This window comes from Aliiglaciecola sp. NS0011-25 (assembly GCF_040370605.1).
Classification (GTDB): domain Bacteria; phylum Pseudomonadota; class Gammaproteobacteria; order Enterobacterales; family Alteromonadaceae; genus Aliiglaciecola; species Aliiglaciecola lipolytica_A.
Genome location: NZ_BAABWR010000011.1, coordinates 57,672 through 115,342, shown reverse-complemented (window position 1 = coordinate 115,342; position 57,671 = coordinate 57,672). Strand labels below are relative to the sequence as shown.

Sequence of the window (57,671 nt, the reverse complement as noted above, 5' to 3'; positions counted from 1 at the left end):
TGCTAAATTCCGTGTGTAATTAAATCCTTACACCTCAACATGTCCTATAATTAGTGCCAAAGCAGTGGCACAACGTATTACCTAGCGAAAATTTCTTTTAATATAGCGCCATCTAATTCATTGGGGGCAATATGAGTCAATCATTCTACCAACATCTCAATCAGCAAATTGAACAAGTCAAACAAGATGGCTTGTATAAATCCGAGCGTGTAATTACTTCAGCCCAGAGCGCTGATATAGTTGTTCAAAGCGGTGAACATGTACTTAATTTTTGTGCTAATAATTATTTAGGATTAGCCAATCATGAGGCGTTAATTGCCGCCGCTAAAGACGGTTTAGATGAGCATGGATTTGGTATGGCCTCGGTGCGCTTTATCTGTGGAACCCAAGATATCCATAAGCAGTTAGAGCAAAAAATCAGTGCTTTTTTGGGAATGCAGGACACCATTTTATATCCATCATGTTTTGATGCTAATGGCGGTTTGTTTGAGACTATTATGGGCCCTGAAGATGCCATTATCTCTGATGCTTTGAATCATGCCAGTATTATTGACGGTGTTCGTCTATGCAAAGCCAAGCGATATCGTTATGCGAATAACGACATGCAAGCGTTGGAAGAGCAATTGATTCAAGCCGAAAAAGATGGCGCACGTTTTAAATTAATTGCCACCGATGGCGTTTTCTCGATGGATGGTGTGATAGCCGATTTGCATAGTATTTGCGACTTAGCTGACAAATACGATGCCATGGTAATGGTCGATGATTGTCATGCTACTGGGTTTGTCGGTGAAAACGGACGCGGTAGCCATGAATACAATGATGTTATGGGGCGGGTAGATATCATTACCGGTACTCTTGGTAAAGCGCTTGGCGGTGCATCAGGTGGTTACACATCAGGTAAAAAAGAAGTCGTCGAATGGTTGCGTCAACGCTCTCGACCATATTTGTTTTCTAATTCTGTTGCACCTCCAATTGTTGCTGCGTCATTGAAAGTATTTTCGATGCTGGAGCAAGGGCATGAATTACGCCAGCAACTTAACCGAAATGCTAAACATTTTAGAAGCCGTATGGAAAGTGCCGGTTTTACCTTATCAGGCAAAGACCATGCAATTATTCCGGTGATGTTAGGTGACGCGAAGCTAGCCAGTGAAATGGCTGACAAGATGTTAGAACGAGGCATTTATGTGGTTGGCTTCTCTTTTCCTGTTGTACCAAAAGGGCAAGCGCGAATTCGCACGCAAATGTCTGCCGCTCACTCAATCGAGCAGGTTGATCGTGCAATCGATGCTTTTATCGATGTCGGTCGTGAATTGAAGGTGATCTCATGAAATCACTTGCGAAATTATACCCCGAAAAAGGGATATGGATGAACGATGCTCCTGTCCCTGAAGTTGGTCACAATGATCTACTAATTAAAATCAATAAAACCGCAATATGTGGCACAGACATGCATATTTATCAATGGGACGAATGGTCACAAAATACCATTCCTGTGCCGATGATTGTAGGTCATGAATATGTTGGCATAGTGGTTGAAATTGGTCAGGAAGTCAGAGGTTTTAACATAGGGGATCGGGTCTCTGGTGAAGGACACATAACTTGCGGGCACTGTCGAAACTGTCGTGCTGGTAGACGCCACCTGTGTCGCAATACCGAAGGTGTTGGTGTAAATCGCCCTGGGGCTTTTGCTGAGTACCTGGTGATTCCTGCGTTTAATGCATTTAAAATTCCCGACAATATCAGCGATGAGCTAGCGTCGATTTTTGACCCTTTTGGCAATGCAGTTCACACTGCTTTGTCATTTGACTTGGTTGGCGAAGATGTATTGATCACCGGGGCTGGCCCTATTGGTATTATGGCTGCAGCTGTGGCAAAGCATGCCGGTGCTAGGTATGTGGTTATCACCGACATCAACGATTATCGCTTAGATTTGGCTAACAAAATGGGCGCAACTCGCACGGTAAATGTCGCCACTCAAAATTTGCAAGATGTGATGCTTGAATTAGGGATGACCGAAGGGTTTGATGTTGGTTTAGAAATGTCAGGCGTTCCCTCTGCATTACGAGATATGCTGGCTAAAATGAATAATGGTGGTAAAGTTGCCATGTTGGGCATTCCACCTAAAGATGTGGCAATAGACTGGAACCAAGTGATTTTCAAAGGTTTAACCATTAAAGGTGTTTATGGCCGTGAAATGTTTGAAACTTGGTATAAAATGGCTAGTCTCTTGCAGTCAGGATTGAACTTAGATCCTATTATTACCCATCAGTTTTCTATCGACGACTTCCAACAAGGCTTTGATGCTATGGAGTCGGGACAATCTGGTAAAGTGATATTAAATTGGTAGTCGTTAACTAAACAATAGTAGATAGGGGTCGATTTGGAGCAGTTCGAACATATTTCCGTAGAACAAACACAAGCTCTTTTGTTAGACAAAAAAGCGCAACTAGTAGACATTCGAGATGAACAGTCATTTGCGGCTGGTCATATTGAAGGTGCGGTGCATTTAACCAATGGTAGTTTGCAGCAGTTTATGTCAGAAACTGAATTCGAAACCCCGGTTATTGTTTGTTGTTATCATGGTATTAGTAGCCAACAAGCGGCTCAATTTTTGATTCATCAGGGCTTCGAGCAAGTTTATAGCATGGATGGTGGTTTTGAAGCTTGGAAGGCTGCCATGCCTTTCGTCTCTCAGGAAGCAGACTAAAATTGTGAGTAAATCTCTCGAGTTAGTTAGCTTTGGCCATGAAAGTCCTGCAATGTTGTTGGTTACTTACTTAATTAGCCAGAATATCCCAGCTAGTTATGCTTATGCAGAAGGAGACTTAAACCATCAAGTCTTACTTGACGATCCTGCCTGCCTTCAAGAAGCCGCGTTTATTGTTAAGGAATTTGTCGATAACCCGACAGATCCTAAGTATCAGAAACACGCTTGGGAATTAGAGCAACAACTCTTACGTTCTAGACAAAAATCAGTATTCCCCAAACTGCGTTGGAGTATGTTCCAACAAACCCCGTTCATGTGGCTGATAATGGGCATATGTATTCTGGTTTATTTGGGTTCTATCGCGGGTGGCTTCATTTGGGTCAGAGAGAACCTGATGTTATTGCCCTGGTCTTTACTGATTGAAACAGGGGAATGGTGGAGAGCTATTACGCCTGCATTTATTCACTTTGACGAAATGCACATTATTTTTAATCTGCTTTGGTGGTGGTTAGCCGGCAAGGAAATTGAGAAGAAGTTTGGTTCTAGCACCTTACTGTTAGTCTTTTTGATAACTGCAATTATTCCTAATATTGGTCAATTACTGATGTCAGGTCCTGATTTTGGTGGTTTGTCTGGTGTGGTATATGGAATTATTGGTTTTGTGTGGTGGTGCGGCTGGCTGCGTCCACAATGGGGGCTCGCATTACCTAACTACATTATTGGTTTTTCGTTAGTCTGGTTGGTCTTAGGGTACATCGATGTATTATGGGTTTCGGTTGCCAATACCGCTCATACTTTAGGCTTGGTATGCGGATGCGCAATTGCTTGGTGCTACGTTTACTTCACTCAAAAAAACCACAGTAAAAACTAACTTACAACAGGCTAGCTATCCGCCTTGCACAATAAATTTAGTGATGATGATGTCTTTTATCATCGGTTTCCCCGTTTCTTTTTCCATTAACTCTCTAAGTCGTTCAAGGCTGCTTCTGCGGAAGTCTTCTCTGCCGGTAAGAGATTTTACTTTGTCTTTTGGTTGTCTGCCGAGTATGTCTATGACTGTCGCTCTTAATAGTGGCGAATGGTGCTCAACAGCTTCAATATAATCCGCATCTTCCAACATTAGCTCTATAGTCGTGCGGACAAAACCTAAATTGTTCGCGTTGGAGCCTAAAAAGTTAGTAACGATATCTGGCTCTAATCCATAGTAAGCGAAATTTGATTGGCCGTGGGCGGTTCCAATAAATTGACTTGAAGTAATCGCTAGAATGAACGCAAAAAGCACAGATTTCATATTGTTATCTCGAATTATTTAAATGCGAATTTTAATGGCTTTATTAAGTGCCAATTCAAATGTCTTTAGTTTAGCAATTGTAGAGAATTAATTTAACCAATTTGCCTATTACAAACTGAAGATTATAATCTTTACACTTTGGCGATAAATCTTATCAACCTATTATCTTCAGTATGTTAGCAGCTATTGGTATGATAGCGTCATATTTTCATGGACTTAGCGCAATTTTGATTCAGCAAACTCAATTTCCCGTTTCAATCCCAGCAAATTGGTTGTCAGCAGACGATCTTACTGTTAGCGATCCCTATCTAAAAAATTGGCTTTTAGATACCGGCTCACTTACTGAACGATTGCAATCACACTGTGCGGATTTTAAGCTTGAATTAATAGGTCAACGGCAGATGCAGCCAGAGCTTGAGGAATTGACCCAACTTAGTTCAGGTTCTCTGTTAGTAAATGACACTCAATGGCAAGTTAGAGAAGTGATTTTATGTGGTAATGGCCAGCCTTGGGTGTTTGCTCGTTCGATTTTGCCGCAACAACTTTGTGAAATGGATTTAGTCGAGTTGGGAAATCAACCATTGGGAAAAATTATCTTCAATGATAGTCGGTTTGTACGCAGTCCATTTCAGCTGTTAAAGTTACCCGATACGCGTCACTTTTCTGATTTGCTAGCAATTTCAGCGCAGCGTCCATTGTGGGGACGTCGCTCGGTGTTTGATTTTAAGCAACTACAGTTGATGGTCGCAGAGATATTTCTTCCTGATTGTCCAGCTTACTCTAAACAAGGCTAAATATGGGGAATAGTAAAATTCACGCATTGATCAGATTGGCCCGTATGGATAAGCCAATAGGTAGCTATTTATTGTTGTGGCCGACGGTCTGGGCATTGCTCATCGCTGCCCAAGGCAATCCACCAATACAGATAGTTATTGTTTTTGTTATTGGTGTCTTTGCGATGCGCAGTGCTGGATGTGTTATCAATGATTATGCGGACCGGCATGTGGATGGCAAAGTTGAACGTACTAAATCACGACCATTAGTCAGTGGAGAAGTATCTGAAAAAGAAGCCTTGTTGCTGTTTGCCGGGTTAGTACTTATTTCTCTTTTATTGGTTTTAACCCTCAACTATCAAACAATTCTTTTGTCGTTTGGGGCGTTAGCGTTAGCGATTATCTATCCGTTTATGAAGCGTTTTACCAACCTTCCTCAAGTGGTGTTAGGTGCTGCTTTTAGTTGGTCAATTCCAATGGCTTTCATGGCGATCAACGAACATCTCAATTGGATTGCTTGGTTACTTTTTTTGATAAACGTGATCTGGACTGTGGGTTATGACACTGAATATGCCATGGTCGACCGAGATGATGATCTAAAAATTGGAGTTAAGTCCACAGCCGTGCTATGTGGTCAGGCCGACAAACTTGCTGTGGGTATCACCCAAATAGTCACTTTGCTGTTGCTGGGATTTGTGGCTTACTATTTAAACATGACATGGCCAATGTATATTTCGCTTTTGGCCATGGCAGGATTTTTTGTTTACCAACAGTATCTAATTAAGGATAGAAACAGAGTGAATTGTTTTAAAGCATTTTTAAACAACCATTACGCAGGTATGGGCGTAGCAATTGGAATGCTTTGTCACTATTGGTTATAGTCGTTGGAAAACCGAATTTAGTTAGTCTTTTCAGTTGAAGGACTTGGATTTTCCAACTTATCTAGTCTAGCTTCTAAGGCTTCGAGTTTTTCTCGTGTGCGAATCAGCACCTGACTTTGTACATCAAACTCTTCCCTGCTTACGAAGTCTAGGCGGCTCAACTGAGATTGAAGAACCTGTTTTACTTTTGCCTCCGCTCCTTCAGCCATGGTTTTCACACCAGGGGGAATCGAATCAGTTATTTGTTTTGCGATATCTTCCAGTTTTTTCGGATCCAACATGGATAGAGCCTCCAAATAAAAATATGATTGTAACAGACGAATGTTGAACTTACTGCATTTGTAGTAAAAGTCCTGAATTGATATAACGATGCTAGCTATTCGGTCGTTAATTTTTTACAATTCCCGGCCATTTTTTAAAGATACACCCATGAAACTCAACGACGGTCAAAATCAAGCAGTCAAATTTATCTCAGGCCCATGCTTAGTGCTCGCAGGGGCGGGCAGTGGTAAAACTCGGGTAATTACAAATAAAATCGCATACTTGGTTCAACAGTGTGGTATTCCTGCTCGTCAAATTGCCGCGGTAACTTTCACCAATAAAGCCGCCAGAGAAATGAAAGAGCGTGTGGCCCAAACTATGGGCAAAAAAGACGCTCGTGGTCTCAAAGTTTCTACCTTCCATACCATGGGTCTGAATATCATCAAGTCGGAGTTTCGTAGTTTAGGGATCAAACCTGGATTCTCATTATTTGACGACAAAGACACCATGGCCTTGCTAAAAGATCTAACCGAAGACTCTCTTGATGGTGATAAAGAGCAATTGAGCTTGTTGCAGTCGTGTATTTCAAATTGGAAAAATGATCTAATCTTGCCTGAACAGTTGCAAAAGCGTGCATTGTCGCCCGGAGAAGTGGAATTTGCGAAAGTTTATCATGAATATCAAACACATCTTAGAGCCTACAACGCACTAGATTTTGATGATTTAATCTTGATGCCTACCTTGCTTTTACAAAATAATGAAACCGTTCGGCAAAAATGGCAAAACAAAATTAAATACTTGCTGGTTGATGAATACCAAGATACCAATACGAGTCAGTACGAGCTGGTCAGATTGTTAGTTGGGGAACGGGCAAGGTTTACTGTGGTAGGGGACGATGACCAATCCATTTACTCCTGGCGCGGAGCCAGACCGCAAAACTTAGTGCTTTTGCAGCAAGATTTTCCCAGCTTGAAACTAGTAAAACTGGAACAAAACTATCGTTCTTCAGGGCGAATACTTCATAGCGCGAATATTCTCATTCAAAACAACCCTCATGTGTTCGAAAAAAAGTTGTTTTCAGAATTAGGGTACGGTGAGCCGCTTAAAGTGCTGATTGCAAAGAATGAAGAGCATGAAGCAGAGCGGGTTGTTGCTGAACTGCTTGCTCATAAGTTTATGAAGAATACCCAATTTAAAGATTATGCGATTTTGTATCGTGGCAATCATCAATCTCGGTTGTTTGAAAAGATATTGATGAGTAATCGAATCCCTTACAAAATCAATGGCGGAATGTCGTTCTTTGGTCGCACTGAGGTCAAAGACCTGATGGCTTACTTACGACTATTAGTTAATCAAGATGACGACAATGCGCTGCTTAGAGTGATTAACACTCCTACCCGTGGTATTGGCCGTGTTTCCTTAGAAAAGTTAGGTAGCTTTGCCAATCAGTTAGGATGCTCTATTTTTGAGGCCGCGTGTCATCCGCAATTACACAGCGTTTTAAGCGGCAAAGCCCAGCAGAATATCGAGGCCTTTAGTCGCTGGATTGTTGAAGCTTCTGACAACGCCGTTCGTGGTGATGGTATTGCTGCCATTCGGGGCATGATCAAAGCTATGCAGTACGAAGAATGGCTTTACGAGTCTAGCACTAGTCCCAAAGCAGCTGAAATGGCAATGGCAAATATCAGTACGCTTTTCGGTTGGATAAGCGATATGCTCGAAGGCAATGAACTGGACCCACCGATGACCCTGCAAGAGGTTGTAAATCGGTTAATTTTACGAGATATGATGGAACGTAACGAAGACGCAGAGGAGTCAGATCAGGTACAACTTATGACTTTACATGCGTCTAAAGGATTGGAATTTCCTTATGTTTTCATGGTTGGTATGGAAGAAGGACTATTACCGCATCAAAGTAGCATCGATGAAAACAATATCGAAGAAGAGCGACGATTGACTTATGTTGGTATTACTCGAGCACAGAAGGAGTTGTTTTTTACCTTAAGCAAAGAACGTCGTCAATTTGGTGAGGTGATTCAACCTGAACCAAGTCGTTTTCTTTACGAGTTGCCTCAAGATGATATTGTTTGGGAACATAAAAAAGTAAAAGACAGTGCAGAAGTGCGCCAGCAAAAAGGTCAAACTGGAATAGCAAATTTGAGAAACATTCTATCTAGTGGGAAGTGAATCTTGTGCCAAAATCGCCGTCATACTGATGGGTGATTGTATATAATGACCTTGGCCTAAGGTGCAGCCCGCCTCGACTAGTGCATTGTACTGATCTTCATTTTCAATGCCTTCCGCTATCAGTTTAAATGACAACTGACTTGATATGGCTAATACAGAACGAATCAAATTGTAATTGCGTTTTGAGCGAGTTATCGATTTAACGAATTTATGATCAATTTTTACGTAATCAAATGGGTAGCTGTATAAATAACTTAAAGAAGCAAGACCACTTCCAAAGTTATCTAAAACCAAAATTACCCCGGAACGTTTAAGCTTTTTAATGGCTGGTAACATAAACTGGCTGCGATGATTTAATTCGTTTTCATCAAACTCAAACACTAAATTCGATGGATCAATTTGCGCAGATTTAACCCGTTCAATTATCTGGTTTACTAGGCGACTTTGTGAAAGATGACTAATTGACAAGTTAATTGCTATCTTTTGAGTCGCTTCAGACTCACCTAATGTGCGCCAATGTTGCAAAACCTTACTGGCCTGCTCCAGCATAAAGTTATCAATTTCTACGGTCAGTCCACTAGATTGGGCTACCTTCCAGAACTGTTCCCGCTTTATTTTACCTATTGTAGGATGAATCCAACGCACAAAAAATTCGTGATAGAGAATCCTATTAGTTTGGAAATTTACAACCGCTTGAATTTGAGAGTCAAAATGTTGGTTATTGAGGGTTTTACGAAACTCATTTTCTAATTCGAGTTCTTCCAATAGCTTTTGACGCATACTGGTATCGAACAGTACAAAGCGTCCACGTCCCAGTGCTTTTGCTTGGTACATAGCGGCATCTGCGTCGCGAATCAATTCGTCTGCTGTTTTATATCCTTGTTCAATATTTGATATTCCAATACTCGCCCCTGAATACATTTCTTTGTTGTCGAATTGAAAGGGAATTGCAAGTGTTTGAATAATCCGATTGGCAACCTCTTCCACATCATTAAAATCGTCGAAGCTATCAAGCAGAATAACAAACTCATCGCCTCCTAGCCGAGCTAATAGGTCGTGGGCACGTATGCATTTACTGATGCGTTTGGCAACTTCAACTAAGAACATATCACCAGCATGGTGACCCAAGCTGTCATTAATTTGCTTGAACCTATCTAAGTCGATAAAAAGCACAGCAAACTGATGTTCAGGGTAACGATTTTTGTTTGCAACAGCTAATTCTAATCGACTGTTAAACATGACTCTATTGGGCAGGTTGGTGAGCGCGTCATGGTGGGCATCGTGGATTAACTTTAATTCTATGTCTTTGCGTTCTTCAATTTGTTTCTTTAGATACAAATTGGTTTGATGTAATTCGTCAGTGCGTTCTCGCACTTTTCGGCTTAACTGCATATTATATTTTTGAATCGATTCTGCAGCTCTTTTACGTTCTATAGCTACCGCAATATGGTGTGAAACGAACTTTAATAGTTCCAAATCTTTAAGGGTGTATTTGCTGTCTTTCCCATAGGTTTGAACTGCAATGACGCCGGAAATAACACCATCCACATACAAAGGAGAGCCTATCCAAGAATTGGTATGCTTTATCATGTTATCTGCAGTTTTTTGATCTAACTCGTTTTGAGCGGCTAAATCATTAACCCGATCTGGATCGATTAATTCTGCTTTGCCTGAACGCAATACAAATTCGGTGAGCCCATTACTTAACGGCCTTGAATTGACAACATCATCTATTTCATCACTGTAATATGGAAATTCCAGCGAGCTTTGTTTTTCATCAATAATTGCAACATAACAGTTAGGAGCACTCAATAAGCGGGCTAGAATGTCATGCAAACTAGCATAGAAATCAGACATCTCTCCTTCAACAGAAGCTGCTATTTCAGAAATTTCAAAAAGTGCTTGTTGTAAAGATTCAACTTTTTGACGCTCTAATATCTCTTCTTGAAGCTCATCGTTAATTTCGCGTAATTGTTTTGTTCTCTCGCGAATCGTTTGTTCTGTCAGCTCTCGACTTTTAACTCTATCGAGTGCATTAACAATGTGCTGAGATACGAACAGCAATAAATCTAATTCATCTTTAACGTATCGAACCGCTTTGTCGTAGCTTTGAACTACCATAGCGCCGATAACCCGATTGCCGCGCTTGAGAGGCACACCAATTAAATCTACAGGCGTTTTACCAATTGCTTTGAAATTACGTTCTTTGGATTCTTTTTCGAAGTTTTCTTCGGTTAAAACCAAATGTTGGCCGCTTTTGAGAATATAGCCAGCGATACCACCGAGTAAATCTTTCGCGGGAATTTGCTTGATTACGCTTTCATCAAACTGGTCGACGAAATACGGGAACTCCACAAACTCATCATCTTTTTCGTAAAGGGCTACAAAAAAGTTTTGAGCATTCATGAATTGCCCAATGATTTCGTGAATTGCTACATACAGGCGTGAAAGTTCGCTGATAGAACCAGCTAACTCTGAGATGTCAAAAAGCGCTCTTTGGATATGCTCAGAGCGCTTATATTTTTCAGTTAACTGCTGAAGCTGAGGAATTAGTTCTCGCAATTCCTCAACTGTTAACTGTCCTGCATTACAGTCTTCAGTCAATTAATTTAATCCAATAAATGATTGATCATAAAGAACCTTATACCAGCGAAACTAACTAAAATCAGACACCTTCTATCATGAACTCTATTGCTGCTTTAATATCGTCATCTGAACAATCGCCACAGGTTCCTCTTGGAGGCATAGAACCAAGTCCATTGAGTGCGTTATGCAATACTTCGTCGATTCCTTTTTCCAATCGTGGTGACCAATCAGCGGCATCATGCAGTTTAGGAGCATTTAACACACCTGATGCATGGCAAGCGAAACAAGCGGTATTATATATGTCTTCACCAGAACGAGGACCTGAAGCTGCAGCCGAGTCTGCTTTAGCACCCGCAACATGCACAGAACCAACTGGCGCAATACGGGATTTGATATCTTCCTCAGTCATGTTTTGCGCTTGTACGGCAAACATCAACAAACTTCCAACTAACACGCTCAACAACGCTTTTAATTTCACAATAATCTCCAACGATCTAAATTTAAATTTTGTCACTCACCAAAGAATAACAAATTATAGCGAGTTATTGATACTGAACAACAATTTACTTTGCAATTGCCATCTATCTTCACTCAAAAACTACTTATTTTACGGATTTAACCCTATTTTGCCGATTTCAACTCAGCAAAATCATCATTTCAACCGTAAAAATATTGATAAACTTTCTAAGATTACACGGCTGATAAGTTGTTTCAAAGAAAACTTATCGATATTTTACGTAAATTAGCGCTAAAAAGTGCAATTATTCTATTGCACAATTTTTTTCAAGACCCATATTGAACTATGCAAATGAACTTGTTTGATTGCTTTTTATAATTGTTAATATTTCTATCTAAGCAGTGTTCGTTTTAAACCGAAAAAAGGAGCCGTAAATGTTAAGAATATTTCTGTTTTTAGGTACAAATATAGCCATCATAGCGTTATTAAGCGTGACATTTAGTCTTTTGGGGTTTCAAGGATTGCTGGCAGAAAATGGGGTTGATTTAGACCTAACTGCGCTAATGATTTATGCTGGAGTTATTGGCTTTAGCGGGGCCTTTATTTCTTTGTTTCTTTCCAAGTTTATGGCCAAACGCTCAATGGGGGTTCATGTTATTGAACAACCAGCAGATACGACTCAGCGATGGCTTGTAGATACGGTAAGGCGGCAAGCTGAAATGGCGGGTATTGGAATGCCTGAAGTTGGACTTTTTAATAGTCAATCTCCTAATGCATTTGCGACAGGCTGGAATCGCAACAATGCGTTAGTCGCAGTTAGTACGGGGCTTCTTTCACATATGAACAAAAATGAAGTTGAGGCAGTACTTGCTCACGAAGTGAGTCACGTCGCTAATGGTGACATGGTCACTATGACCCTAATTCAAGGGGTGGTAAACACTTTTGTCGTTTTTCTATCTAGAGTCATTGGGCATGTCGTTGATCGAGTGGTTTTTAAGGTTGAAAGAGGTCATGGTCCGGCTTTTTGGATTGTCTCTATTATTGCTGAGATTATACTTGGATTTTTAGCGATGATGTTAGTGATGTGGTTTTCTCGATATAGAGAGTTTAGAGCAGATGAAGGCGGTGCGAAACTCGCGGGTAGGGCAAATATGATTGCGGCCCTAGCTAAATTGAAAAGTTTTCAGGGAACCCCTGATATGCCTGACGAAATGGCTGCTTTTGCGATTAATGCAGGAAAAATACAAAAGCTATTTTCAAGTCATCCGCCATTGGAAAAACGTATTGAAAACCTGAGAGCTGGTTAATCCAGCTCTGCAAAATCTAATCAAAATAACTTTTCAGGTAAGCCTTTAATAATCGCTAAAGGAAACACTTAAAAAGCAAAACTAGTTTGAATTCTGCGTTCGGTGCTATGGTTTTTATTTTTCGATTTCGCTAGCATTCTTAGATTATCCAAACGCCTGATAAGGCTATCAAATTGTTGGTCTCGGACGGCCCTATCTTTATTCTTTTGTTCAATTCTTTGTTGCTGTATTTCACTGCGAGTGGATTCACATATTGAATCGTGTAAATTAATTAATTCTCGTGTCATAACATCCTCTCAATATTATACTGTGTTTTTGTACAGTATAATATTGATTGATATTTAGTCAATAATTTCGATTAATAAATTATTTTTAAAATAACGGGGCTATATTCTGTTATCCAAGACGCGCTCTGTTTGTTCGGACTCACGCTTGACTAAAATAAAGGTAATAATCATTTTAGTTGGAAGTGACATAATCATTCCCACTGCCACACAGGCTGCACTGATGATGATTCCGTCTATTCCCATCTCATCAATTGTTTGACTAAAAAGATGTAAATAAATCCCTAACATAATTAAACATAATCCCGAGATCATCACCACTTTGAGTAACGTCATTACTTTTGAATTCGTCATCATGGTTTCCCCTTATATGTGAATTCTTGAATTGTATTTAATCAGTAATTCATGAGGTCACATTGATCTAGGTCAGTTTAATAACAAGTTTTGCTCAACGGAAATTCGAACCGCGCGGGTATTGATATCGTTATTATTGAATCCGCTCTCTACGTATTAAAATTATCTAGAACAAATAATTAACAAGCACTTAGAGCATCTTTGGTAGCGCGCAAACAGTCTTTGATTTCTTAATTGTTAATATTTAGTTAAGCGTATAGCGGTTTTCATAATGCTCATTCAATTGCCCCTATCTTTTTTAGGACCTACCTTTCATTGTCAGGTTAGCCGATAAGCCTTTTGTTTAAAGGTTTTCAGTAAAGCATCGTAAAGCGGTGAATTTAGAGAGTGTAAATAAATAGTTAATAAAAGTTTCATTTTCGATGATTATTAGTTGACGACCACATTTTCGTGCTCTATTCTAATGAAAGCGCTTACATTTTGCTTGTTATTACAATAATTTTACAACCTTAGGGTGGCATAAGCAGGACGTGCGCGGGTGAAAAATGTAGTAATGAGTACAATCAAGGTAGTTTTTGGGAGAAAACAACATGACTAAAACAAGGTTTGCAAAAACCCATCTAGCAACGAGCCTTTCGCTCGTTTTAGGGGCTTCACTGTGCGCACCACTAGCTGCACAAGAAGCTGAAGACTTAGAGGTTATCCAAGTAACAGGTTTACGGGGAAGTTTACAAGAGGCTGCGGCCATAAAACGCTCGTCAGCTGGTGTAGTTGACGCTATTTCTGCTGAAGATATCGGTAAATTCCCTGACACCAACTTAGCAGAATCGCTGCAACGTATAACCGGTGTTTCGATCAGTCGTACCAATGGCGAAGGCTCTGAAGTTACTGTCCGCGGTTTTGCGGGTGGAAACAACATGATTACCTTAAACGGTAGAACAATGCCTGCAGCAATAACCTATGGTGCAGGCTCAGGTGCGGATGGTACAACTCAAAGCGGAAACACGCGCTCATTCGATTTTGCAAACCTAGCGTCGGAAAGTATCAGAGCTGTCGAAGTATACAAAACAGGTAAAGCAAACATTGCAACTGGTGGAATTGGTGCAACCATTAATATAATCACCGCTAAACCACTTGAACAAGAAGGTTTTGTTGCTACTGTCGGCGCAAAAGCGGTACACGATACTACCAACCGTACTGGTGATGATCTTACCCCTGAATTGTCTACTATTGTAAGCTACGCTAATGATGAGAAAACATTTGGTGTGAGTTTGTCTGCTGTGCATCAAGAACGTGATTCAGGTTATACCGGCGCCACTGTGAATAACTGGAATATTGACTATTGGGATGATATCGCCGATCCGGATAGAATGTGGAATAACAACACCACAGCAAACTATGTTAATGCTCCAGAGCAGGGACAGCTTTATGCGCGTCCCAATGACATCCGTTATGCATTTTCAAATACCCAAAGAACTCGCGACAATATGCAGCTAACATTGCAGTTTGCACCAACGGATGACTTTAAAGCGTCATTAGACTACACCTTTGCTGAAAACGAAATTGTTGAGCAACGTGGTGAAATTGGTAACTGGCTGCAAATCGGTACAAATACCGGGACGGTAGAGTTCGATAATTCTGCTGTGAAAACACCCATCTATATATCTGAAACCTATGCTGGAGGTGTAGATGAAGGGTACGAGCAACAGTGGCGTGAACAGACGAATACACTAGATTCGATTGGTGTGAACTTTGAATACAATGTTAATGATAATTTTAAAATCATGTTTGATGCGCACGACTCAACGATGCATAGTCGGGGGACAGGTCCAAGAGGTTCCGGCGAACTGGCGGTAGGTTTAGGGGCGCCAACAGTGACCTCAAGAGAATGGTTTTGGGATGGTGACTTGCCTACCTATACTAACGTATATGACGACAGCATTCGAGGTGCAAACAATAACGGGCAAGTGGATGCCGGTGATGTAGGTTCGTCGATTGCTCGCATTAGAAACGCCAGCCAAGAGTCTAAAATCACCCAGTATAAACTTGACGCTACTTACTTCCTAGACAGCGGTCATTTTGATTTTGGTGTGGAAGCTCGTGAAATGGAATCTCGCTCATTTCAAACTGCCGGCAACAACATTGCTTTGGGTAATTGGGGGGTCGCTAACCCTGGTGAATTCGGTGACTTGATTCAACCGTTTGATTTGCCGGGTGAGTTTGACGACTTTACCACAAACTCTGGTGGTTATGGTTTCATTGCTAACGCGCCTGATTTGTATACTGCAGCAGAAGCTCTTTATCCAGGTATTCCAGCTGGAACCGAGGATGCATTGTCATTCGACGATACGATACAAGAAGATTCCTTAGCCGCTTACGTTCAAGTCGCCTTAGAAGGTGAAATCGGAGAAATGCCATTTAGCATCTTAACCGGTGTACGTTATGAAACTACAGACGTGACTTCGACTTCATTAATTAGTCGTAACTACTTTCAATGGGAAGACAATAATGACGTAGTGTCATATGTGGATGGTTCAGAAACCAGTTATGTTACGGCAGAAAGTGACTATGACTTTTTATTACCGAGCCTGGATTTAAAACTTGAGATTAAAGATGATTTAATCGGTCGCTTCTCATATAGCAAAACAATTGCTCGAGCAGGATTTGGAAGTTTAGGTGTATCTGCTTCAAACTTTGCTGGCGGTGGTGGTTCAACATTGTTGGGTGCGCAACCAACAGCGGATGCGTCAAATCCTGCCTTATTACCATTGGAGTCGTCTAACGTCGATTTATCATTGGAATGGTACTACGATGAAACAAGTTATGTTTCAGCCGGTTTGTTCCAAAAAGATGTGGTTAATTTCTTAGGTAGCCGTCAAGTTGACCAACCGCTACTAGGTATTCGTGATGTAACTGGCGGTCCCCGTGCCGAGGCTGCCGTTCAAGCGCTAGCCGACCGCGGTATTACACTTGATGACACATCACTTTACGCCATGATGGTATTGCTAAGTCAACCAGAAGCCTTCCCTGGTGGAGCTGATGATTACACTGGTTCGCCAGAACAAATTCAACAGTTAGCCGAAACCGAAGGTTGGGATTTGGTCGCAAATGAGGATGATCCTGAAGTCATTTTCCGTACTAATACACCAGACAATAACCGAGCAGCCAAAATTTATGGCGCTGAATTTGCGGTACAACATTTCTTTGGTGATACCGGCTTTGGTGTGCAGGCTAACTATACGTTTGTACGCGGAGATGTGGGCTTTGATAACGAAGCGGATCCTAACCAGTCGCAATTTGCTTTAGTGGGTTTGAGTGATACGGCTAACTTAGTGGCTATGTACGAAAAAGATGGTTTCCAAGCACGTGTTGCCCTTAACTGGCGTGATAAATACTTGGCAGAAGTGAATAAAGGTAGTTCTAATAACCCGCGTTATGTGGAGTCTTATACTCAACTTGATGTAAACGTTAGCTACGATATTAACGACCAATTCACAGTGTTCTTTGAAGGTTTGAATATAACTGAAGAAGACATCCGTGAACACGCTCGAAACGAAACGCAATTATGGTATGCAACCGATTTAGGTGCACGCTATCAAATGGGGGCTCGTTACAAGTTCTAAGGCGGTATGAAACGGCAAACAACACCAGTGGTGTTGTTTGCCATCGTCCATAAGCCGCTGTTTATTGCGGCTTTTGTTTTTGTAAATATTTGAATAGGATTTGAAGATGTAGCACACTGACACTTCTTATTTTGTTCAATTAAATATGAATATTTTCATTTTTAATTTGCTGGTTTGAAATAACCAACGAGCAAAAAATTATTGAGGAAATACAATGGCCAAACATGTGCTTTTGAATAATGTGCAGCATAAAGATACTAAGGTGCTTGCGCATTATGCTAAAGAGTTTGCCGACGATGTAGCCAGCGTATTGGTTTTCCCACTAGAATTTGTTGAATTACAAAAAGAATATCCAATCTTTTTCCAATTAGACCAACAGACGGGTAAATATCAATGTGTTGTTATGTTTGGTTTGCAAAAAGATGAAAACCTTTTCCTAAGCGATACAACTCCTTCAGGTTGGGACGCTAACTACATACCAGCTATGATTGAACGAGGGCCTTTTTTAATCGGTTTTCAGCAACAAGATCCCCATTCAGATCCGTCTCCGGTTATACACATTGATATGCAACATCCCAAGGTGTCCACCGACAAAGGGCAGCCATTATTTCTCGAGCATGGCGGTAACAGTCCTTATTTGAATCATATCGCTACCCGATTGCAGTCTATTCACGAGGGCATGGCAATCCAAGATGCAATGTTTAATAGTTTCCTAAGTTGCGAGTTGATTGAGCCGGTTAATATCGAATTTGATTTAAACAACGGCGAAAAGTGCAAAGTATCTGGAAATTTTACGATTAATGAGGAGAAACTAAGAGCGCTGTCAGCAGAGCAACTTTTTGAGCTTAATCAATCGGGATATTTACAGTTTGCGTACGCGGCAGTGGCATCTGTTACTAATATTAGAAAATTGATTCAGCGTAAAAACGCCACATTTGCTTAATAAGCAGAGCTTAGAGTACCTATGTTAAACATCACCAAACAAACTGAAGTTATTGAAAATTGTCAGTCAGGGGAGGTGCCTAATGATATTCATCAGTATAGCCACCCTGTAGTACTTAAAGGTGTGGTTAAGCATTGGAAGCTGGTGGAAGTAGGTTTGGAATCTGCGCAAAAAAGCGTTGACTATTTAAAGTCGTTTTATAATGGTAAGTCAGTATTTGCTTACTTTGGCAATCCTGATATAGAAGGGAAGTACGCCTACAATGAAAATGCAACTGAGTTAAATTATGAGTCTAAACGGGCACAAGTAGATGAGGTGCTCGACCTTATAATGGAACATCTTTACGATCAGCGCCCACCAGGATATTACATTGCATCAAATGTTATTGATTTGAATTTCCCTGGACTTCGCGCTGACAATGATTTGCATATTCCTGTTATCCAAAAACAGCATGCGACCGAACCCCCGATACCCAGTATTTGGATTGGCAACAAGTCAATTGCTCGCTGTCACTACGATGCTTCTGACAATATTGCTTGCGTTGTCACCGGAAAACGGCGTTTTATTACTTTCCCACCGGATCAAATTGCGAACTTATATCCCGGCCCCTTAGCTCCTACACCAGGTGGCCCGGCGATTACTATGGTGGATTTGCACAATCCTGATTATGAAAAATACCCGAAAATTAAACAAGCATTAGCCCACGGACAAGTCGCGGAATTAGAACCGGGCGATGGTATCTATATTCCGAGTATGTGGTGGCATCAAGTCGAGGCGCTAAGCCCATATAATGTGTTAGTCAATTATTGGTGGAGTAATGCGGAAAAGTATATGGGGGCTGCGATGAATGTGTTGTACCACGCGATGCTAAGTCTTCGCGATAAACCGGCACATGAAAAGGCAGGTTGGAAGCATATCTTTGATTACTATATTTTTGGTGAGGGTGAGCAACCTACAGAGCATTTACCGCCTGAAGCCCATGGTTTTTTAGCGCCCATGAATGAAATGATGTCACGTCAACTTCGTGCCATGTTAATCAATAAACTAAATCGATAAATGGATCGCAAAGGTGAGCAGAAGGTGAACAGAAAAATCAAAAATGTGGTTATTGCTGGCGGTGGAACCGCTGGTTGGATAGCTGCCGCAGCATTGGCTAAACAGATGCCTTCCGTCATCAATGTGACCTTGGTGGAGTCTGAAGAAATCGGTACCGTTGGCGTCGGTGAGGCAACTATTCCGCCCATGCGAGTATTCAATAAACTGTTGGGCATTGATGAGTCTCAGTTTATGGCAGAAACGTCAGCTACCTTTAAGCTAGGCATTCAATTTGATAATTGGGGTAAGCAAGGAGATAGCTATATTCATTCATTCGGTATGACAGGTAAAGAAAGCTTTATTGCTCCATTTCATCACTTCTGGCTATACGGAAAAGAACAGGGCGTTGCAAAGGACTTTGGTAAATACTGTTTTGAATTGGAAGCTGCTAAGGCCAATAAATTTGCGCTTTCAGATAAGTCATCTATCAATTATGCATACCACTTAGATTCCAGTAAATATGCCGCTTATTTGCGTAAGTTTAGCGAATCTCGAGGAGTGAAAAGGATAGAAGGAAAAATTGCCGCAGTAAATAAAGACCCCAAAAATGGTTTTATCATTAGCTTAAAATTGGATTCAGGACAGTTAGTCGAGGGCGATTTATTTATTGATTGTACCGGCTTTCGAGGTTTGCTAATCGAGCAAGCGTTACATACGGGTTATGAAGATTGGTCGCATTGGTTACCTTGTGATAGTGCGATTGCGGTACAAACTAAGTCGGTAGGGGAAGTATCTCCAATCACTCGTTCTATTGCTCATCACAGTGGCTGGCAATGGCGGATTCCATTACAACATAGGGTTGGAAATGGCATTGTTTATTGCAGCAAGTACATGACTGATGAACAAGCTAAAGAGTATCTCTTAACGAATATTGAGGGCGAGGTTATTACCGAGCCCAGAGTGATAAAATATCGCACAGGTAGGCGTCGTAAACATTGGAATAAAAACTGTCTAGCCCTTGGTTTGGCTAGCGGTTTTGTGGAGCCTTTGGAATCAACCAGTATTCATCTCATTATGATGGGCATTATTCGCTTACTCAGGCTTTTCCCTTGTGGGGAAATATCCGATTCGGTAATTGATGAATACAATCAACAAGCCACCGACGAGATCGAAAAAATCCGCGATTTCATCGTCTTGCACTATCATGTTACTCAACGGCAAGACAGCGAATTTTGGCGACATTGTAAAAGCATGGAGGTGCCAGAGAGTCTGGCTCATCGAATACGGCTGTTTACCGATCACGCCCATGCATTTCAAGCCGATGGTGAATTGTTTAGAGTCGATTCTTGGACACAAGTTATGCTTGGTCAAGGGATTGAGCCAAAACAATACCATCCCAGTGTTCAGGGAATGCCGGTGATGGAGTTAGAAAAGTTCTTATCTTCACTGGAACAATCAATATCTAAGGCGGTTTCCCAATTACCTAGTCATCAACGTTTTATTCAACAATATTGTAGCCCACCCAATTAACGATGATGAGTTTGTAGTAAAAATCAACAAAACAGGTATTGGGGATAGAATAATTCCAGTATTTACATTTTTTTAACGTTAAGCATTGCTTTTTATTGCGAATCCAACTAACCTCTGAATGTAAGCGCTTTCATTTAGGTGGTTTTCGTTATAGTTTTCGCGCTTAACACTTTGTTGACCATCAAAAAGATACCGATTAACCATTAACAGAATTAGTAATTATCAAATCATGAGCAACCTTTCCTTACCATCTTCATCAAAATTACTGGACCATGACTTCGTGTTCGGTGTAGCAACGTCTTCTTTCCAAATTGAAGGAGCAGCGGACAGCAGATTAGAATCAATTTGGGACACTTTTTGTGCCACACCCGGTAAAATCTCCGATGCTTCTAACGGGCTGGTGGCATGTGAGCATGTTAAGTTTTGGCGCGAAGATGTGGAGTTGATTGACTCTTTAGGCGTGGATGCCTATCGATTTTCCATCTCTTGGCCTAGGGTGGTCAAAAAAGACGGTTCTCTAAACGATAAAGGGATGCAGTTTTACATTGATTTGGTGGAAGAGTTAGTTAAGCGCAACATCAAACCCTTTGTCACTTTATATCATTGGGATTTGCCTCAGCACTTAGAAGAAAAGGGTGGTTGGCTGAATCGTGAAACCGCATTTCATTTCGAGCATTACGTGAATTTAGTTGCTAAAGCTTTGGGAGACCGAGTATACGCGTACGCTACCTTAAACGAACCATTTTGTTCAGCTTACCTAGGTTATGAAAATGGTGTGCACGCACCGGGTAAAACGGGACAAGCAAACGGTAGGAAGTCAGCCCATCATTTACTGTTAGCTCACGGTCTTGGCATACGCGCATTGCGTCGAAATTGTCCCGATACTAAGGCTGGAATTGTACTTAATTTCACCCCCTGCTATCCAGAGACTCAGGTGGCTGAAGATATAAAGGCTGCGAAAATAGCCGATGATTATATTAATCAGTGGTACATGCGACCCGTTATGGAAGGGCTCTATCCAGATGTGGTTGAGCTAATTGAACCACAAAACCGACCTGATATTTTACCGGGCGATATGGACTTGATTAGCCAGCGCTTAGATTTCTTAGGAGTAAATTTTTATACCAGACTAAAATATCGCAGCGATGGCAAAGGCTGGTATGAAGAGCTTCAACCTAAAGGTGTAGTCACTACTGACATGGGGTGGGAAGTTTACCCTAAAGCACTTTCTGAGCTCTTAATATCTCTTCATCAACGTTATACACTGCCACCAGTTTACATCACTGAAAATGGTGCGGCGATGCAGGATGAAATTAAACACGGCAGAGTGAATGATCAAGACAGAATTGACTACTTTCAATCACATCTCAATGCTGTTGATGACGCCTCCCAGCAGGGTGTTGATATCGCCGGTTATTTCGCCTGGAGTTTGATGGATAACTTTGAGTGGGCAGAAGGTTACGAGAAGCGGTTTGGTATTGTGTATGTTGACTATCTTACCCAGAGTCGCACTATTAAAGACAGTGGACTTGCCTATAAACAACTGATTACTAGTAGGTAGCAAAGTAAATTATGCAAAGCGAAATAACCAAACTGCCAATAATTGAAAAAGTCGGTTACGCCATGGGGGACGCCGCCGCTAATTTAGTCTGGCGCGGGGCGCTTGCTTATTTAGCTGTTTTTTATACTGATACGTTCGGTTTGACTGCCGCAGCGGCCGCATTGTTGTTCCTCGTGGTCAGACTATCTGATGGTATAACCGATATCATTATGGGGATGATTGCCGATCGCACAGATACTCGGTGGGGCAAGTTCAGACCGTGGATTTTATTTTCTACGCCATTACTTGGCCTATTCATGGTGCTATGTTTTACCACACCAGAATGGTCAGCGAGTAACAAGCTAATCTACGCCTATGTCACTTATATCGGCTTAACACTCTGTTATACCCTCAATAATGTGCCTTATTCGGCTTTAATGGGAGTGATGACCGAATGTGATGTTGAACGGACCAGTTTATCTGCGTATCGCTTCGCCGGCGCATTCTTTGGTGGTTTGCTGGTTATGGGGTTTTTACCGTATTTCGTCGACTTATTTGGCCAAGGTAATGATGTACAGGGTTATCAATCAACGATGTATCTGTTTGCTGGAATATTGGTTGCGTTAATGGTCTTTACGTTTTTATCCACTAAAGAGCGAGTGAAACCTGTAGTCAATAACACCTCAGGGTTGAAAACTGAGCTGTGGGATCTGACTAAAAATCTGCCGTTTATTTTATTACCTTTGATGAGTATTAGTCTGTTTTTCTATTACCGTAACGTATTAACCGGTGTGATATTTGCGGTTGTTATTGCTGGGACTTGGATACTAATAAACCGCTTTCTGGCCAAACCCAGAGAGCAAATTAGCTCGACTCAACAGGATATGATTGACCTGATAACTAATAAACCTTGGTTAATCTTGTTGGGTATGGGCTTTTTAACCATGATGTTTAATGGCATCAAATACGGTGTGATTGCCTATTACTTTAAGTACGTTATTGGTGATGAATTGATGACAGGTCAATTCTTCGTAGCCCTGTTAGTGGTATCTATTTTTGGTGCATTAAGCACATCGTTTCTCGCTCGTGTTTTTGGTCGTAGAGTACTGTTTATTGGTTCATTAGTTATTGGCAGTATATTAACTATTTGCTTTTACTGGGTGCCTGAAGGAAATGTCACCTTAGTGTTTGTGCTAGGTTGTTCCGCAGAATTCTTTGCAGCTATTTTTCCTACTTTGTTCTTTTCGATGTTAGGGGATTCCGCTGATTATTCTGAATGGAAGAACGGACGAAGAGCAACGGGTTTAGTCTATTCTGCAGGAACATTTGTGCAGAAAACTGGCGGAGGGTTCGCAGGAGCACTAGTGCTGGTAGTATTGTCTAGTTATGGCTACGACGGTATGGACCAAACGACAGTTGCAGATAGCTTACCTGGTATTAAATTGTTGATGAGCTGGATACCTGGATTTTTTGGTATAGCTGCTGCAATTTTGATGTTGTTTTATCCCCTAACCGATAAACAACAGAAAAAAATTACTCTAGAACTCAAGGGGCAAAGAGCATTGGCGTAGTTTTTTCTATTCAGTAGTATCCTTGCCTGATTGCCCTAAACTTTACACACATCGGATGTTTTGTAATGCTGCATAATTATTCATTACAAGGTGGCGATTGTATAGTAGGCTAGCTATCCTCTAGTCTCAGGGCGAATATTAGCAAAAATTTATGGCAACGATTTACGAAGTAGCAAAACATGCTGGGGTGTCTTTGGCAACGGTTTCCAGAGTCATGAACGGCAATGTCAAAGTCAGACAAAGCACTAGTGACAAAGTAATGCATGCCATGAAAGAGCTTGGCTATGTGCCAAATAATTTCGCTCGTTCACTCGCATCAAATAAAGCAAATAGCATTGGTCTTTTGGTTTCTAACCTTAATAGCTCATTCTTTGGACAGATGATGAGCGGCGTGGAAACAGAGCTAAGAGCCGCTGGTAAACACGTGATTATTTCTGCCGGTCATGATGAAGAGGCGGAAGAGAAAGACGGTATTGATTTTCTGATCAGTCGTCAATGTGATGCCTTGATTGTGCACTCTGAAGCCATCTCTGATGAATATTTAATTGAGCTAAACAAAAGCAAACTCCCCATTTTAATTATGAACCGCGTCGTCGAAAGCATGCAAGATCAGTGTTTTATTGTTAATAACCAAGCTGGTGGTTATATGGCTGCACAGACTTTGTTGAAAAAAGGACATAGAGACATCGCCTACATTAGCGGTCCTACTTATAAAGAAGATACTAAGCAGCGTTTAATTGGTCACAAAAGAGCGTTGCAAGAGTATGGCGTGGTGTTTAATGAAAAACTCCATTATGTAGGTGATTATCTTGAGACCGGTGGTATCGCAGGGATGAATTATTTACTCAATTCAGGTGAACATTTTAGTGCATTAGCCTGTTCAAATGATGAAATGGCATCCGGTGCAATGAGTTGTGCTAGAGAGCATGGTTTGGTGTTACCAGAAGATTTATCCGTGATTGGTTTTGATGATGTGTTATTTGCAAAACATATGTTTCCCAAATTAACCACAATTGATAACCCAGTATTAGAAATGGGGAAAATGGCGGCTCAATGGGTTTTGAAATATGTTTATAAAGAGTCAAATAGAGAAATTCAGCGCGTTTTCGAACCCAAACTTATTGAACGTTTATCTGTTATCGAGTTGAATTAGAGAAAGGCCCTTTCTTACTGTTAATGCGGTCAACCCCAGTTATGAGTAGAAAATTAAAAGCAGCAATTTGACTTATGCAAATTGCTGCTCATTTTTACTGATCTCAAAATGTTGTTGAGCAGTTTTCGTTCACTTTATAATTTTGGTCCAGAATTAGAAATTTCCTTTCCTTCATCGTTATCAGTGAACTTCACAAAGTTCTTAGTGAACAAAGTTGCTAAATTAGTAGCCTTTTCAGTCCATTGTTCGGCTTGTTCATAAGTGTCACGAGGATCCAAAATATTGTCTTCAACATCATGTAAGTGTTTAGGTACCGACAAATTAAAGATTGGAAGTGTGTTCATTTCCGCTTGATTAATTGAACCGTCTAAAATGGCATCTATAATCGCGCGAGTAGCTTTAATGGAAATACGTTTTCCCGTGCCGTTCCAGCCAGTATTTACCAAGTATGCTTCGGCACCCACTGCGTGCATTCGTTTACGCAAAACTGCTGCGTATTTTGTTGGATGAAGACTTAAGAAAGCCGCACCAAAACAGCTCGAAAACGTTGGTGTAGGCTCCGTAATTCCTCGTTCTGTACCTGCTAATTTGGCTGTAAATCCAGACAAAAAGTAGTACTCAGCTTGTTGTGGGGTTAACTTAGCAACAGGAGGAAGCACACCAAAAGCATCAGCGGTTAAGAAGATAACTTTAGTTGCATGACCGGCTTTAGAAATAGGTTGGACAATGTTTTCTATGTGATCAATGGGATAAGAGACTCGGGTATTTTCAGTTTTTGAGTTATCGTCAAAATCGATTTTGCCATTACTGTCTACAGACACATTTTCCAACAACGCATTACGACGTATTGCAGCATAGATTTCCGGCTCTTGTTCTTTGCTCAAATTAATCGTTTTCGCATAACAACCACCTTCAAAATTGAAGATACCGTTGTCATCCCAACCATGTTCGTCATCGCCAATGAGTTTTCTGTGTGGATCTGTCGATAGTGTGGTTTTTCCTGTACCTGATAAACCGAAGAAAATTGCCACATCGTCATCTTTACCCACATTCGCGCTGCAATGCATGGAAGCAATACCTTTGAGCGGCAAAAAGTAATTCATCATTGAGAACATACCTTTTTTCATTTCGCCGCCGTACCATGTACCGCCGATAATTTGGACTTTTTCAGTGAGGTTAAAGGCGACAAAATTCTCTGAATTTAAGCCGTGTTCCTGCCACTTTTTATTCACCGTTTTAGAACCGTTCAGAACTAGAAAGTCAGGTTCAAAACCTTCAAGTTCTTGTTCTGTTGGACGTATAAACATATTCTTCACAAAGTGTGCTTGCCATGCCACTTCGGTCACAAACCGCACTTTCAAACGGGTATCTGCATTAGCACCACAAAAGGTATCCACAACAAACAGTCTTTTACTGCTTAACTGTTGAGTAACCGTTTGTTTTAGCTCTTGCCATACTTCAGTGCTAATCGGTTTGTTATCATTTGTGCCTTGATCAGACCACCATACCGTATCTTTAGTGGTGTCATCGCGAACGATGTATTTATCTTTTGGTGAGCGACCGGTAAATATACCAGTGTCGACAGACACTGCACCGAGTTCTGTTTCAATACCTTTTTCATAACCAACTAAATCACTTTTTGTCTCTTCTTCAAACAGAAACTCATAGGATGGATTATGAATAATTTCCGTGGCATCAAGAATGCCGTTGTTGTCTAAATATTTGGTTAGTTTTTCAGTATTCATGAACTATTTTTCCGTAGGGTTTTATATTTTTATTATTATTTTTGTATTTAAGCTAACTTTGTTATTAAAGTTAGACTCCCTAACACTAATGGGTCTGAAAAGGAAAAACTAGATCAACTTACTACTCATTCAAAAAAAAAAGCGATAAGTTATAACAATTCATCGAATTCTAAGCATGTAAGCGTTTTCAAAAGCTGTTCGCTGGCTGAGACTAAGAAATCTCTGTAATGTTTAACTTCCCCATCCCCTTATTTATGCGCCTAGGAGTGATTAAATGGCCGAGTCTGTAGAGTGTATTGTTGTCGGCGCTGGCGTCGTTGGCTTAGCTGTTGCACGAGAAATGGCTCAAAAAGGTGTGGAAACCATTGTCATTGAAAGTCAATCTCAAATCGGCACAGGAATTAGCTCTCGCAATAGCGAAGTAATACATGCTGGTATTTATTATCAGCCTAATTCTCTTAAAGCTCGGCTTTGTGTTCAGGGGAATAAAATGCTTTATGCGTATTGCGAGGAACGCAATATTGCCTATAAAAGATGTGGCAAACTGATTGTCGCTACATCTGAAATTCAGTTGCAAAAGCTAACTGAAATTCAACAAAACGCACGTGCCAATAATGTGTCAGATCTTGAATTTTACAGCAGACAAAAAGCCTTAGCTTTAGAGCCTGAACTTGCCTGTTACGGTGCATTGTTTTCGCCTTCAACGGGCATTATCGACAGTCATGGATTTATGTTAAATTTACAAGGTGACTTGGAAAGAGCTGGTGGCGCGGTAGCACTAGGAGCGGAATTGGGTTCAGCTAAATGTACTGATAATTCAATTCTACTGGATATTGTTGGCGACCAAAGCATACAAATTAACGCAAAGTACTTAATTAATTGCGCAGGTTTACACGCCCAGAAAATTGCTAGATGTTTTGAGGGTTTACCGCAAAGTAGCGTGCCTGCTATTCATTATGCAAAAGGAAACTATTACGCCTTGTCTGGCAAAGCGCCGTTTAGCCACCTTATTTATCCTGTTCCTGAAAGTGCTGGTTTAGGAGTGCATTCCACATTAGATTTAGGTAATTCAGTCCGTTTTGGTCCTGATGTCGAGTGGGTCAATGAATTGGATTACAAGGTCGATCCTGCTAGAGCAGATGGGTTTTATCAGCAAATTAGAAAATACTGGCCTAACCTTAAAGACGGTTCTCTAGCGCCTTCATATGCTGGAATTCGTCCTAAACTCCATGGGAAAGGTGAAGAGGCAAGAGATTTTATGATTCAGACTGAATCACAACATGGTATTGCAGGTTTAGTTAATCTGTACGGTATAGAATCACCGGGGCTGACCGCGTCGATGGCCATTGCTGCGCTGGTAGTAGATGGCGTATTAGCGAAAAACCTGTAGCCCCTCTAATCAGCCACTTAATAAAGTATGGCTTGCCATTTTCATTTCACTTTGCATATTTATATTTCAAAGTTTTTTCCTAATTAACGGGACAATCATACTAAATTTAACCACGCCTTAATCTTCTGTTTTTCTCTAATATTTTGTTTTTATTGGTTATTTTTAATTAATTTGAATGCCGTGTGCAGTTTTGATTTTAGTCAATGTAGCACCTGGTTATACAACGTATATTGAAATAACTGATTGAGGTTATTTGGTTGTTACATCCTTCATCTTACCTCATGAAAAAAAGGGTTATCCATTGTTAAATTAGAATTGATAACGAAATCCTTATTTATTGATACAGGTGAAATTTGAATATGCTCAAAATACGTTACTTTTTGATAGCGATATCAAGCATGGTTTTTGTCACGCAAACCTTTGCCGCTGATGCGTTAATATCGGTGGGTAAAACGAAATCGATGATTTGCGCTAGTTGCCATGGTAGTGCTGGTATCAGCCTCAGTCCTATTTGGCCAAATTTGGCTGGGCAAAAATCCGCTTATCTAGAAAAGCAACTTAAAGCATTCCGTAATGGTGAGCGTAAAGAACCGACGATGGCGGCAATGGCTAAAGGATTAAGCGACAAAGATATTAAAGCATTAGCAGCTTATTACGCGTCTTTAAAATAAAACCATAACAACTTGGCTTCAGATTTTTCGCTTTGCAGTGAAATTGTCCTTTTATATCAATGTTTTTAGAACTTAAGTAATTAAAACTCATCATTATTTTAGCTCATGAGTAGAATTTCTTGATATAAAAGGTATAAAGCTATAACATATGTTCATTAGGGCATTTGGCCTACCCTTTATTACAGGATTATTATTTATGTCATCAGGAAATTCATACCCACTTGAAGACCTCAAAGTCGTAGAGTTTACACATATGGTTATGGGGCCTGCTACTGGTGTGGTACTAGCAGATTTAGGTGCAGTGGTGACAAAAATAGAGCCTATTGAAGGTGATAAAACGCGCCGCCTAAAAGGTTCGGGTGCTGGTTACTTTCCCATGTATAACCGCAATAAGCGCAGTGTGTGTATAGATCTCAAATCAGCAGAAGGTAAAGAGGTTGCGTTAAACTTAATTCGCGAAGCGGATGTGTTGATTGAAAACTTCAGACCGGGTGCGATGGAAAAGCTTGGGTTTGGTTATGCAGCAATGAGTCAACTGAATCCAAGACTTATTTATTGTTCATTAAAAGGCTTTTTAACCGGCCCATATGAAAACCGTACTGCGTTGGATGAAGTGACGCAAATGATGGGCGGACTGGCTTATATGACAGGTCTTCCTGACAAGCCTATGCGGGCTGGCTCTTCTGTTATTGATATCACTGGCGGTATGTTTGGTGTTATCGGCATTCTTTCTGCTTTGCATGAACGCCATACGAGCGGTAAAGGTCGTCACGTTACTAGTTCATTATTTGAGACTACCGCATATTTTGTTGGTCAGCATATGGCCCAAGAAGTGGTGCTAGGTGAAGCTCCCCCTCCTATGTCTGTGCGCAGAAGTGCTTGGTCAATCTACGAAATTTTCAATTGTAAAAATGACGAACGTGTTTTTGTTGGGGTTGTCAGTGACACTTTGTGGAAACACTTTTGTAAAGAATTTGAACTACACGAATTTGCAGCAGACAGCAGCCTAGATAAAAACAATGATAGGGTGAAGCAGAAAGATAGAATTATTCCGGTAATCAAGGAATTGTTTAGTGGCTTAGATAAGCAAACCCTGATGGACCGTCTAGAGCGTGCGGGGATTCCCTTTGCGCCAATCAATACTCCCTCTGATTTGTTTAATGATCCGCACCTTAATAGTGGTGGATTACTACCGGTTACAACACCCCAAGGTATCGCTAACCTGCCTTCTTTACCGATTGAATTAGATGGTAAACGTACTGTTCTACATCATGATTTACCAAAAGAAGGCGAAGATACCATTCGGGTGCTAAAAGACGCCGGATACAGTGATAAACAAATAGCAGAATTAATTGATTTAAAAGTAGTAAAAGCCCTTACCACTGATTAATAAAAGTTTTCAACCTACTCCGAAATGTGGTTGTTTTAAAGGGCGTTTTAGCCCTTTTTTTTACTCTTTTTGGTTTTATGCAAACACTCTTAAGTTAGTGCTTAGTGGAGATGTTCAAGATTCATTTTTTGTGAATCATAAGAGTGTTTAAGGGGACATAAAAGTATCAATACTTACGCATAAAAGATATGCTGACATATCATTTGGTTGCGACCGAAAACGAGTCACACCCTGAGTTAGAATCAAACATATAGTTAAGTTTAGGCAAATAGGAGCGACTATGGAATTATCTGAAAAAACGGCCCGTCAGATTTTTGCGGAGGTTCAGGCTAATCCAGCCCGAAAGCGTTTTGGTTTTGGAAATAAGGCTATTTTGGTCAATATAGATTTGCAAAAGGCCTACACTCGAACCGATCTTTTTAAAACTGCCTACGAGACAGACCCGCGACAGCTTGAATATGTCAATAAACTTGCGGAAAAATTCCGTGCATTGGGTTGGCCTGTTGTTTGGACTAATGTGGCATATATGGATTCTGGTGAAGATGCTGGTATCTGGGGAACCCGCACAGATACTCCCGATAGTTTACAGAATATTAAATTTGATAGTGAGCGCTCAGAGCTTGATGACCGTTTGCAAGTCGACCGTAAAAAAGATGTTTTTTACTGTAAAAAAATGCCTTCTCCGTTTTTTGAAACTCAACTGCAAAGCCTATGCGTATGGCACCAAGTGGATACCGTTATATTAACCGGTGGTTCAACTTCTGGTTGCATCAGAGCCGCTGCGGTAGATAGTTTGTCACGCGGATATCGCACTATAGTGCCGATCGAGTGTGTTGCTGACAAACATGAGAGCTATCACTTCGCTAACCTTACCGATTTATCATTGAAATATGCTGATGTATTAGCCGTACAAGAAGTATATGACTGGTTAGAAAAATAGTAGAAGGAGTTTTTTTAATGCATACAGATCCCGGTTACTATGATTATTGGCCTTATCACAAACGTCCTAAAATCACTTGGCCAAATGGCGCTAAAGTCGCATTTTGGGTAGCACCCAATATTGAGTTTTATGAGCTAGATCCACCTGCAAATCCATCTCGTAAGGCTTGGCCGCAACCTTATCCTGCCATTGCCGGATATGGTATTCGTGATTACGGTAATCGTGTGGGTCATATGCGTCAAATGCAGCTTCTGGATAAATATGGTGTGCGCGGATCCATATCATTATCTACCGCATTATGTGATCACCATCCTGAGATTATTAGCCTGTGTAAAGAACGGGACTGGGAGTTTTTCAGTCATGGTATCTATAACACTCGTTATACTTATGGAATGAGCGTGGAGCAGGAACGAGAAATGATCCGCGACTCAATTGAAACCATCTATAAACATACCGGACAGAAATGTGCTGGTTACTTAGCCCCAGCACTATCGCACAGTGACCATACTATTGACTTGTTTGCCGAAGTGGGAACGGAATTATTTGGCGATGATGCCGGCTTTTACACTTGTGACTTATTTCATGATGATCAACCAACTCCTATCCATACTCGTTCTGGTAAAAAGTTTGTGTCAATTCCCTATTCATTAGAGATGAATGACACCATTGCTTACGTATCTAATAAAGTTACACCTCGTCAATATGGAAAAATGCTCAAAGCAAATTTTGACCGTTTGTACCAAGAAGGCGAAGAGAGTGGAACCATCATGTGTATTCCAACTCACAACTATCAAGTGAGTTGCCCACATCGTCTAAAAGCCTACGAAGAAGCCTTGGAATACATCACCGGACACAGTGATGTTTGGGTAGCTACTGGGCGCGAAATAGCAAGTTATTACATGCAGCATTGTTATGACGATAGTGTCGCTGATATAGCTGCCAAGCAAGGAGGGAAATAATCATGAGTCTAGATGATTCTTATCTTCAATATCCCAAACGACATTACGGAATGGACCACGATTTATATGATTGGTCGATGCTGACAGAGCGTAAACCTATAGTCTGGCCAAATAACAAAAAACTAGCGCTTTGGGTAAATATCAACGTCCAGTTTTTTCCTTTGAACCAAGGTGCAAACCCAGTTGCCGTGCCTGGTGGTATGAAAATGCCTTATCCAGATTTACGCCACTTTAGTTTGCGTGATTACGGTAATCGCGTCGGTATATTTCGAATCTTCAAAGCATTAGATAAATTTAATATCAAACCAACTATCGCGATTAATGGCGCCATGGTTGAACGCGCACCTTATTTGATGGATGTCATTAAAGAGCGAGGTAATGAAGTCATTGCCCATGGTTGGCAGATGGACATGTTGCATCATGGCGAAGTTTCGCCAAACGATGAAGCAAGTTGGGTTGCTAAAAGTGTGCAAACATTACGTGAGCGCTTTGAGCAACCGGTGAAAGGCTGGTTAAGTCCTGGTCGCTTGCAATCAGAAAATACCCCTGAGTTATTGCAGCAAAATGGTATCGACTACATGTGCGATTGGGTTAACGATGAGTTGCCCTATGCCTTTAGAACTGAAACTGGTCAACTCAGCAACATGCCTTTATCTAATGAACTGGATGATTTTTTTATTTTGCAAAACAATCTGCACAGTGAAGATAGCTATGTTGAGCAAATTCAAGATGCATGTGACCTGTTGTTAAGTGAAGCCGAAACACAAGGTGGGCGTCTATTAGCATTGAATATACATCCATGGATGTTGGGGCAACCCCACCGTATTGCTTGCTTCGAGAAAGTACTTGAATACATCAGTAGTAAAGATGGAGTTTGGAGTGCTAGCGCGAGTGATATTTACCAGAGCTGGCAAGCACAGCAATAATTTGTAGGGGCGTTAGAACCCTCCTTATCCTTGAGACAAGAGATAATAATGTCCAAAACACTTTTTCAGAAGATATGGGATGCTCATCAGGTTAAACAATTACCTGATGGGACTTACTTAGTTTACATTGACCGAGTCTTTTTACACGAAAGAACAGGTTCTATTGCGTTGCAAAGTTTGGCCGAAACTGGACGAAAAGTTCGTCATCCAGACCAAGTTTTTTGCACCATGGATCATATTGTCGATACATTTCCAGGTCGTGGTGATGAAACTGTCATGCCTTCAGGGAAAGACTTTATTCAAGCTACACGTAAAGAAGCCAAAGCCGCGGGCATTACCTTATTTGACATAGGTGATGTACGACAAGGTATCGCCCATGTCATTAGTCCAGAACTGGGTATCGTACAACCAGGTTTAACCCTAGTTTGCCCGGATAGTCACACCTGTACTCAAGGTGCTTTAGGTGCGGCTGCTTGGGGGATTGGTTCTTCTGAAGCTGAACATGCAATGGCGACTCAAACTCTACGTATTAATAAACCCAAATTGATGCGGGTTTGGTTTGAAGGCGAACTGAATTCAAGTGTCACAGCCAAAGATATGATTCTTCACCTTATCAGTAAATTTGGTGCCCACGGTGGCGCTGGTCATGCAATAGAATTTGCTGGTCCTGCAGTAGAAGCCCTGTCGATAGAAGCGAGAATGACTCTATGTAATATGGCTGTAGAGTTTGCGGCATTTACAGGTTTAGTAGCACCGGATCAAAAAACCATCGACTATTTACAAGGTCGCCCTTATGCGCCTAAAGGCGAGCAATGGGACACTGCTGTAGAATATTGGCATAATCTGCGCACCGATGAGGATGCCTTGTTCGATACTGAAATTAAAATAGACGTTGCAGATATTGAACCTACCATCACTTGGGGTACAAGCCCACAACATGCTTGTGGTATCAGCCAAACCGTTCCTGAATTAAATACCTTAGCTTCTGAAGATGCACGCACAGCGGCAACACGTGCTCTAGCTTATCAAGACTTAAAGTCAGGCGATAAGTTGCTCGGCCTCAAGATAGATTGCGCATTTATCGGTTCATGTACCAATTCGCGAATTGAAGATCTTCGTAAAGCTGCGGCTATTTTAGCAGGTAAAAAAGTGGCTATTCATGTGAAAGCCATTTGTGTTCCTGGTTCGCAGCAAGTAAAAGCGGCTGCCGAGCGTGAAGGTTTACATCAGGTTTTCTTAGATGCAGGTTTTGAGTGGAGAGAAAGCGGATGTTCCATGTGCTTCTATGCTGGAGGGGAGCACTTTGGTAAACAACAACGGGTTTTATCTACGAGTAATCGTAATTTTGAATCTCGCCAAGGTCCGGAGACTCGTACCCATTTAGCCAGTCCAGAAACCGTGGCCGCCAGTGCTATTTACGGTTGTATTACCGATCCGCGTGCGGTTCCAAGGAGTGATCGATGAAAGCATTTACAACTCACTGTGGTATTGCCGCGCCATTATTAAGAATCAATATTGATACTGATGCCATTATTCCGAGTAGGGAAATGCGTCGAGTATCTAAAAAGGGCTTGGGTGAGGGGCTATTTGCTTCTTGGCGTTATGTGATGCCCGATTCTCGCGAACTCAACCCCGACTTCATCTTAAATAAACCAGAATACGCTAATACCACAGTGTTGCTAGCGGGTAACAATTTTGGCTGTGGTTCATCACGTGAACATGCGGTTTGGGCTTTGGCTGAATATGGTATACGGGCCATTATTGCTCCTAGCTTTGGCGCTATTTTTTACCAGAATTGTATGCGCAACGGCATACTTCCTGTTGTGCTTAGTAACGAAGCTGTCATGCAGTTATCTGATGAAACTCAACAAGATCCGCAACATTTAAAGCTCAAAATAGATTTGCAGGAGCAAAAAGTTGAAAGCCCCCATGGTCTAAAATTTGAATTTGATATAGAGACGGGTAGCAAAGAAATGCTGCTAAATGGTTTAGACAGTATTGGCGTAACTCTACAACATGAAAAAGAAATTAGTGCATTTGAGCAGCAAGTACGCAAACAACATAGTTGGTTGTATTTGCAAAATTAGATGGGGTTAAGAAGCCGGTAAGTCGCTTTAACTAAAAAAGTCAATCAACCTTAGTTGATTGACTTTTTTATTGCACTAGCGCTTTTATGCGGTCAAAGATTGCAGGTAAGTTATGATATCTGCCTCACTAACAACATCGCCATATTTTGCGTTCATGTCAAACAAGTTAGCCTTATGTGGATCTTCATGACGATCACCACAAGCTTCTTCTACTATTATCGGTATAAAGCCATGTGAACAAGCATCAACACAACTAGCACGTACGCAACCACTGGTTGTTAAGCCGGTTAATATCACGCTGTCTGCACCATAAGCCGCTAAGGTAGAACTTAAGGATGTACCAAAAAAAGCACTTGGGTATTGTTTGGATATAACCAACTCGTCTTCGGTAGGTTTCAATGTTCCTGCCCAAGCACCCATAGGCGAACCTTCTGTTAAATAGCGTAAAGGTTTAGCTTTCTTAAAAAAGGCTCCGCCGTTTACCCCAGATTTATGATAAACAACGTTTGTATAGATAACTAAAATGCCGGCTTTTCGAGCGGCTTCTAGAACCCGTTGCGCGGATGCTAACGCATCTTCAACATCGGCATACAGTTCGCAAGATTTATCATAATAGGCTTCTACAAAGTCAATCAGCAGTAACGCTGGTTTTTTACCATAGCCTACTTTGTTGCCGTATACATTTGCGTAATTTTGATCAATATCTTCACTAATAGTCATGTAATTACTCTTTCTCTACCTTGTTTATTTTGCCCATTTCTTTTCAAAAGCCCATACATCTTCGAATCCTATTAAAGAACAGAATTCGCTGAAGTCGTTGATTGGCACGCCTTCTGGTTCAGCGCTACCTTGTTCTTTCATTGCAATCAGCGATTTTTCTACTGCATTGGCTGCCGCTAAACTGGTTAATGAAGGGGCGATAGCAATGGCATATCCCACCTCTTTCATTTCTTCAACGGTCAAAATAGGCGTGAAGCCACCATTTGACATATTTGCAAACATTGGACCGCCAACTTCTTTACAAGCTCTACGCATTTCTTCTTTGGTTTCCAATGCTTCAACAAAAAGGACGTCTGCACCAGCCTCGTAATAGGCTTGAGCTCTGGCGATAGCAGCGTCTAGACCTTCGGCTTGACGGGCGTCTGTTCGAGCTATGATTAACATGTTTCTGTCAGTACGAGCGTCAACAGCAACCTTTATTTTTTCGACCATGTCAGCGCAAGGAACCACTTTGCGATTAGGCGTGTGACCGCATTTTTTTGGAAACTCTTGGTCTTCGATTTGGATGGCAGAAACGCCCGCTTCTTCGTAACCACGGACAGTGTGATGTACGTTTAATAATCCGCCAAAACCTGTGTCTGCATCGGCCATTACCGCTGCATTACTGGTTTTAACAAGAGTACGCATACGGTCAACCATCTGAGTGTAACTTACTATTCCAGCGTCGGCTATGCCATAAGCTGAAGCTGTTAACCAGTAGCCAGTGCCATAAACTACTTCAAATCCAACCTTGTTCGCAACTACCGCTGTGATCATGTCTTGAATTCCAGGGGCAAATATAAATTCACCTTTGTCTAATTTTTCTCTCAGTATTGGACTAGCCATTTTTTAACTTTTCTCCATTAATATTTAATAAAATCTCGAACTAAAACAACGTTGCTGTTTATTGCATTTTCAATAGGCCGATTCGTATATGTCGAGGGCATTTTCGCGAGTCACCTCGCGGGGATTATTAACTAGTAGTCTTTGCTGTTGCATCGCTTCGTCGGCCAACATTCCTAGGTCTTCACGGGGAACATTTAATGCCTGTAAACTTTTGGGCAAGCTAACGTCAGTAATTAAATTGTCGATGACATTAATGAATGCATCACAGCCTTTTTGACCGGTTTGATGATTTTGCCCCGAGGTGACACTAGGCAGCAGTTCAGCATACAAATCGGCCGCTACAGGTGCGTTAAAACGTAACACGTGGGGTAAAACCAATGAGTTACTCAGGCCATGGGGAATATGGTAATTACCGCCTAATGGGTAGGCTAGGGCATGGACCGCTGCCACTGGTGAGTTGGCAAAAGCTTGTCCTGCCATTAGTGCGCCTAGCAGCATGTTTGAACGAGCTTCTAGGTTACTGCCATTATTCACTGCTTCTAACAAGTTTTGCGACATTAGGCGCAACGCTTCTTTTGCTAACATGTCTGAATAAGGGTTTTTCTTAATTTTTCCGGTAAAAGCTTCTATTGCATGCACCATGGCATCGATACCAGTAGCAGCTGTAATTGCCGGTGGAAGCCCTACTGTTAAGGTGGCATCCAAAATCGCTATGTCAGGTAATAAAGAGGGCGAAACGACACCGGATTTTGTGGTTTCTCCGGTAGTTATAATTGAGATGGGAGTAACTTCCGATCCTGTCCCAGCAGTAGTAGGAAGTAAAATTAGCGGTAAACGTTTATCTCTAATTTTGTCCAACCCGTACATATCCTTCAAAGGCTGCTTCGAGTTTACCAACACAGCAAGTAGTTTAGCGACGTCTAAACTGCTACCTCCACCAAAGCCTATTACCCCGTCTACATGAAGTTGTTTTGCAAATTCTGCAGCAGACAATACCAATGATTCTGGTGGATCTGCCTGAATATCACTATAAATTACGGCGGTGATTCCGGCTTTGTTTAAAGGCGCGGTTATATGGGTAACTAGGCCCGCTTTTACCAATCCAGGATCGGTGACGATAAGAGGCTGTTTAATGCCAAGGGCGCGACAATGCTCAGCGATTTGCTCAATAGCTCCAATGTTACAAATAATCTTATTTGCGGTAATAAACTCGACGGTACTCGTCATGGGTGACTCCTTTATTACTGTAATGTTAATCCGCCGCCTGTTAACTCCATGGTTTTAAGCTGCGCTGTTTAACTTACTGTCTATATCTTGCGCCCTATCGCTTTGTGGGCTGTTGATGATTGGTAGTGATTAAAAAAATTATCTAACTAACACTGATCTGAGTGAGAAGACCAATTTGTCGGTAGTCGAGAATCAAACACATCTAAAGACGGAAACTAACCTGATTTTGCCAAACTACAACTTTGTTTACGCAACTGATGGAATGCTTCACTTACTACTTATATTTTCACAACGCTGGTGAACAGAACTCCCCCTTAACTATTTTGCATGCTTTAGTTAAATCAGCCATGACAAATGTCAAAGACAAGAAATCGGACAAACACAATGTGTTGGTTCGCTGATGAATTGACCAATTTTGCTGTGTAATTGCCCATATCCCTGCTGAGCTTAATCCGCTTGTTAATAATACGTACTCAGAATAAGTTACCAAAATAGGTAAATGCTATGCATCATTATGTACCAAATAAACTAAATTTAATACTAATGATATATCATTTGCTCATTATCTGAACTAAAACTGCCAAATAAGTCTTTGAAAAACATTGATAAATATCAAAAATCAGGATTTTGGTATGCTGTTTGCTTTAAAAGTTGCTGATCAAAAATGCAGCTAAGTACTTGCTAGTAATCAAAATTCATGTAATTATCTTGTTAAAAAGGAATAATGATATGTCAACAATATTTATACCTAAACATATACGTCCTACTTATACCGATACAGTGCTTAACGATTGCCTGTTATTTCATGGCATGACACCTAATGAATTGGACCGTTTGGATTCCTATGCTGAACAATCCAAGTGCGATGAAGGTGAGTATTTATTTCGCCAAGATACGCCTGCTGATTTTGTTTATAACGTGATCTCCGGAACTGTAGCGATTGAGCGAATCTTCAGTAATGGCAGACGACAAATCATTGGTTTTTTATTTCCCGGTGATTTCATTGGATTAACCCATTCGATAAATTATGATTGTGCGGTTCGCTGCTTAACCAAAGTTGAACTATACAAATTCAGTCGCAAAAAACTAAATAGCCTTAGTGAAGAAGGCGGTCACCTTAAGCAAAATATGGAACAGATTAAATCGGCCATATTTTCTAGAGTGATGGAACAACTTTATGTTTTAGGTCAGAAAAAAGCGCTAGAACGCTTATGTTTCTTGTTCATGCAATTATTAGAACGATTACCCGGTGCCCGTGTTGATCGCATTGAATTGTATATGTCCCGTCAAGATATGGCTGACTATTTGGGGTTAACCATAGAAACGGTGAGTCGTTGTTTGGCTAAGTTAAAATCCGACGGTTTGGTCGCTTTCCCCAAACTAAATCACCTACAAATTCTGAATTTACCTGCGTTAAGCGAATTGGCTGAATGCTAGTTCATTAAATGTGACTGTCATTTTGGGCAAGGACACGCCCTGCGCTCTTTTAAAATCATCAAAAACTCCTGTCTAATTCGATTTAATCTTTTTCTTTTTGTATTGATAAATATCAATGCTAGTCGCAAAACCCTGGGATAGGCTCAAGCTAACTATGTTGAAAAACCAATTAGCACGCTCCAATCATATATAGGATATTTGATATGAAGTTGAACCGAAGACGATTTCTCCAATCCACTGCCACATTGGCTGGAGCCGCGATGTTTCCGCCGCTTTCATGGGGAAATGGAAAAACCGATGTTCTAATCATTGGAGCAGGTTTATCAGGTTTGAATTCTGCCCATTTGTTAGAGCAAGCGGGACTATCCGTCACTGTTTTAGAAGGCCGGGATAGAATTGGTGGTCGCTTATTCACCTTAGATGATGTGCCGGACAAACCAGAGGCTGGTGGTCAAACAATTGGTTCTAATTATGGACGTACTTTATACACAGCTCTGCGTCTTGGCGTTCCATTAAATCAAGTCGACTTTATGTTAGGCAACGAGCCTATAAGACAAACTTTCTTTGTCAAAGGTCAAAGAGTCTTGCCAACTGATTGGCCAACCTCAAAATATAATCCTTTTCCCGAAAAGTACCGTTCATTACCGCCAGATAGAGCGTTGTTAACTGTATTGGGAAGACCGCCTTTAAGTTCTCCTGATGATTGGCTCAAAAAAGCTAATTTTGGATTGGATGTTCCGGTGGCTAACCTATTAGCTGAAAAAGGTTTTTCTCCTGAAGCCATTGATATTATCGGACGCACTAACAACTACGGCCGTACCTTAGAAGATACTTCATTACTATTTCAACATAGGACTAACAGATTACTGTATCAATCAATGCAAACTCCCGGTGGGGTGAGAATGGTTGCAAATGGCAATCAGCGTTTACCTGAAGCTATGGCGAAAGCAATTAAAGCTCCAGTTTTAAAGAATAAAGTGGTTACATCGATTGTTCAAAAAGGCAATAAAATGCATGTGACTTGTGCCGATGGCTCCCAACATCAAGCAAGTTATGTGATTAGCTCTTTACCGTTTTCTACATTGCGAGACGTATCTATTCCTGGTCTACCAGCCCTGCAAAATGAAGCAATTAATAAGCTTGTTTACAGTCAGGTGTATCAAGCCTATTTCGAAGTTGAAAAACCGTTCTGGGAAGGCTCAGGCATATTACCAAATGTATGGGCTGACACTGTCATTGAGCGTGTTATGGCAACCGACCCTAGTCAGGTGGGGCGTATCACCAACCTTACGGTTTGGATAAATGGTCAATCCGTTGAGGCCTTAGACAAAATGTCGATTTCCGAAGCCAGCGCATTAATCCAAAAAGAATTTTACAGAGCATTACCTGAGGCAAAAGGATCAGTGCGGTTCGTTAAAGTGAATTCTTGGCAGCAACAGCCTATGTCAAAAGGTTCTTTTGCCGTTTGGCATCCTGGTCAGGTTAGTCGTTATAGCGAATCTATGGCTAAACCGGCTGGCAACCTCCACTTTGCAGGCGAGCATACTGCTCAGTGGTCATCAGGTATGGAAGGTGCGCTTGAATCAAGTGAGCGCGTCACGCAGGAGATTTTATCTCGTTTGGTATAAACCAATTTCGATTTTTAGAAAATAATGAATACCGAATGAGTAAATGTTGGAGTTTGATATGCAGATAAAATTTAAAGTCATCCTAGTGTTATTGATTGCGTTAGTCCCCGCTTTAGACGTCTTAGCTGGTGATGTCGAAGCTGGAAAAAAACTCGCAATTAAAGATGGGTGTGTTGGTTGTCATGGCAGTGCTGGTATCAGTTATGGCCCTATTTGGCCGAATTTAGCAGGTCAGCACGGTCCATATATGGAAAATCAACTAAAACTTTTTCGTAGTGGTGAACGTAAAGATCCGATGATGAACTTGTTAGCAAAGCCGTTAAATGACAAAGAAATAACGGATCTAGCAGCGTACTTTGCATCACTTTAGTTTATTACTTGATTTTATCAGTTTGGTCATTTGATGCTTAACAGACTTTTATTTGTCTAACTCGATTGGAACAAGTGTGCGTCATCTTAAAGTTGGGTCAATTTACAATAAATTTCAATCACGGCATTTGCTTTGATACCAATATATTTAAACATTAGACATGTGGAAGAAAAATTATGTCATCGAATTTACTGAATACATTTCAACAGAATGAACATCCAATGCTGGTTGTTGGTGATGCCGACGATCGTGCTCGTCAAGAGTTTGTGAAAAGTTTAAAGGGGTATATCCAGCAAGACATATTACCTTTGGTACAAAATACCTATCAAACTCGCGCTACCGCAAAATTTAACAAAACCCATAAGCGTGATCCTCAAGATTTCAAAGAAGCAAGACAAGCTTTCGCCGATGACCCCATTTTTAAAACCTATTTAAGCATCAATCGCTCCAGTCAAGAATTACAGTGGTTTTCAGTAATTGATGGCATTGAACAGAGAATGGATGACTTAGAAGAGAAAGCGAAAAACTTACCCAAAGCGGGCGGTTCGTTAAAAATTGATGAAGGTTTCGTTGTTCCTAAATATATTTCTGAATTGGATATTCATTGTATGCCTGGGGGATATTGTGGACCTAAAGATGTCAGCAAGTTATATAGTGGCGCACTGTATGACAGAGGCGTTTATATTTACGCCCTAGGTTATATGGGCCCAAACAATGACGACATGGGAAGGTCGGTTTGTAACTATATAAAGCGTAATTATCCAGACTTTAACCCCACAAGTATTTTGGATATGGGCTGCACAATTGGTCACTCAACATTACCTTTTGCTGAATTATTTCCAGAGGCTGAAGTACACGCTATTGATGTATCTGAAGCCTGTGTCACCTACGGCCATTACCGTGCTGAAGGGTTAGGATTGCCGGTTCATTTTAAGCTAGCTAATGCTGAAAAAACCGATTATCCAGATGAGAGTTTTGACTTGATTGTCTCTCACATTTTACTGCATGAAACTTCCAAAAATGCCATGCCTAAGATATTCAAAGAATGTATGCGTTTGCTTAAGCCTGGTGGAATTATGATCCACGCTGATTTACCGCCATTTGATGATATGGACGTTTACACTCAACTTATCTTAGATAACGAAACTTGGTACAACAACGAGCCGTTTTGGACGGCTATGCGAAATACCGATCAAATTGCTACAGCAGTTGAAGCTGGATTTAAGCGAGAAGACATTAAGTTTGATACAGCACCAATGGCTATTATGGAATTAATGGCGCAAAGTGAGTCCTATTCTGAAGAAAAAGCGCAGGAGCTGGCGGATCGAGAGTTTACGGCTGGAGAGTATGCACCTGGTGGTGGTTGGGAAGTGTTGATAGCACAAAAAGCTGTCTAACGTTAACTCTACACACGACCCAATTATAAAGTCTAAAAGGTGAAAACATGAATCAAAATAAAATTATTAAAGGCAAACGCCCAAATTTTTACGCAGCTCCAGAATCTGACTATTTAATGCATATGGTGATGGTTCTTGCACAAGAACTTTCAGCTACAAGGGATCGTCTTGATACCTTGGAAAAGCTAGCCATAGAAAAGAACCAGATTAGTGCTGATGATGTTGAGAAATACACACCAGATCAAGCCACACTTGAACAGCGTGAAGCTAGGCGTCAGGTGTTCCTAGGTAATCTTTTCAGTGTTATGAATCAAGAATCTGCTGAACTAAAAGCCAGAGATAGTAAAAGTCGATTTGATCAAGTTATTGATGATATCGCTAGTGGCAAGATTGATTAACTCAAAATCATTTAGGTGAGTAAATATCCAATCTGTTCTGCCACAGAGGCGATTAAATTTTACGGCAAGGGCAGGTCAGTATTGTGTGAAGCAAGGCACTTAAGTAACAAATAACCAGATCAATGCTTGAAAGCGTGATCAGAACTTCACTCTAGATTATGAAGTTTGTTGGCAGAAGCGACTTAATTATTAAATGCGGAGATAAATATGCAAAGTGATAAGAAAGACAATGAAATCGAAGAGAGTAATTCTCGTCGAGAATTTTTAAGCAAAACAGCAAAGAATCTTATTGGCGCTGGTGTAGCAACTGCTGGTCTTGGTTTGGCCGTTGGCAGAGCTCAAGCCATTACTATAGATCCGAGTGTAAAAGCTAAATTGCCCAAAGATAGTGATACCCTTAAATATAGCGACAACTATTGGAACCGTGACGCCTTGGCGCGAATCATGGGTGATATGGACTTCGGTAAAGAGAAGTTTGGTTGGTATCGCGGTACGGTTATTGGTGTTAGAAAAGGTGAAAAAAATCGCGAACTATGTGGTTTTGAAGGTTTCTCTTTTGCAAGACTGAAAGACACTGGAACTGGCGTCTATGAAAAATTACTCCGTGAAGTTGGTTTTTATACCGACTTAAAAACCGGTGAAGTCTTAGAAGAGTGGGAAAATCCATATACTGATGAAACGGTTAAAGTGGTGCATATCGCCAATGACCCGTTCAACTTTAAAATTGGCCCCTTCTATCCAAAACCACCTTCATACGGCGGTTTGAATAAAAAAGTTGAGATGCCTGACATTCCAATGATTTTACCTTGGACTGAAGTCGGTGATGATAAAGTCATGCTGCAAAATAGTACGCATTTGTTTTATAAAAATGCACTACAACCAGACAAATGGCCACGTGAATCTTCAGGTGAAATGAATCGCGTTTCTGAGATGTTCACATATGTATTTGATAAAGAAGACTTAGCAGATCCTAAAGTAACCAGTTTACTGTTTTCTGGTAGTTGGAACCGAATTACCCCATGGTTACCGTGGATGTTGATGGGTCAGGCAGAAGGTCATGCTTATTATAATTGTATCATGGGCTGTTATGACAACATGGATATGGTTTCTCCAAAGGTCTTGGCCTATGCGAAAAAACACTATCCTAAGTACTTTTCAGCTCCAACCAAATGGGTAGAGCCTAGCTGGTCTAGTTTAGAGCATTACGCTAACGAACAAACCCCAGCACCTGTTAAAAAATCTTAAAGTAAAAAAGCGCCAAGTTAATTTCGATTAGCTTGGCGCTACTCTTCACAACTATATCGTGGTTAACGATACCTTGTTCAAATGGCTGTCAGCAACAACCATTCCTAATGTAGAACTATTGTGCATTTTCTTTATAGCCATCTAAATCCATCGTCATTTGATATTGGAAAATAGACGGGTTATATCGGCAATACAGAATGTCGACGAGTTTGTCATTGCTATCATAAGAACGACGCTCAAGTACTAACAATGGACTTCCTTCACGAATATTGAGCTCCCTAGCAACTTCGGGACTAGCCACCTCAGCACTAATTATCTGATCAATACGTGAAATATCGATACCGATTTGTCTGAGTAATTCGATCCGTGTGTGATTGTTTAATGCCTCTGCATTAAAGGTACTCGCTGGCGTCAAAGTCCAGCTTATGTAGTATGCATAAGGTACTTTTTCGTCTTCTGTTAACCTAACACGAAGCAAGCGACAGGCTGTTTCACCATCTTTTAAATCAAGCGCTTCACGAATATCAGCTGGTGGTACAGTTTGTGAAATTTCGATGGTTCGAGATAGCGTATGTCGACCCATGGTTTCGATATTTTCGAGCAACCCCACTAACGGAGATTTGGCTGGTTTAGGTTTATATTTATAGGTAACCGAAGTGCCACGTCCACGACGACGTTCCACTAATTTTTCTGCAGCTAACTCATCCATGGCCCGCTTTACAGTTATTCTAGACAATTTAAAAGCTTCACCCAGCTCTTGCTCTGTGGGTAATTGAGCCCCGTAACTGATGGTGCCATCGACGATTTGGTCTTTCAATAAACTGTACAACTTGTGATACAGGGGAGTAGGTCCATTCCATTCTAAGCCAATGTGTTGGCTATACTGTTTAAGTGTTTTAATAATAGTTAACTTAGACAAATTTCTTTCCTTAAGCTGTCGTGTATTTTAAACGGTGTTTAACTCACAAAAGAATTATACGTAAGTCATTATACCTTTTCATTTGGTCGTTGCATATTAAACAATCATCTGATCGTTAATCTCTTTAAAATTAATGCTTTAGCAAAAAATGCTTATATTCGTTTAGTATTTCTTTATTGTTTTTTATTACAATTTGTCGAAAAAATTAGATTTAATTCTTCGTTTATTGACAATTATCATTTTAATACCCATCGACTGAACGCTATTATCCAATCACTGTACGAATACGGGCTTTCACAGAAAACATTTTTACGATAGACCTGCGTTAAAGATTTACCCTAAATTATCGGTCAATACTCAAGAGTGACGATAATTCGACGTTTCGACACATTGAATTTGCGGGAGCATATTCAGTTAGCCTGCATTTTTGCAAACAGACCATATCAACAGTCAACAGATTAATCGAACGGTTATTTCATTGAAGCGAATTCGCTTTATCAAACTTTGAATACAAATAACGGTTCTTTGTAAAGCAATTGAGGACGAACCAATGACATTAAATAGGCAACTTTGTTTGAGTCGAAATATTCGTCAGGGTGAAGCAGTCACTTCTGAACTATTTGAGATGAAAGAAACACCGATTCCAGAGCCGGGTGAAGGTGAATTTTTGGTGAAAACCTCTGCATTGGGTTTTTCTCCGGCGCAACGAGCTTATCTAATGGGTGAAGAGAGTCGCTTTCACGAACCAATTGAGATTGGCGATGTCATGCGAGGACGTGGTGTCGGCGAAATATTAGTGTCTAAAAACAAAGACTATAAAGTCGGTGATGTTGTAGCTTGCTCTACAGGGTGGCAAGACTATTCGGTTCAAAGCGGCGATATCGGTGAATTGTTAGTTAAAACCTTACAAAAAGTCGATAACCCACAACAACCCCAGTATCTTCATTTAGGTATCTTAGGCTCATCCGCATTTTCTGCCTATTTTGGTTTGCTAGATATTGGTAAACCTCAAAAAGGGGAGACGGTTGTAGTTTCTTCTGCAGCTGGTGGTGTTGGTTCAATCGTTTGCCAAATTGCTAAAATTAAAGGCTGCAAAGTTGTCGGTATCGCTGGCGGCACAGATAAGTGCCAATGGCTAAAAGAGTTTGTTGGTGTTGACGAAACGATAGATTATAAAAATGACGATATTGACGCTAAATTTAAACAATATTGTCCAACAGGCATAGATGTTTATTTTGATAATGTCGGTGGCGATATTCTCGACCTTGCACTAAAAAATATTGCGCTAAAAGGTCGAGCCGTAATTTGTGGAATGATTTCTACCGAATACCAAGAGCCGCCATTGCCAGGTCCTCGTTATTATTACAACGTGATTTACAAAAGAGCGCGGATGGAAGGCTTTTTTGTATGGGACTACTTTAATCAATTCCCTGCGGCCGAAAAGGAACTCATTGACTGGTACAAATCTGGTCAACTCAAACCGACAGAAGATGTTTTTAAAGGGTTGGAATCTGCCCCTGATGCTCTGCAATCGATGTTTGATGGTAGAAGCTGTGGCATCAAAATCGTTGACTTCTAAATTTACGTTGTTTTGCTAATATTGTAATGAATTAGTGGAACAAAATTACTAAAGGACTGAAGTAATTGTAGCCCTTTAAAACTATAATTTTAACTATAACTAATTGGAGAAATCATGAGACCTCATGTAGAAATGATCGACGAAAAGGACTTGATTTGGCATCCTTCAGAATTAAAAGGTGCTACCGAAGGCGAAGCTAGACAACGCAACCTTTCTTATGACGAAGAAGATGGTTCAGTATCAGCCAAGATTTTGTTCGACACCTACTGGGCTCGTCCCGCTGGTGTTCATGTGGCACAAACCGAATGGTATGTCCTCGGTGGAGAAGTGAAAATTGGTGATGAAGTTCTTATCGAAGGTGGCTACTGGTGTACTCCTCCTGGTGTATTGTGTCCGGCAATTGAAGTTAAACCAGGTACAGAAATTTTGTACTTCCGCGAATTTGGTACTTGGGAATTTGAAGAAGCCAGTGCAGATAAAGAAGGCGTTCGCGAAGACCAAAAACTAGTTGTTAAGCACAGTAATTTGATGGATTGGGTTCCTGTTGAAATTGGTAGCCCTATGGATTTCTCTGCTGGTGGTACACCGGTACCAGGTTTGTTCATTAAATTATTGTTCCGTGATGAAAAAACCGACTTTTATACGCGTTTAATTAAAGCTAAGCCAGATTGGGTTGAGCATCCATTGGCTCATCACCCAGTATATGAAGAAGCCTATACTCTTCAGGGAACATTTGAATTCAACTTCGGTGAACAGTGGCCAGGTGTTTACTTCTTCCGTCCTCCGTTGATTCGTCATGGTGACTTTAAAGCGGGTCCTGAAGGCGCTACTTGGTTACTACGTTGTGATGGTCGTTTGGTTGATTGGTATACTGATAATGCGAAGATGGAAATGCACGGTGACCCTGTAAACTGGGGGCCAGATTATCCTGGAACGCAAGATCCTGCGCCATTGCAGCCAGTACGTTCTAAGTCTCTAGGTCCAATGAAAGACCCGTATTACTCTTAATTGGTAATCGCCTAACAAGCTGATATTAATTATTATCAGCGTTGGATAAAACCTCAGTTGTATTTTCATCAATACCTCTGAGGTTTTTTGTTTGTGACGCTGAATTAGTTATGCCCACAAAGGTGAGTCGGAATAGTCAGTAGGGCTATTTATAGCCCTGTCGATAGTTGAGGGATAATTAGTGGTTCAAAAAAGCCCGAAACTTTTTACCCATTTGTTGCGGATTTTCAAAAGTGCTAAGGGCTCCCGCATTACTAATGGTGGTTATTTCACACTGTTTAATGCGCTCTAAGGCTTTTTCAAGCTCTTGTTCAGAGTAAAATAAATCGTTTTCTGCCCCGAATACCAACGTAGGGCATTCAATGCGGCTCATCCAATCTTCTTTTTCCATCCACTCTAAGACACAATGATGTATATCGTAGGGGCGCAATCGTCCAGCCTGGCCTATTATAAAGGGCTTATAACGGGTTTCTAATGAACTTGTAGGTGCGAGCATTTGATAGCGTTTCCAAGCGTCGGCAATGAACTGTCCTTCTGAATCCATAGGAATTTCTCGGCTCAAAGGCTTCTTTTTCAATGCTTCGATAAACGCGTGAATTTGTTCCTTAGATGCCAACATTTCGCAGGAAATGATTAACTTAGACACCTTATTTGGATATCGAGTGGCAATTGAGGTGGCAAGGGCAGCACCTGAATGATTGCCAACTAACATTACCGACTCAAATCCGAGTTTTTCGATAAACTGTACGGTTACATCGGTAAAATCCTCTATTTGCATCGGATAATCTGGATCATAAGATTGACCGTGTCCAGGCATATCTGGTGCAATTATCATAAAGTCCTTGGCAAGTAGTGGGATGATGTCATCCCACTCAGCGCTGCTCATTGGCGATTGATGTAATAAGAAAACAGGCTGTCCTTGACCAGCCACAACAAAATGAATTTGGCCATTGGGTAAATCAATATAGTGTCTTTTCACTGCTGTCATGACCTACCCCTTCTATTCTGAAACTTTGACTATAACTTTACCGATATTTTTACCGTTCATTAGTCGACAGAAAGCATCGGGAGCATTTTCAATGCCAGTAGTAATCTCTTCAAACAACATTAATCGTTTATCGTCGATGTATGCTTGACACTCTTTGATGAACTCGGCTCGTTGTCCTTCAAAATCATAAACCACAAAGCCATATACAGTAGCCCGGCTTTTTATCCACATTGCTGGCATAGGGCCACCAGAACGCTCGGTTTTATTTACTTCGGACATGATGCCACACAGAATAACCCGAGCGCCTATGGCCAATTGAGTTGAAACGATATTTAGTGTTTCACCACCCACCAAATCTAAATAAATATCTACACCGTCAGGGCAGTACTCTTTCAATTTCTCTGCGACATTTTCATTTTTGCGGTCAATACAAGCATCGTAGCCCAGTTTTTCAACGGCCAAGCGGCATTTTTCTTCGCCGCCGGCGATGCCGATAACTTTGCATCCGTATATTTTGGCAAGCTGAGCGGCTGTAGAACCTACTCCACCAGTTGCTGCCGGAATAACTACTGTGTCACCTTGTTTGGGGGCACCTTTAAGAATCAAAGCAGCGTAAGCAGTTAAACCTGTAGAACCTAATGCAGATAAATAAGCAGAATAAGACGAGGCATCTGCAGGCAATTTAGTGAGCGCTTTAGCCGGTAAAACGGCATATTGCTGCCAGCCTCCAAAACCTCGTACGATATCACCCTTTTTAAACTCATCAGATTTGCTATCGATGACACGTGCTACTGTTTCACCGTTCATCATTGTTCCTGGCAATACCGAACCGGAAATATGTAATCCTGATATTTGACTGCGCATATAAGGGTCTAACGACAAATACATAATCTGGCACAGCACCTCATCGTTTTGCAAATTAGCTACTTCAGCTGTCGCTAATTTAAAATCAGATGGTTTTGGCACGCCTACAGGCGTTTCATTTAATTGAACGATTGTATTGATCATGTTTTCTCTTCTTATCAGCAAAAATGCAGTCAACTTTCGACTAACAATGGAATTTGATATTAGTTTAGTTTGTTTAGCTGCAAGGTACTTTGATAATTGTCATATAAGACATCTGTCATAGATAATCATTAATAGCCCTCGAATTTTAAAAAGTATTTAGAGCTGTTTTTGGGTTTTCTTTCGCAATTTTGATTTTTGTTAAGGACGGTACAAATTCTCACTGTATTGTAAACTCAGCTTAAAAGAGGAGTTAACAAATGGGTATCGTAGAACTTTCCGTTCTAAAATGGGCACATATTATTGCAATGGTTTACTGGTTAGGTGGTGAGTGGGGTGTATTTCAATCTTCGTTTAACATCGTCAATAGAAAGTTATCTATGGACGAAAGGAAACGACATTTAGAAACCGCATATCGCATAGATATACTCGCTAGAACAGGCATTTTATTATTGTTTCCCCTTGGTTTCCACATGGGAAATATCTGGGGAATACAGCCCTATGGTGGTTGGGTATTGGTAGCAGTTTGGTCTGTTTTTGCTCTTTGGTTGATGCTTTGTTGGTCGGCCTTTTTCTTCCGCGAAACTGATCGCGGTGTGAAGCTAACAAAAATAGATGAAAAGCTCCGTTATATATTGATTCCTGTTATCGCTATCTGTGCTATTTCTTCTTTACTCGGAAACGGCCCTTTTATTGCGGTAGAGGGAATGCGTTGGTTCTCAGTTAAGATTTTATTGTTTTCTGGTTTGTTGTGTATTGGCTTGTACCTAAGATTTGTTATGCGTCAATGGACAACTATTTTCAGACAACTAGCTGAAAAACAAGATGACGCTTTAGAAGCTGAACTTGAGAACTCGATTCGAATCTCTCGCTATTTAGCATATCTATATTGGATCATTATTGCTGGTGTAGGCTTCTTGGGAGCGACAAAACCTTTCTAAGGTATGTCACTTCAGATAGTCAGAAGGCTTTAACATAAAAAGTTAAAGCCTTTTTTAATGCCTGCTATTCATCCACTAAGGTGCGCCAATAGTAAGTGCTGGTTGATGCTTTATTGCCATTTACAAGCTAGGAGGTATACAGCTACTTACTGGGTTTCTAACCATGTTGCTTTATATTTTCCTTGCTCATCGGTTGTCACCACAACACCGGTGTTGTAGCGCTGGCGTAATAACTTTTGTTGTTTTTCTATCTCAGCGTGTTGAATTCGAACTGCCGAAAATACAGAAACGCCCCGCAATGGCCCGAGTTCATATATTTTATCTTCTGGATTAAGTCCTAAATTAACCACAATACGCGTATTGGGATTGGGTAAAGAGATTAGCATTTGGTAAGCGAGTTGCTTAGTTGATTTATTGGTTGAGGTAAAAAGAGCACTATTTTGCGTAACCGGTTGTATTTTGTCTTCTGTTCCAGCTCTATAGGCATTGAGAGGGGAGAAGACCACACTGCCAGGTGCTTGCAGATTATTGACAGAATGGGCTTTGCTAATTTGCACCAGTTGTACACCCATTGATTCGGGTATTTCGAGCCCAACGGCGCTACCTGGAAAATAACCAGGTGGGTAGAATTTCCTTTCCGTTATACTGGCCTCTGTTGCATTCACATCAATAGAGAAGATAGTGCCGTAGTGTTTTATCTTAGTATTAAATTTACCATCCATGTAGGTATTTTCACTAAGCCAATGGCCCTGTTGAACAGTCCAAAATGGCACAGATTTTAAATCTTCTGCATAGCTAGTGATTGCCGTACCAAGCAACATAGTGCCAGCCAATATTTTACAAACTAGCATGGGGGCTAAAGATTTAGTCGTTTTATGCAATAAGCGCATAGTTCGGGTCAGAGTTAGTAACATAATTAAGCCAATGAGTGTGTTAAGTGATGTAATAAAAAAAGGCGCCTAGATTAGGCGCCCTCGAATAACCAATTACAAATTAAAATGCGTAAGCGATTTTTACACCCACTTCTCTTGGCATAATGGGGTCAACTACAGCACCTTGTGTAGCGAAGAAGTTTGGTATAGCACTGAAGTCTGTGTTGCGACGTCCAGTAGCCCATCCATCTTCATCTGTGCAGTTTTTACAGTACAGTTCTACATCGATACCACCTTCATGTTGGAATCCCAAAGAGAGACTCAACAATGAATATGAATCAATTGTGGTCAAGTTGAGCTCGTCAGTATAGGTTTTACCTCTGTAGGTTAAATCGGCACGCACAGAGTAGTCCCATTCACTGTTTAAGGTATCTTTCCAGCTAGCACCGATCGCTCCACTGTGTTTTGGTGAACGAGGTAAAGTATTACCGTCAGCTTTTAAGAATGTGCCATATGGCAGTCCAAGTACCGAGCGGAAAGAGTTACTGTCGTATCTATCATACTCAGATTCAGTATAGCCGTAGGCAAATTGCATATTAAGGTTTTTAGTGATCTGCCAGCGTCCTTCAGCCTCGATACCTTGCTGTGTACTAGAGCCCTCTAAAACAGGGTTTAAGAAGTAAGCTGTGCCTGTTTCAGCACCAAAGAAAGAATAGAGACCTGAAGATTTCATGCCTTCCCATTCTTGATAAAAAGCCACCAATGAGTACCACACACTGCCATTTAGTACAGACTGTTTTAAACCTAATTCATAACTAGTTAAACTTTCTTCTCCCGTGGTCTTTTGCACATTCGGGTTTTCTGCCAAGAATGCTGCTGCATCACCTTGGTCAATTGAATCAAGCTGTGAGTTATATGATCCTGGCAACAATGCCTCGGCATAGGTTAGGAATATATTGGTGTCTTCATCTGGTTTGTATTGAAGGCTCACTCGAGGCAAGAATGCATCGTAGTCTTGCTCTACTGGATCAGTAAGTGTTGCTTCGGTAAAGCCGCCACGAGTAATTGTCGTATCTTCTTGGTAACGACCTTCAAATACGGCAGTAAATTCATCACTGAAGTCATATTCAATGGCACCAAAAACACCTGTTGAAGCGACGTTATTAGCATCTATTGAACTTGATCCATAACCCAGTAATAAACCACCGAAGTAACCATTAAATACATTCCAACCACCATCAACGTCACCCATTTGATCAATTTCTGATTTACTCACACCTACCATCCAACGCAACTTGCCTGCATTATCAAAAGTGAAACGAGCTTCTGTTGACCAAGACTCTAATTCCAACCAAGTTGCAGTTAACCAAGCTTGGCTGTCTGTTTGGTCGCTATCGCGTATTTGCGTGGTATCTCTTTTATTGTAGCCGGCTAAAAATGAGAATGTGTAGTCATCAGATATGAGGTATTCAGCATCTATTGAAAACGATACTAATTCACCCGCCAGACCTATTTTATTTAGGCTTGGTGTATCACCTGATGCAGGACGTTGGTTTAATAAATCTAAAGTGTTGTATGTACCGTCCGCTATGGTTTCTCCATATAACGGCTGGCCAGCTACAACCAAATCGTAAAAGGTCGCATTGTTGCTTACATCTATGGTTGGTAATGAGCCAATTAACCAAGGCTGAGTAAATGCCGTATCTAGGCTGCCATTATTCGTTGGAATAGTAAGTGCATCGCCTGCTGAAACATTGTTATAAATAGAGAAAGGAACAAAGGTAGATGCGGTTGCACCGTCATCATCTTCGGAATAGGCAAAGCGAGTTTTTATGCTTAAGTCATCAGTTGGTGTAAATGACACTATTAACGAAACACCTGTGGTTTTTTCTTCACCTAAATCACCGCCATCATTGGCTGTAAAAGGAGCCCCTTGTTTACGAGTAAAGGCAGTTAATCGTGCATTTATGTTTTCAACAATTTCGCCTTCTACATAACCTTCTAGTTCTTGGCTACCAAATGTAGGGCTATAATTTGCAGAAACGCCAGCACTGAAATCACTTGAAGGTGTTACCGTCGTATAGTTAATCGCACCACCAAATGTGCCGCGACCAAAGTATACCGGTTGAGGCCCACGTATTACTTCAACTTGAGATATATCACTAAAAGAAACAGAGCTAGAGCCGCCTAGCATGGAAATACCATCTACTAAGAAACCACCTGTTTGACTGGTTGGCGTTGTTATGGCGATATCCATTCCCCTGAAACGAATACCTGGGTTGAATCGGCCTGGTTGGGAGTTACCCACGTTTTGGAAATCCAAATTAGGGGCAAAATTAGCTAAGGTCTCTAAGTCTGCAATTCCTTTCTCTTTTAAATCTGCACTAGTAAATGCTTGGATTGAAAGAGGTACTTCTATTATGGATTCATCTGTTTTACGCGCACTAACCGTAATTCTTTCCAGTGAATTACTGTTAACCTCAGTTTCTGCGCCAGCATCTTGAGCGTGTACCAGCGTTGTAGCAATTGGAGATAACGCGAATGCGGTTCCCGCAATATACACGTATTTGCGTAATTTAGAGTTGATCATAACCATTCCTTTTTTAGTGTTTATCTAGGCAGCGATTAACTTTTACGAAAAATGAAACGTTTTTTTGTGATTTTTGTGTTTTTTAAATAACCTGTAACATTTAAAAGTTAACCTACACTCGCAACCTTTGTGCTTATGTGCTACCAGCATAAGCAGCTTGAATTTTCGCCGCCTTAACAAATGTCAAAAACCAAGTGATTTTTGTGTTTTAATTTATCTAAACCTGTTGGACTGCGGTAAATACTTAATATTATTAGCATTTTCCAAGATGTTTGCAGGAAGGTGCTAGTCTAAAAGTAGCAAAATTGTATTAAGGGAAACCAAATGGGATGAAAAAGATGTAATCAATCAGAGAGGGGGGAGGGCGCCAAGACCCTAACAAAATACGTTAAGGCCTTAGCTCAATATCGTTGGCTAAGCAGCCGTTTTACTTAATTTAGTATAGGCAGTTTCTTTTACTTGGGTAATACACGGAATGGCTATCAAAATAAGTCCAAAGAATACCCAAAAAGCTAAATCGTAGCTTGAGTTCATTCCATAAAATACACCGGTAAGCCAAATACCTAATCCGCCGCCTAAGCAATCTAATACGGTAATTGTTCCAAGTATTTTGCCTGCTGACTTTAATCCAAAACAATTAACTGCAGACAATTGAATGGTCGTGTACACGCCGCCCCAGCCTAGGCCGAACAATACGATTGCTTCCCACAAAACAGCTTTATTCATCAATGCTAATAATAACGACCCGGTCAACATTATCGCTATATTACCAATGAAAACCTTTTTGAAATGTATGTGGTCAGCGACAAAGCCAAAAACAAATTTACCAATCAACGCGCACATAAAAAATAAACTAATTGCGTTTGCGGCAGTGCTAGTTTCAAACCCCAAATCACGCATATATAGGAATAGATGAGCTTGAACACCTAAGACCGTATAAAAGGTGGTCATGGCAACTAAAGTAAGTGCCCAAAAAGTGCGGGTGCGAAGTGCGTCTAAATAGCTCATACCTGTTAATGGTTGAGGTTTGCTTTGCTCCGCTGTTTGGTTGGCTTTCTGCTTCATCTGTGAAGGGCGATCTTTTACTAAAACCGCGACTACAATCAACATAGTTAAAGGAAATGCGACGGCCCATTGCATGGTTTCTCGCCATCCGAACAATTCGTTCATATATAAACCGTATTGAGGGAATAAAACACCTCCTAAACTAGTGCCAACTAAGGTAATACCAATGGCCGCGCCACGTTTTGAGGTAAACCAATTGGAAACTAAAATAACCGCAGGATTAAGACCACATAGAATCAATACTAAGCCAAGTAATGCGTGGACGACATACAATCCTTGCAATGAATCTATTTGGCTATATGAAAAATAAGCTGTGGCTAATAATACCCAACCCATAAGTAACGCACGTTTAGCACCTATCTTGTCGATTATCATGCCACCGAAGGGAGCTAATAAAGCACTAGTGGCAAAGGTCACCATATCTCTGAACTTTAGTTCTCCTCGGCTCCATCCGAATTCTTTTATTAGGGATTCATCAAAAACAGATAAACCGGAAATGCCCATACCGTTACTAACAAGTAACGCGATACATGCAATAGAGGCGATTAGCCATGGATAATGTTTATTCATATTATTTCCAATGTTAGTCATTGTGTTTTAGGTATTAGGTTCTGCTTAAACGAAGTCGAGTGGATCTGGTCCGAGTCGCTGGTTTTTATCTAACGCATCTATTGTTTTGAGTTCAACCGGAGTCAAAACGAAATCGAAAACATCAATATTTTCAGCAATACGAGATGGAGTAACAGACTTAGGTATGACTAAGGTGTTTTTCTGTATGTGCCAACGCAATACTACCTGTGCTGGAGACTTTTGATGTGCTGCTGCGATGGCCATCACTTCTGGACGCTCAAAAATACCTTCACCACCTTGTGCTAAAGGACTCCATGCTTGGACCAATATATCCCGTTCAGTGCACCATTTAGATATGGATTGTTGGCTAAATAGGGGATGTTTTTCGATTTGGTTTATTACTGGCGTGACGCCGGTTTGCTGGATGAGAGTGTCGATATGTTCAGGTAAAAAGTTGCTTACCCCAATGGATTTTACCAAACCGCTGTGTTGCGCTTTAATTAACTCTTTCCAAGCATTGGTATATTGACCTAAAGAAGGTGCGGGCCAATGGATCAGATAACAATCTAAATAATCTAGTTCTAGAAGCGTTAAACTTTTCTCAAGGGCTTTTTGGACATTACCCTGATCTTTGTTCCATAACTTGCTGGTAACAAAAATGTCTTCTCTGGCTAAATTACTCGACTTGATGGCAGTGCCAACACCACTTTCATTTTCATAAACAGAAGCTGTGTCAATTAAGCGATAACCCGCATCGAAAGCAGCGTGAATGGCGCTTACAACCTGTTCGTTACTGGCCTGCCATACACCCAAACCCAATTGGGGGATTGCATTTCCATCTAACATTTTAACGCTATTTGTCATTGTATTCTGTTCCTTTCGCGGATGCTTGCGCACTGCATTTAGCCTAATAAAAGGGAAGTTATAATCCTAAAGAGCCTGGATTAACAAGTCGCTCGGGATCAACTAGCCCTTTGATACGTTCAATGAGTTGTAAAGCTGTTGGTTTCAGACCTTCTTTATAGGCATAACTCTTTCCTATTTGGAAATGCACACCACCCATCTGACTGAATTTTGCCGCTATTTCTTTTTTTATCTTGGTAACGGCGTCACGGGCTTCGATGTTTTCGTCAAACTTTTTCAATTTATTATAATGGGCCGACTCTACGCTTTTTTCGTGCAATTCGTTGAGACAGTCTTGCCAAAAAAATACCGGCTCAATGACGAATGCATTGGTAGAAATAACCGCAAATAAATAACCAACACCAATATTCAATCGCTCCATTTCAGCTTTGTGACTAGTAAAAATGGCTTCAGCAGCATTAAACGCAGGGATGACTTTTGAGTGAGGGAATTGACCATGAACGGGTACCCAACGCTCACCATTTGGGCCGACCATATTATTTACTGGACCAAAAGGGTTCGCTCGGAGGATTTTGGGAATCGTATTTTCAATCTCTTTACCGTTATTTTTTTTCACAATGGCGCGGATATCATCAAGACATTGTTTTGCCGCTTGTGGTGAACGCTCTTCTACAAATGCATGTATTGAAAAATCAACATCATCCATAAAACCTCTGCCAGCAAACGCTATCTTAGATCCTTGTTTGATGGCTTGGCCAATAGACCCTGCTGATTTCATAAAACCAACCAGTGCTTTAGCATCAGAGGCTAAACTCTCCCGTTGTTTGCGCTGCGCTTGCAAAAACGGATCGAATCCGAAACATTCCATGGCTAAACCACGACGAGAAATTTCACTCATCGTAGTTAATGCATCATCCGAACTCTTAAAGTCCATCGAAATGTATTCTCTGGCAGTTAATTCGGGCATTAAGCGAAATGTTGCCCGTGTTTTAAATCCTAACGAGCCAGTATCGCCAACAAATAAACCAGTTAAATCTGGTCCAAAATGGCGGAAAAAAGGAGTGCCATTGACTTGAGCGGCTGATCCGGTTTCTACTATTGAACCGTCAGCAAGTACGACTTCGATACTGATAACAGAGTCACCTATAGCTCCAAAGTGACCGGATCCCCAAAACATACCATTTTGTGATAACCCGCCACCTACTGTAGCGTAAATTCCTGACAATGTTCCCCAGCATGGAGTACGCAAACCGGTACCTTTCAATGCTTCATAAAGCGCTTTCCATGTACATCCACACTCAACTGTGACGTACATATCCTGTTCATTTATTTCTAGCACTTTAGACATTCTACTCATATCAATAATGATAGA

At 40.9% G+C, this 57,671-nt stretch carries 50 protein-coding genes (1 of these 50 only partly in view); 32 read left to right on the top strand and 18 right to left on the bottom strand.

The annotated features are described in order from the left end of the window. Positions 1-131 precede the first annotated feature (131 nt). From kbl to glpG, 4 genes are read left to right on the top strand one after another with little or no spacing between them, the layout of a single operon-like run. On the top strand, positions 132-1,328 hold the full coding sequence (gene kbl, locus ABWV72_RS11365; protein ID WP_216049356.1) for a glycine C-acetyltransferase: 1,197 nt from the start codon (positions 132-134) through the stop codon (positions 1,326-1,328). Next, positions 1,325-2,347, top strand: coding sequence for an L-threonine 3-dehydrogenase (tdh, locus tag ABWV72_RS11360; RefSeq protein WP_303500090.1), 1,023 nt, complete (start codon positions 1,325-1,327; stop codon positions 2,345-2,347). Before kbl ends, tdh begins: the two co-directional genes overlap by 4 nt. A 33-nt stretch (positions 2,348-2,380) precedes the next feature. Beyond that, complete coding sequence (glpE, locus tag ABWV72_RS11355; RefSeq protein WP_216049354.1) at positions 2,381-2,707, top strand: thiosulfate sulfurtransferase GlpE; 327 nt, start codon at positions 2,381-2,383, stop codon at positions 2,705-2,707. A gap of 4 nt (positions 2,708-2,711) precedes the next feature. Then, complete coding sequence (gene glpG, locus ABWV72_RS11350) at positions 2,712-3,578, top strand: rhomboid family intramembrane serine protease GlpG (protein ID WP_216049353.1); 867 nt, start codon at positions 2,712-2,714, stop codon at positions 3,576-3,578. A gap of 15 nt (positions 3,579-3,593) precedes the next feature. On the opposite strand, the gene ABWV72_RS11345 is transcribed toward glpG, so the two are convergent. Further along, positions 3,594-3,998 (bottom strand): flagellar basal body-associated protein FliL, encoded by a 405-nt coding sequence (locus ABWV72_RS11345; RefSeq protein WP_216049352.1) that lies wholly within the window; start codon positions 3,996-3,998, stop codon positions 3,594-3,596. A 191-nt stretch (positions 3,999-4,189) separates the two neighbouring features. Between ABWV72_RS11345 and ABWV72_RS11340 the strand changes: the two genes are divergently transcribed. Together ABWV72_RS11340 and ubiA are read left to right on the top strand one after the other, a co-directional pair. After that, positions 4,190-4,792, top strand: a complete 603-nt coding sequence (locus ABWV72_RS11340) for a chorismate--pyruvate lyase family protein (protein WP_353370614.1) — start codon at positions 4,190-4,192, stop codon at positions 4,790-4,792. 2 nt (positions 4,793-4,794) lie between these two features. Further along, entirely contained in the window at positions 4,795-5,652 is an 858-nt protein-coding gene (ubiA, locus tag ABWV72_RS11335) for a 4-hydroxybenzoate octaprenyltransferase (RefSeq protein WP_353370612.1), read from the top strand. 17 nt (positions 5,653-5,669) lie between these two features. On the opposite strand, the gene ubiK is transcribed toward ubiA, so the two are convergent. Continuing rightward, on the bottom strand, positions 5,670-5,933 hold the full coding sequence (ubiK, locus tag ABWV72_RS11330) for a ubiquinone biosynthesis accessory factor UbiK (RefSeq protein WP_353370610.1): 264 nt from the start codon (positions 5,931-5,933) through the stop codon (positions 5,670-5,672). Positions 5,934-6,081: 148 nt separating this feature from the next. On the opposite strand from ubiK, the gene rep reads away from it, so the two are divergent. Next, entirely contained in the window at positions 6,082-8,100 is a 2,019-nt protein-coding gene (gene rep, locus ABWV72_RS11325; RefSeq protein ID WP_216049348.1) for a DNA helicase Rep, read from the top strand. On the opposite strand, the gene ABWV72_RS11320 is transcribed toward rep, so the two are convergent. Continuing rightward, a complete protein-coding gene (locus tag ABWV72_RS11320; RefSeq protein WP_353370607.1) occupies positions 8,083-10,704 on the bottom strand; it encodes a sensor domain-containing phosphodiesterase in 2,622 nt (873 codons plus the stop codon). The two genes, rep and ABWV72_RS11320, sit on opposite strands and share 18 nt — an antisense overlap. Positions 10,705-10,765: 61 nt before the next feature. Further along, positions 10,766-11,164, bottom strand: coding sequence for a c-type cytochrome (locus tag ABWV72_RS11315; protein ID WP_353370605.1), 399 nt, complete (start codon positions 11,162-11,164; stop codon positions 10,766-10,768). 413 nt (positions 11,165-11,577) lie between these two features. Between ABWV72_RS11315 and htpX the strand changes: the two genes are divergently transcribed. Next, positions 11,578-12,450 carry a protease HtpX gene (htpX, locus tag ABWV72_RS11310; RefSeq protein ID WP_353370603.1) on the top strand — a complete coding sequence of 291 codons (873 nt, stop codon included), beginning with the start codon at positions 11,578-11,580 and terminating at the stop codon, positions 12,448-12,450. 68 nt (positions 12,451-12,518) lie between these two features. Here the strand turns inward: htpX and ABWV72_RS11305 are convergent, their stop codons facing one another. Both ABWV72_RS11305 and ABWV72_RS11300 read right to left on the bottom strand, forming a co-directional pair. After that, on the bottom strand, positions 12,519-12,737 hold the full coding sequence (locus tag ABWV72_RS11305; RefSeq protein WP_216049344.1) for a hypothetical protein: 219 nt from the start codon (positions 12,735-12,737) through the stop codon (positions 12,519-12,521). 99 nt (positions 12,738-12,836) lie between these two features. Continuing rightward, the gene (locus ABWV72_RS11300) at positions 12,837-13,088 is read right to left on the bottom strand and encodes a hypothetical protein (protein ID WP_303500124.1); all 252 of its coding nucleotides are present in this window, start codon (positions 13,086-13,088) and stop codon (positions 12,837-12,839) included. A 590-nt stretch (positions 13,089-13,678) separates the two neighbouring features. Here ABWV72_RS11300 and ABWV72_RS11295 point away from each other — a divergent pair. From ABWV72_RS11295 to ABWV72_RS11265, 7 genes are all read left to right on the top strand, one after another. Continuing rightward, the gene (locus tag ABWV72_RS11295) at positions 13,679-16,711 is read left to right on the top strand and encodes a TonB-dependent receptor (RefSeq protein WP_353370601.1); all 3,033 of its coding nucleotides are present in this window, start codon (positions 13,679-13,681) and stop codon (positions 16,709-16,711) included. A 214-nt stretch (positions 16,712-16,925) separates the two neighbouring features. Next, the gene (locus ABWV72_RS11290; protein ID WP_353370599.1) at positions 16,926-17,654 is read left to right on the top strand and encodes a SapC family protein; all 729 of its coding nucleotides are present in this window, start codon (positions 16,926-16,928) and stop codon (positions 17,652-17,654) included. Between the two features lie 21 nt (positions 17,655-17,675). Then, complete coding sequence (locus tag ABWV72_RS11285; RefSeq protein WP_342806183.1) at positions 17,676-18,710, top strand: cupin-like domain-containing protein; 1,035 nt, start codon at positions 17,676-17,678, stop codon at positions 18,708-18,710. 24 nt (positions 18,711-18,734) lie between these two features. After that, positions 18,735-20,219, top strand: a complete 1,485-nt coding sequence (locus ABWV72_RS11280) for a tryptophan halogenase family protein (protein ID WP_502902142.1) — start codon at positions 18,735-18,737, stop codon at positions 20,217-20,219. A gap of 229 nt (positions 20,220-20,448) precedes the next feature. Next, the gene (locus tag ABWV72_RS11275) at positions 20,449-21,780 is read left to right on the top strand and encodes a GH1 family beta-glucosidase (protein ID WP_303500083.1); all 1,332 of its coding nucleotides are present in this window, start codon (positions 20,449-20,451) and stop codon (positions 21,778-21,780) included. 23 nt (positions 21,781-21,803) lie between these two features. Next, a complete protein-coding gene (locus tag ABWV72_RS11270; RefSeq protein WP_353370676.1) occupies positions 21,804-23,330 on the top strand; it encodes an MFS transporter in 1,527 nt (508 codons plus the stop codon). A 151-nt stretch (positions 23,331-23,481) separates the two neighbouring features. Beyond that, on the top strand, positions 23,482-24,483 hold the full coding sequence (locus ABWV72_RS11265) for a LacI family DNA-binding transcriptional regulator (RefSeq protein ID WP_216049338.1): 1,002 nt from the start codon (positions 23,482-23,484) through the stop codon (positions 24,481-24,483). A gap of 134 nt (positions 24,484-24,617) precedes the next feature. Here the strand turns inward: ABWV72_RS11265 and pckA are convergent, their stop codons facing one another. After that, positions 24,618-26,228, bottom strand: coding sequence for a phosphoenolpyruvate carboxykinase (ATP) (gene pckA / locus ABWV72_RS11260; protein ID WP_216049337.1), 1,611 nt, complete (start codon positions 26,226-26,228; stop codon positions 24,618-24,620). A gap of 274 nt (positions 26,229-26,502) precedes the next feature. Here pckA and ABWV72_RS11255 point away from each other — a divergent pair, with 274 nt between their 5' ends. From ABWV72_RS11255 to leuD, 8 genes are all read left to right on the top strand, one after another. Further along, positions 26,503-27,618, top strand: coding sequence for an NAD(P)/FAD-dependent oxidoreductase (locus ABWV72_RS11255; protein WP_353370595.1), 1,116 nt, complete (start codon positions 26,503-26,505; stop codon positions 27,616-27,618). A gap of 359 nt (positions 27,619-27,977) precedes the next feature. Beyond that, a complete protein-coding gene (locus ABWV72_RS11250) occupies positions 27,978-28,289 on the top strand; it encodes a c-type cytochrome (protein ID WP_216049335.1) in 312 nt (103 codons plus the stop codon). Positions 28,290-28,485: 196 nt separating this feature from the next. Then, positions 28,486-29,679 (top strand): CaiB/BaiF CoA transferase family protein, encoded by a 1,194-nt coding sequence (locus ABWV72_RS11245; protein WP_216049334.1) that lies wholly within the window; start codon positions 28,486-28,488, stop codon positions 29,677-29,679. Between the two features lie 280 nt (positions 29,680-29,959). Next, complete coding sequence (locus ABWV72_RS11240; RefSeq protein WP_216049333.1) at positions 29,960-30,619, top strand: isochorismatase family protein; 660 nt, start codon at positions 29,960-29,962, stop codon at positions 30,617-30,619. 17 nt (positions 30,620-30,636) lie between these two features. Then, positions 30,637-31,578: a polysaccharide deacetylase family protein gene (locus ABWV72_RS11235; RefSeq protein ID WP_216049332.1), complete on the top strand. Its 942-nt coding sequence runs from the start codon at positions 30,637-30,639 to the stop codon at positions 31,576-31,578. A 2-nt stretch (positions 31,579-31,580) separates the two neighbouring features. Beyond that, on the top strand, positions 31,581-32,504 hold the full coding sequence (locus ABWV72_RS11230; protein ID WP_216049331.1) for a polysaccharide deacetylase family protein: 924 nt from the start codon (positions 31,581-31,583) through the stop codon (positions 32,502-32,504). 48 nt (positions 32,505-32,552) lie between these two features. Beyond that, the gene (gene leuC / locus ABWV72_RS11225; protein WP_353370592.1) at positions 32,553-33,968 is read left to right on the top strand and encodes a 3-isopropylmalate dehydratase large subunit; all 1,416 of its coding nucleotides are present in this window, start codon (positions 32,553-32,555) and stop codon (positions 33,966-33,968) included. Beyond that, on the top strand, positions 33,965-34,591 hold the full coding sequence (gene leuD, locus ABWV72_RS11220; RefSeq protein ID WP_353370590.1) for a 3-isopropylmalate dehydratase small subunit: 627 nt from the start codon (positions 33,965-33,967) through the stop codon (positions 34,589-34,591). Before leuC ends, leuD begins: the two co-directional genes overlap by 4 nt. An 84-nt stretch (positions 34,592-34,675) precedes the next feature. Here the strand turns inward: leuD and ABWV72_RS11215 are convergent, their stop codons facing one another. The 3 genes from ABWV72_RS11215 to ABWV72_RS11205 all read right to left on the bottom strand — a co-directional run bounded on the left by ABWV72_RS11215 (position 34,676) and on the right by ABWV72_RS11205 (position 37,423). Beyond that, positions 34,676-35,311, bottom strand: a complete 636-nt coding sequence (locus ABWV72_RS11215) for an isochorismatase family protein (protein ID WP_216049328.1) — start codon at positions 35,309-35,311, stop codon at positions 34,676-34,678. Between the two features lie 24 nt (positions 35,312-35,335). Continuing rightward, entirely contained in the window at positions 35,336-36,196 is an 861-nt protein-coding gene (locus ABWV72_RS11210) for an isocitrate lyase/PEP mutase family protein (RefSeq protein ID WP_216049327.1), read from the bottom strand. A gap of 69 nt (positions 36,197-36,265) precedes the next feature. After that, positions 36,266-37,423 (bottom strand): iron-containing alcohol dehydrogenase, encoded by a 1,158-nt coding sequence (locus tag ABWV72_RS11205; protein WP_216049326.1) that lies wholly within the window; start codon positions 37,421-37,423, stop codon positions 36,266-36,268. Positions 37,424-38,152: 729 nt separating this feature from the next. On the opposite strand from ABWV72_RS11205, the gene ABWV72_RS11200 reads away from it, so the two are divergent. From ABWV72_RS11200 to ABWV72_RS11175, 6 genes are all read left to right on the top strand, one after another. Next, positions 38,153-38,860, top strand: coding sequence for a Crp/Fnr family transcriptional regulator (locus ABWV72_RS11200; RefSeq protein ID WP_353370587.1), 708 nt, complete (start codon positions 38,153-38,155; stop codon positions 38,858-38,860). A gap of 203 nt (positions 38,861-39,063) precedes the next feature. Continuing rightward, positions 39,064-40,488: a flavin monoamine oxidase family protein gene (locus ABWV72_RS11195; protein WP_353370585.1), complete on the top strand. Its 1,425-nt coding sequence runs from the start codon at positions 39,064-39,066 to the stop codon at positions 40,486-40,488. A gap of 58 nt (positions 40,489-40,546) precedes the next feature. Further along, a complete protein-coding gene (locus ABWV72_RS11190) occupies positions 40,547-40,858 on the top strand; it encodes a c-type cytochrome (RefSeq protein WP_353370583.1) in 312 nt (103 codons plus the stop codon). Between the two features lie 176 nt (positions 40,859-41,034). After that, a complete protein-coding gene (locus ABWV72_RS11185) occupies positions 41,035-42,255 on the top strand; it encodes a class I SAM-dependent methyltransferase (protein ID WP_353370581.1) in 1,221 nt (406 codons plus the stop codon). Positions 42,256-42,302: 47 nt separating this feature from the next. Continuing rightward, positions 42,303-42,653 (top strand): hypothetical protein, encoded by a 351-nt coding sequence (locus tag ABWV72_RS11180; RefSeq protein ID WP_216049321.1) that lies wholly within the window; start codon positions 42,303-42,305, stop codon positions 42,651-42,653. Positions 42,654-42,860: 207 nt separating this feature from the next. Next, the gene (locus ABWV72_RS11175) at positions 42,861-43,898 is read left to right on the top strand and encodes a DUF1838 family protein (protein ID WP_216049320.1); all 1,038 of its coding nucleotides are present in this window, start codon (positions 42,861-42,863) and stop codon (positions 43,896-43,898) included. A 115-nt stretch (positions 43,899-44,013) separates the two neighbouring features. On the opposite strand, the gene ABWV72_RS11170 is transcribed toward ABWV72_RS11175, so the two are convergent. Then, entirely contained in the window at positions 44,014-44,817 is an 804-nt protein-coding gene (locus ABWV72_RS11170; RefSeq protein ID WP_252729301.1) for a GntR family transcriptional regulator, read from the bottom strand. Between the two features lie 550 nt (positions 44,818-45,367). Between ABWV72_RS11170 and ABWV72_RS11165 the strand changes: the two genes are divergently transcribed. Together ABWV72_RS11165 and ABWV72_RS11160 are read left to right on the top strand one after the other, a co-directional pair. Then, on the top strand, positions 45,368-46,396 hold the full coding sequence (locus tag ABWV72_RS11165) for an NADP-dependent oxidoreductase (RefSeq protein ID WP_353370578.1): 1,029 nt from the start codon (positions 45,368-45,370) through the stop codon (positions 46,394-46,396). A gap of 114 nt (positions 46,397-46,510) precedes the next feature. After that, a complete protein-coding gene (locus tag ABWV72_RS11160) occupies positions 46,511-47,404 on the top strand; it encodes a DUF4437 domain-containing protein (protein WP_216049318.1) in 894 nt (297 codons plus the stop codon). A gap of 178 nt (positions 47,405-47,582) precedes the next feature. Here the strand turns inward: ABWV72_RS11160 and ABWV72_RS11155 are convergent, their stop codons facing one another. Both ABWV72_RS11155 and ABWV72_RS11150 read right to left on the bottom strand, forming a co-directional pair. After that, positions 47,583-48,392 (bottom strand): alpha/beta fold hydrolase, encoded by an 810-nt coding sequence (locus ABWV72_RS11155; protein ID WP_216049317.1) that lies wholly within the window; start codon positions 48,390-48,392, stop codon positions 47,583-47,585. 12 nt (positions 48,393-48,404) lie between these two features. Next, positions 48,405-49,400: an NADP-dependent oxidoreductase gene (locus ABWV72_RS11150; RefSeq protein WP_353370575.1), complete on the bottom strand. Its 996-nt coding sequence runs from the start codon at positions 49,398-49,400 to the stop codon at positions 48,405-48,407. Between the two features lie 257 nt (positions 49,401-49,657). Between ABWV72_RS11150 and ABWV72_RS11145 the strand changes: the two genes are divergently transcribed. Continuing rightward, positions 49,658-50,338, top strand: coding sequence for a hypothetical protein (locus ABWV72_RS11145; RefSeq protein WP_353370573.1), 681 nt, complete (start codon positions 49,658-49,660; stop codon positions 50,336-50,338). 146 nt (positions 50,339-50,484) lie between these two features. Here the strand turns inward: ABWV72_RS11145 and ABWV72_RS11140 are convergent, their stop codons facing one another. From ABWV72_RS11140 to ABWV72_RS11120, 5 genes are all read right to left on the bottom strand, one after another. Then, positions 50,485-51,252: a hypothetical protein gene (locus ABWV72_RS11140; protein ID WP_353370571.1), complete on the bottom strand. Its 768-nt coding sequence runs from the start codon at positions 51,250-51,252 to the stop codon at positions 50,485-50,487. Positions 51,253-51,331: 79 nt separating this feature from the next. After that, positions 51,332-53,800 (bottom strand): TonB-dependent receptor, encoded by a 2,469-nt coding sequence (locus ABWV72_RS11135; RefSeq protein WP_353370569.1) that lies wholly within the window; start codon positions 53,798-53,800, stop codon positions 51,332-51,334. Positions 53,801-54,214: 414 nt separating this feature from the next. Further along, positions 54,215-55,435: an MFS transporter gene (locus ABWV72_RS11130; protein ID WP_342806217.1), complete on the bottom strand. Its 1,221-nt coding sequence runs from the start codon at positions 55,433-55,435 to the stop codon at positions 54,215-54,217. Between the two features lie 45 nt (positions 55,436-55,480). Next, entirely contained in the window at positions 55,481-56,299 is an 819-nt protein-coding gene (locus tag ABWV72_RS11125) for an aldo/keto reductase (protein WP_353370567.1), read from the bottom strand. Between the two features lie 58 nt (positions 56,300-56,357). Continuing rightward, positions 56,358-57,671, bottom strand: the 3' portion of a protein-coding gene (locus ABWV72_RS11120) for an FAD-binding oxidoreductase (protein ID WP_353370565.1). The gene runs 267 nt beyond the window's last position; only the last 1,314 of its 1,581 coding nucleotides appear in the window; its start codon lies beyond the right edge, outside the window; it ends in the stop codon at positions 56,358-56,360.

Coding starts and splice junctions, on each gene's coding strand:
- ABWV72_RS11235 (WP_216049332.1), top strand. CDS start 30,637: ATGCATACAGATCCCGGTTACTATGATTATTGGCCTTATCACAAACGT.
- kbl (WP_216049356.1), top strand. CDS start 132: ATGAGTCAATCATTCTACCAACATCTCAATCAGCAAATTGAACAAGTC.
- ABWV72_RS11295 (WP_353370601.1), top strand. CDS start 13,679: ATGACTAAAACAAGGTTTGCAAAAACCCATCTAGCAACGAGCCTTTCG.
- ABWV72_RS11255 (WP_353370595.1), top strand. CDS start 26,503: ATGGCCGAGTCTGTAGAGTGTATTGTTGTCGGCGCTGGCGTCGTTGGC.
- ABWV72_RS11185 (WP_353370581.1), top strand. CDS start 41,035: ATGTCATCGAATTTACTGAATACATTTCAACAGAATGAACATCCAATG.
- ABWV72_RS11155 (WP_216049317.1), bottom strand. CDS start 48,392: ATGACAGCAGTGAAAAGACACTATATTGATTTACCCAATGGCCAAATT.
- ABWV72_RS11200 (WP_353370587.1), top strand. CDS start 38,153: ATGTCAACAATATTTATACCTAAACATATACGTCCTACTTATACCGAT.
- tdh (WP_303500090.1), top strand. CDS start 1,325: ATGAAATCACTTGCGAAATTATACCCCGAAAAAGGGATATGGATGAAC.
- ABWV72_RS11305 (WP_216049344.1), bottom strand. CDS start 12,737: ATGACACGAGAATTAATTAATTTACACGATTCAATATGTGAATCCACT.
- ABWV72_RS11340 (WP_353370614.1), top strand. CDS start 4,190: ATGATAGCGTCATATTTTCATGGACTTAGCGCAATTTTGATTCAGCAA.
- ABWV72_RS11190 (WP_353370583.1), top strand. CDS start 40,547: ATGCAGATAAAATTTAAAGTCATCCTAGTGTTATTGATTGCGTTAGTC.
- ABWV72_RS11290 (WP_353370599.1), top strand. CDS start 16,926: ATGGCCAAACATGTGCTTTTGAATAATGTGCAGCATAAAGATACTAAG.
- ABWV72_RS11175 (WP_216049320.1), top strand. CDS start 42,861: ATGCAAAGTGATAAGAAAGACAATGAAATCGAAGAGAGTAATTCTCGT.
- ABWV72_RS11205 (WP_216049326.1), bottom strand. CDS start 37,423: ATGACGAGTACCGTCGAGTTTATTACCGCAAATAAGATTATTTGTAAC.
- ABWV72_RS11210 (WP_216049327.1), bottom strand. CDS start 36,196: ATGGCTAGTCCAATACTGAGAGAAAAATTAGACAAAGGTGAATTTATA.
- ABWV72_RS11140 (WP_353370571.1), bottom strand. CDS start 51,252: ATGTTACTAACTCTGACCCGAACTATGCGCTTATTGCATAAAACGACT.
- pckA (WP_216049337.1), bottom strand. CDS start 26,228: ATGAATACTGAAAAACTAACCAAATATTTAGACAACAACGGCATTCTT.
- ABWV72_RS11300 (WP_303500124.1), bottom strand. CDS start 13,088: ATGACGAATTCAAAAGTAATGACGTTACTCAAAGTGGTGATGATCTCG.
- leuD (WP_353370590.1), top strand. CDS start 33,965: ATGAAAGCATTTACAACTCACTGTGGTATTGCCGCGCCATTATTAAGA.
- ABWV72_RS11150 (WP_353370575.1), bottom strand. CDS start 49,400: ATGATCAATACAATCGTTCAATTAAATGAAACGCCTGTAGGCGTGCCA.
- rep (WP_216049348.1), top strand. CDS start 6,082: ATGAAACTCAACGACGGTCAAAATCAAGCAGTCAAATTTATCTCAGGC.
- htpX (WP_353370603.1), top strand. CDS start 11,578: ATGTTAAGAATATTTCTGTTTTTAGGTACAAATATAGCCATCATAGCG.
- ABWV72_RS11145 (WP_353370573.1), top strand. CDS start 49,658: ATGGGTATCGTAGAACTTTCCGTTCTAAAATGGGCACATATTATTGCA.
- ABWV72_RS11135 (WP_353370569.1), bottom strand. CDS start 53,800: ATGATCAACTCTAAATTACGCAAATACGTGTATATTGCGGGAACCGCA.
- ABWV72_RS11240 (WP_216049333.1), top strand. CDS start 29,960: ATGGAATTATCTGAAAAAACGGCCCGTCAGATTTTTGCGGAGGTTCAG.
- ABWV72_RS11215 (WP_216049328.1), bottom strand. CDS start 35,311: ATGACTATTAGTGAAGATATTGATCAAAATTACGCAAATGTATACGGC.
- ABWV72_RS11345 (WP_216049352.1), bottom strand. CDS start 3,998: ATGAAATCTGTGCTTTTTGCGTTCATTCTAGCGATTACTTCAAGTCAA.
- ABWV72_RS11160 (WP_216049318.1), top strand. CDS start 46,511: ATGAGACCTCATGTAGAAATGATCGACGAAAAGGACTTGATTTGGCAT.
- ubiK (WP_353370610.1), bottom strand. CDS start 5,933: ATGTTGGATCCGAAAAAACTGGAAGATATCGCAAAACAAATAACTGAT.
- ABWV72_RS11275 (WP_303500083.1), top strand. CDS start 20,449: ATGAGCAACCTTTCCTTACCATCTTCATCAAAATTACTGGACCATGAC.
- ABWV72_RS11285 (WP_342806183.1), top strand. CDS start 17,676: ATGTTAAACATCACCAAACAAACTGAAGTTATTGAAAATTGTCAGTCA.
- ABWV72_RS11195 (WP_353370585.1), top strand. CDS start 39,064: ATGAAGTTGAACCGAAGACGATTTCTCCAATCCACTGCCACATTGGCT.
- ABWV72_RS11130 (WP_342806217.1), bottom strand. CDS start 55,435: ATGAATAAACATTATCCATGGCTAATCGCCTCTATTGCATGTATCGCG.
- ubiA (WP_353370612.1), top strand. CDS start 4,795: ATGGGGAATAGTAAAATTCACGCATTGATCAGATTGGCCCGTATGGAT.
- leuC (WP_353370592.1), top strand. CDS start 32,553: ATGTCCAAAACACTTTTTCAGAAGATATGGGATGCTCATCAGGTTAAA.
- ABWV72_RS11245 (WP_216049334.1), top strand. CDS start 28,486: ATGTCATCAGGAAATTCATACCCACTTGAAGACCTCAAAGTCGTAGAG.
- ABWV72_RS11250 (WP_216049335.1), top strand. CDS start 27,978: ATGCTCAAAATACGTTACTTTTTGATAGCGATATCAAGCATGGTTTTT.
- ABWV72_RS11265 (WP_216049338.1), top strand. CDS start 23,482: ATGGCAACGATTTACGAAGTAGCAAAACATGCTGGGGTGTCTTTGGCA.
- ABWV72_RS11230 (WP_216049331.1), top strand. CDS start 31,581: ATGAGTCTAGATGATTCTTATCTTCAATATCCCAAACGACATTACGGA.
- ABWV72_RS11125 (WP_353370567.1), bottom strand. CDS start 56,299: ATGACAAATAGCGTTAAAATGTTAGATGGAAATGCAATCCCCCAATTG.
- ABWV72_RS11165 (WP_353370578.1), top strand. CDS start 45,368: ATGACATTAAATAGGCAACTTTGTTTGAGTCGAAATATTCGTCAGGGT.
- ABWV72_RS11180 (WP_216049321.1), top strand. CDS start 42,303: ATGAATCAAAATAAAATTATTAAAGGCAAACGCCCAAATTTTTACGCA.